Genomic DNA, 56116 nt, shown 5'->3' with positions numbered 1-56116 from the left:
TGACTCCTCAGCGGCAGCGCGACCCCGCGTATCTGAAGGCGGCCTACTTCGACTTCGCCGAGCCGGCGTCGGTGCGTGAGCAACTCCGGCAACAGCAGGCGTACTGGGAGGAGCAGTTGAGCCTGCTGGAAGGCACCCGGGCCGCACTCGTCGACCGCACCCACCCCACTCTGGCGGCCCGCCTGTCCAAGCTGACCGAGCGCGAGGCCGAGCTCGCGGTGCGCTACAAGGTGTACGCCTACGACGGCCTCATCGCCCGCGCCCGCACCGAGCTGGCCTGGATCGCGGACGGCTTCGCGCTCGTCGACGAGTTGGACGACCGCTGAGGCCGCAGGCCCGGGAGCGGGGCACCCGGGCCGAGGGGCGTCCGTCAGGCCACGAGGCGACGGGCGAACTCCAGGGAGTGGGTGAAGAGCCCCTCCACCTGGTCGTCGGGCAGCCCGTGCCAGCCGTGCTCGGCGTGCCGTACCGTCCGCAGCTCCACCGGCGCCCCTGCGCTCTCCAGCGCCGACGCGAGGGACCGGCTGTGTGAGCAGTCCACCATCGTGTCTTCGTCTCCGTGGACCAGAAGGAACGGTGGCGCGTCGGCGTGGACGTGGGTGAGCGGGCTGGCCGCACGGGCACGCTCCGGGACGGCGGCCGGTGCCGCGCCGAGCATCAGCGCCTCGGGGGTGGCGGGGTCCTCGGGAGTGAAGCGGCCCCGTGCGGTGGTGAGGTCGCTCGGCCCGTACCAGATCACGGCCCCGGTCAGTGGTGGTTCGGCGTGGGTCAGGGCGAGGAGCGAGGCGAGATGTCCGCCGGCGGACTCGCCCCACACGATCGTCCTGCCGGTGTCGACGCCGAGTTCGGCGGAGCGCAGGGTGAGCCAGCGCAAGGAGGCGCGCAGATCGTGGAGGGGAGCGGGGAAGGCGGCCTCGCCGCTGAGCCGGTAGTCGGCGCAGGCGACGGCGAAGCCCGCCGCCGCGATGCGTGCGAAGGGCCGGGGAGACCAATGGCGGATGCGCATCCCCATGTCGTCGCGCCGGCCTCGCCGCCAGGCGCCGCCGTGCACGAACAGCACCAGCGGAAGAGGGCCCGTCCGGGGTGCCCCGGGCAGCCAGAGATCGAGCTCCAGGGGACGGCCGCCCTCGACCTCGGCGTAAGGCACGCCGCGCAGCTCGTGCACGCCGGGCTCGCTCGGGGCGGCGGGCGGCAGCGGAGCGTGGTCGGGGTGGGGTGCGGCGATCAGTTCCCGGAGCGAGGGCCCGGTCGCCGTCATCGGGTCCGCCATTGGTGGTCGGGCAGGAAGCGCACGTCGTACTGCTCGGGGACGCTGGCGAACTTGTGGGGGGCCGGTACGACGGGCTGGTGTGGCAGGCCGAGTCGCTCCGCGGGCGCGCCGAGGTTCTCGAAGAACCGCTCGAAGGTGCCCCCCGGGCCGGCGGCGACGCCGACGACCTGGCTGTGGTGGCGCTCCATGCGGTAGGCGTGCCGGCAGTTCTTGGGCACGAAGCCGAAGTCGCCGGGGGTGAGCAGCTTCTCCTGCTGATTGCCCTCGGTGTCCTCGACGAACAGCCGGACGGCCCCCTGGGTGATGTAGAAGACCTCGTGCGTGTCGGTGTGCAGGTGGGCCGGGATGATGTCGCCCTTGGGGCCTTCGACGGTGAAGAAGTTGAAGGTGTTCTCGGTCTGCTCACCGCCGGCGTAGACGGTGATCAGATCGCCGAACAGGTGGGCGCGGTCCCCTTCGCCCTTCTCGATGAAGTACGGCTTGCCGGGCTCCGGGGGGATCCGCGACGCCTGCCGGTAGCGGGTCGCGTACTCGATGGTCATGCCGTCTCCTCGGGTCGACACTGGCGTCAATGTCAGGCACCCTGACATGAGAGTCTGTCGAAATCAAGCGCTCGGCACGAGCCCCGCCCCGTCGTGAGGAACAGATGCAGTCCACCCGCCGCAATCTCCCCCAGCTTCTCGGCGAGGCCCGGCGCTGGTTCGAAGAAGGGCTGGCGACCGCCATGGAAGCCGGCGGAGCCGCACCGGTCTCCGCGACGCAGGCCCAGCTCTTCGCCGTGCTGGACGACCAGGGCACCACGGTGTCCGAGCTGGCCCGGCGCATGGGTGTCACCCGGCAGACCGCGCACCAGGCCGTGCACGGCCTGGTCGCCGCCGGCCTGCTCGAACAGGTCCCGCACCCCGCGTCCGCCCGGCAGCGGTTGATCCGGCGTACCCAGGAAGGAGAACGCGCGCACCGGCAGGCCGGCATCGTCCTCGAACGGCTGGAGGAGCAGCTCGCCGAGCGCATCGGCCATGAGACGGTCGGCGTCCTGCGGGCGGCCTTGGAGACGCCGTGGGGGCCGCCGCCCTCGCCGGACTCACGATGAGACCGCAGCGGCGGTGTCCTCCGCCGGCGGTCATGAAGGCTCTGGGAGAGTTCTGGGCGACGCCTCCGGCTGCCACGGCCCGGGACGGCGGGCCGACACGTGTCGTGGTCAGGCCACGAGTGACAGCTCCTGGCGGAGCACGATCGCGTTGAGCAGGATGGAGAACGGCACCACGTCTGCGACGTCCAGGGCGCCGGCCTGGTTCTTGCCCACGCCGAGGGTCACGTCGATGCAGCAGGCGATCGCGTACAGGTGCTCGCCGGTCTCCGCGTCCTGCACGGCGAAGAACAGGTCCCGGTAGTAACCGGTACGGTCCGCGCCCTCCTCGTAGAACGACAGCCCCGGCGTGCCCTCCTGCGCGGTGAGCCCGGTGAAGGCGCGGATCAGTTCCTGCTCCACGGGCTCCCAGAAGCCGGCCTCGGCCAGCTCCTCAGGCAGGGCCTGCCGCACCGCCTCCTTCACCGACAACACCATGACCATGACGGGGGCGTGCTCCTGGAGCCTCCAGCCGCGCACCATCCGCACGATCTCACTGCCGGGAACGGCGGCGGCCGCCTCCCGGATGTGCCCGAAGTCGAAGTTGACGGTCGCCGGAGCGATTGCGTCCTGGAACAGCCGGTCGAGGGCCCGGGCCTGTTCGAGGTGCTCCGCGCCGACTTCGAAGACGGTTCTGAAACTGGCGGCCATGCTTCCTCCTGCGGTGCGGTTGGTGATGAAGAGTGGCCAGTATGCCGATCATGCCGGTCGCGCAGGACCCCCGTTCCGCCGTGCGGACGGCGCCCGCCGCGCCAACGGGCCCCGGACGTCGGCACCGTCACGGGCGGAGCGCTGAGACACCGATGACGGGGTGGGCCTCACCCGGTGTCACGTATCCGCGGTCGGTCTTCGCCGACGAGTCGGCCGACCGTCTCGGTGACCTGCACGAGCGCTTCCGTACGGCCTTGGGATGACGGTCACGTCAGCCTCGGGTCGCACCCGGTCACGACCTGGGCTCGATGCGGGCAGGACGGCCACGCGGCCAGCATGACCGGGTGACCGAGACACTGCCGGGGCTGCACATGTCCCTCCTGGAAACCGTCGTTGTGGCAGGTGCCGTCGTGCTGGTGGCCGCCCGCCGGCTTCCCGGGCGAATGCGCCGGCCAGGCGCGTCCGGCGCCGGGGCGGTGGTGCTGTTGTCCGGCACGGCACTGGCGTTGGGTTCGCTGCGCTGGCAGATGATTCCCGTCCTGACGGCCGCCGCACTGGTCATGCCGTTCGCCGTCGCGGCCGAACTGCGAGCGCGCAGTGGCCGGCCGCCGCGCAGGGCTCGATGGTGGCCGGCCCTGCCGGCGTCGCTGACCTGCCTGAGCCTGATCGCCGTCGGCCCGGCCGCGGCCTGGGCCTTTCCCACGCCCGCGTTCCCCGCACCGTCCGGTTCCTTCGCCGTGGGCACCACCGTGGTGGAGTGGACCGACGCCGGCCGGCCGGAGAACGCCACACCCGATGCCGACGACCGGCGCACCGTCGTGGTCCAGTTGTGGTACCCGGCGCGCAAGAGCCCGGCGGACGCGCGACGCGCCGTGTACCTCGGCCGCACGGAGGAGGAGGCGGCCATCGTCTCCGATGCCCTCGCCGACTACGCCGGCATACCCCGCTTCCTGCTCGACGGCCTGCCCCGTGCCCGTACCCACGCGGTGGTCGACGCGCCGGTGGCAGACGGAGGCGGACGCTTCCCGGTCGTGCTGTTCTCCCCGGGGCTGGGCGGCGTACGCACCCAGAACACGGCGTGGGCGCAGGAGCTGGCGAGCCACGGCTATGTCGTCGCGGCCCTCGACCACCCCTACGACTCCGCCGCCGTTCTCGCCGACGGCCGGACCATCCGTACGAAGGTCACCGCCACGGGCGACGCCGACCGGGACGAGAAGCTGGCGGCCGGTTGGACAGCGGTCCGGGCCGCCGACCTCAGCTTCGTCCTCACTCGGCTGGACCGCGTCGCGCGAGGCGAGGCCCCGGGGCCCGTGGGCGGACGCATGGACACCGGCCGCGTGGCCGTCACCGGCCACTCCCTCGGGGGAGGCGCCGCGCTGCAAGCGGCTCGCCAGGACCGCCGGTTCGACGCCGTCATCGACCTGGACGGCTTTCCGCACGACCCCGACGCGAAGCCCTTCCCGCAACCGGTCCTGGCGCTCACCCAGGACATCCACCGGGACGTCGACCCCGACTACATCCCCCGCCTCACACATGTGCTCTCCCTGAGCACCGCGACGAGCTACCGGCTCACCGTCCCAGGCGCGGCACACCTGACGTTCACGGACGCGCCGCTCTACATGCCCCCGGTGGAGTCGGTCGTCGGATCACTGGGCCGCACCGATGGACCGCGCATCACCGCCGACGCCTCACTTGCCTTCCTCGGCACCACGCTGCGCGACGGACCGGACGACCTGGCCACGGTTCTGCCCGCTCACGGAGTACTCACCGTCCACTTCCCGCGCGGCAGGACCTGAGGTTCCCGCCGGGGCGAACGGGCGGTGGAACGTGAAGGCGTGCGGCGCGGAGCCGTGGTCGTGGAGGTGTTCCAGCCTGGAGACCCCGTCCTGCCAGGTTGGTACCGCACCGTCACATACCCACCACAGTACGTGACTCGGGTGTCCCGTCCTCTCGAACCAGTCGTAACGCCTGTTCAGTGCCGCACGGTGCAGACCGGTGTGGACGGTGTCGAAGGCGGGGCGCAGGTCGGTCCAGAGCGAGAGGGTCGCGGCCAGGGCGGTGGTGTCCGCCGTGCGGCCCTTGTCGTACCAAGTCGGTACGGTGAACTCGCCCCAGGCACCCCAATCCGCCTCGAAGAGCACGCCCCGGTCACCGTCCGCCGGTTCGGCGCGAGCGAGGTACCCGGGGTGCTGACCGATCTTCCGGTAGACGGCCTCACCGATGTCGTAGAACTCGCGCGTGAGAGGTGAGGGATCGGCGAGGGGCGACTTCAGGACGCCGAATGTGTACAGAGCAAGACGGGGCATGTGTCTCTCCTTGGTCGGAGGTGCCTGGCGTGGACCCGGCTCGGTGGGGCACGAACGAGGGGGAGGACGCGTAGGAACGTGCCCGGCTCGGCCCGTTGCCGGTGGGCAGGCCTGGAGGAACTCCCGTGTGACCGTGGGCGGTCACCGAAGACCAGGTGAAGGTAGCTGCCTCCGCGAGCCCTGTCGAAGTTGCGTTTTCCCTCTCCGGGTGGCCTTTGCGCAGGCCGCCCCCGCATCGCGTCCTGCGGGGCGACGCCACATCGACTGTGATGCGCATCACATAGATCTCACGTCACGGACGGGGGAGCTGCCTGCATCCAGTGGTCATCAGCAAACGGAGAGAGGCGGAACGATGAGCGCACAGCACGAAGCCGGCAGGGCGACCGCACACCGTGCTCTGGTTCTGGGAGCGGGGTACGCGGGCATGTCCGCGGCCATCCAGCTCGCGGCTCGGACCGAGCGGCGCGAGGACGTCCAGGTGACCTTGGTGAACGCCCAGGACCGGTTCACCGAGCGGCTGCGGCTGCACATGACCGCGACCGGACAGCAGCTCGCCGAGCTGAAGATCCCGGAGCTGCTTCAAGGCACGGGTGCGCGGTTCGTGCGCGGCTGGGTGACGGCGGTCGACGCGGACGCGAAAACCGTGCGGGTCGACGACGACCGGGTCCTGCACTACGACACGCTCGTGTACGGACTGGGCAGCGTGGCCGACACGGCGGCGGTACCGGGCGCCGAGGAGCACGCGTACACCCTGGACGGCCCCGCGGACGCCGAGGCGCTGGCCGATCGGCTGGCGCGCCTCGGCAGCGGCACGATCGTGATCGCCGGCACCGGACTGACCGGCGTGGAGGCGGCGGCGGAGATCGCCGAGCGACGCCCGGAGCTGAACGTCGTACTGCTGGGCCGGGCCGAGCCCGGTGCGGCCCTCTCCCCGAAGGCCAAGGCGTACCTGCGGTCGGCCCTCGACCGGCTGGGCGTGGCGGTGCGCGGCGGGGCCGAGGTGGTGAAGGTGCTGCAAGGCGCGGTCGAGCTGGCGAGCGGGGAGAGCGTCGCCGCCGACGCCGTCCTGTGGACGGGGGGCACGAGGGTGTCACCGCTTGCGGCTGCCGCCGGTCTGGCCGTCGACGAGCGCGGCCGGATCGTCACCGACACCGCGCTGCGCTCGGTGTCGCACCCCGATGTGTACGCCGTCGGCGACGCGGCCGCGGTCCGCCAGGGCTACGGCGTCATGCACGGCACCTGCCAGGGAGGGATGCCGACCGGTGTGCACGCGGCGGTGTCGATCGTCCGCACGCTGAAGGGCCGGCAACCCGAGCCGTTCCGCTTCGGCTACTACCACACGCCGGTCAGCCTGGGCCGGCACGACGCGATCGTGCAGTTCACCCGCCCCGACGACAGCCCCCGGAAGATTCACCTGACGGGCCGTAGCGCTGCCTGGTACAAGGAGAAGGTGAGCGCCGCGCCCTGGCCGACCTTCGGCCGTATGAGGAAGATGCCCGCCTCGGGCGCGTTCTGGCCGCGTGGCGGTCACTTCACCCGGATGCGGGGCGCCCGGTGACACATCCCCACCCCGACCCCGGCCAGCAGGTGTTCCACGAGCACCGCAACCTGCTGTTCTCGGTGGCCTACCGTTTTCTCGGCACCGCGGTCGACGCCGAGGACGCCGTCCAGGACGCCTGGATCAAGTGGTCGGCCGCCGACCGCTCGCAGGTGGCCGACCCCAAGGCGTACCTGACGCGGATCGTGTCGAACCTGGCCCTGGCACGGCTGCGCTCCACCCGGCACAAGCGCGAGACCTACGTGGGCCCCTGGCTCCCGGAGCCCATCCTCACCAGTGGCGACACCGCCGACACCGTCATCGACGCCGAGTCGGTGTCGATGGCGATGCTGGTGGTGCTGGAGACGCTGAGCCCGCTCGAGCGCGCGGTGTTCGTGCTGAAGGAGGTCTTCGACTTCAGCCATGCCGAGATCGCCGAGGCGGTGGAGCGTTCCGAGCCCGCGGTCCGGCAGGCGGCACACCGCGCACGCGAGCACGTACGAGCCCGGCGGCCGCGTTTCACCGCGGACCGCTCACGGCAGCGCGAGGTCACCGAACGGTTCTTCGCCGCCGCGACCGGCGGTGACGTCAACGCCCTGATGGAGCTGCTGTCCCCGGACGTCACTCTGTGGACCGACGGCGGCGGCAAGGTACGACAGGCCCTGCGTCCGGTTGCGGGCGCCCAGACGGTGGCTGCCTGGTTCGCGGCCATCGGCACCGTCACCTACCAGGGCATCGAGCCCGCCGACATGCACGCCGAACTCATCGAGATCAACGGCGGCCCGGGCATGGTGTTCCGCGCGCTCAGCGGGCCGGGCCGACCGGGACGCGCGATCGCCACGGTCACCTTCGACTTCGACGCCGATGGCCGTATCACCACCATCCACAACGTCGCCAACCCCGACAAGCTCCGGGCCATCGCCGACGGCACGACTCACGGCGTCGGGCCCCATCGAGCCACGGAAGCGAGATGACCAACAGCCGTCCGTACTGCCGGGACTTCGAGGCCGACGGCGGCGGTCTCGCGATGAGCGAGGCGGTACTCGGCCGACGCGTGCGGGCCGAGTACACCCTCGCCTCCTTCCTCGACGACCGTGTGTGCGGCAACGGTTCGAAGAGGGCGGTCAACGCCCTGCGCGGCCCGTCCTTCGACAGGGCCGTCACGGCCGGGCAGTTGCTGCGCGAGGTCGGCGCGGACCCGCACGGTCAGTTCGGGACGTCGTCCCGAACTGACCGTGCGGCACGCGGAGCCCCGTGCGGCGATCGCTCCGACGCCCTCGAAGGCGAGCAGGCCATGGCGCCGTCGCGACTGGCGGCCGCCCCAGTCGGTGACCTCCCATGGCAGAGTGATCGAGCCGGACTGTCCGTGGTGGGGAGAGACATGAAACGACATTTCAGGTCGGTGCTGGCTGCGGTAGCCGCCACTTGTGTGCTGGCTGGCTGCGGCGGCGGTGGTGACGGCGGAGCGAGCGCAAGCCCGTCGACGACAGGACCGGGACCGGACGGTCTCTCGTCAGGGCCATACCGGCTGGAAATGCCGCAGGCGGTGCTGAACGGCACCTTCACGGAGTCCGATCACTCCGCGCCCGATCAGGGCATCGCGGCGATGCTTTCCGGGCAGATCGAGAACGGCACCTCCGCGTTCGCCGCGTATCAGCCCGCCGACCGGAAGTCGGAGACGTCGGGGCCCGTACTGTCGGTGACGGGTGTGCAGGGAACCGTGCTGAGCCCGGCCACGGCACGTGACGAGTTGCTGAGGATCCTCGATCGCCGCCTCCCGGACAAGCGCACCACTGTGATCGTCGGGCCTCGCACGATCACCCCCGAGGGCTCACCGGACCCCGTCTCCTGCCGGATCGTTCAGTTCGCCGACGAGTACGGCACATCGTGGGCACCGGGTTGTTCGTGGGCGGACGGATCCGCCGTTGTGTACGTGACCCGGACCGTGGAACTCACCGAGGATCCTGCCGAGTTCGACCTCGAGGCCTTCGCGGCCGAGACGGCGATCATCCGTAGTGAGGTCCGCGCACCCGTAGCACCGTAGTACGCAGGACGTCGGGGACCGACTGCCACTTCCCCGCACCGACGGCATCGCGGCCACTCACGAGGCCTGAGGCACGGCAGGGCGGTGCACGGCAGGAAGTACCCACACGCCCGGTACGGCCATCCCGTCGACTTCACCGCGGAGTCCGCCCACATGCCGCAGGCACCCTTGCACTCCTTCCCGCTGTCCTGGGTCTCGTACGGGAGACGGGCGAAGACGACGGCGTACGCGCGGCGGACTCGCGGAGGGCGGTGGCCGGCCTGCGCTGGTGCGCACCGCCCCTCCCGGTGCCGAGGTCGCCCATTGCACCCTCAATGGGCGGCAGGGGGCTCGACGCAGCCGGTTTCCGGATAGTGTCCGCTGACGTCGACCCACACACGCGTCGCGCTCACGGCTCCTGTGACACAGGCGGATTCACCGACGTACATGCCGAAGGAGCTGCCTCCGTCAGCCGGGGTGGTCGCGGACGTCCCCACGGTTCGGACGCTGACGACGACCCGCCGTGGCGCAGCGATGCCCTCCAGGACGGGGCGGACGTGCTCGGGGGCGATCTCGCCTCGCTTCCGCATCGCCTCGAGAGCGGCCTGGACTGCCCCGGCCTTGGCAGCGGCCTCTCCTCGGTCCACTCAAGCGGAACTGATGTGGCGGCCTGATCAGCGAGGTCGTCGCCCAGAACAGCACATGGCCGCCGTCCCCCTCCGGGACGAATTCTCCGTGCCGTGCTCGACCATGAGGCCACTGGCGGTGATCCAGTCGCGGCTGGTGTCGGCATCGGGATGACTCCACCACATGGTGACGCCGCTGCCGAGCCAGCCTCGTCCACGCCGGTCCAATCGTGTCGGCCCGCTGCCCAGGAACCAGACGCGCAGCCCGGCTGCCGCCCGCCAGGCGGGCCGACTCCGCTGTCGCCGCTGCTGCGCCTCCTGTCACGTGAGCATCTGCTGTGCTGTGTCCCGGAGTTGGTCGTCCAAGGGGCGCAGTTCGGTACCCGGGGAGATGAGGCCGTAGGAGGACACCACGCGCCGTTCAGCGGTCGACCAGTGCCGTAGGTGTGGCTGCAGATGAGATGGGAAGGGCGGTCCGATCAACAGGAGCGTCCGAAGGGCGCGTACTCCTACGGGGAGGGGCCCGGCGGGCGCGGTCAGGACCGGAACTGCCTTGGAAGCGTCATCGGTGATACGCCAGTAGGCTTCGGCGGCGCGCATCCGCATCCATTCGTAGCTGTCAGCGAGGTAGCCCTCGATCAGGGGTAGCAGTGGTGCGGCTACCGGGCCCAGGCGGCCTGCCTCCTCCAGACACCACCCGTTGTCACCGAGGCGGCGTTCCAGCAGGCGCAGCGCAGGGTCCGGGTCGGCGCCGAGGCGAGCAGCGGTGACCGCCGCGGCCGTGGCGAGTTCGTCGTCGCTGCGGGCGGTCTTCTCCAGCAGGCCGAGCAGCTCTGTGTCGTGGATGCCCCAGTCGCCGAACCGCCACCCGAGCATCGGGGTGGGGCGGTTGCGCAGCAGGTCCTTGAGGTCGGGCAAGAGGGTGCGGGCGGTATCGGGGGCTGGGGTGGCCAGAAGTTCGCCCGGGCAGGCGGCGGGGTGGCGGAGCGCGAGCCGCTGGTGGTCGAGGCGGTGGGTGCGAGCGGCGAGTGCGGCCAGTGCAGTGGGGTCCGGGTCGGGCACGACAGTGAGAAGACGTTCGTCGCCGAGGCGGCCGAGGGCCAGTTGGGCCTGCTTGGCCGTGGAGGTGCCGGTGAGCGCGTGCGGGAGGAGGTTGTCGCCGAGCGCGGCATCGGGGTGGGTGGCGCCTGGCAGCCAGCTGATGATGGCGTTGAGCAGCCGGGACAGATCCCAGGGCGTCTTCGCGTGCGGCAGGGCGGCGGTGAGCAGGGCGATGGTGTCGTTCTCGCGGTCGCGCCATGTGGTCGACAGCTCCGTGGCGCGGCGCGAGCCGCGGCCTTCGATGTCGCCCTGTGCGATCCAGCTGCGGGCCACCGCCGCGGCGCCGTCCGCGTCCTCGGCCAGCACGTCGGCGACGCGGGGGTCGGTGTCCCCGACCCCGGGGAAGAATTCGAGTGGGTCGACGGCGAACTCGCTGTTGCCTCCGGCGGCGGCCAGTATCTCGACCAGGTCAGCTGGGTAGGGGGCGCGTGCTTGCTCCAACAGCGTCAGAGCGGCGACCGCACGGACGGCGGCGACGGGATCCGTGAGAGCGTCGTGCAGGCGCCGGTGCGCGGACCGCGGATCGGGGTCGAGCCGGGTGAGGACGGTCAGCGCCTCCGCGCGGACGGCGGCGGCCGGGTCCCTCTCGTACGCGGTGGTCAGCTCGCGCACCGCCGCCGGTAGGTCTCCCCGGTCGCGCGGCGGGCGACGCGCACCGCGTGGCGGCGCACTTGCGGGTCGTCGTCGCCGGGCAGATGCAGCAGCCCCGGCACTTCGGCCCCGACCTGCGCGCACCCCTCCTCCTCGTCCCCGGGCTGTGACTCGGGGCCATGACCTCCCGCGCCCGTCAACAGCACGAGCACATGCCCTCGTCCGTGGACGGCGTGCACGGCTGCGTGCGCGAGGAACGGCACGGCCGCCACGGTCGCCGGGTACACCGACCCCTGGTGCAGCACACTGTTGAACAGCTCGCCAAGGACCTGGACGTCTTCGTCGGCGGGCGATGGTCTTGTTCAACTGCTTCTCGTCGGCGGCGTCGCCCAGCTCGTTCACCAGCGTCGTCGCGGGGGTGAAGCGGATCCGGTAGACGTTCAACGCGGCCTCGGTGCCCAGTGCGATGAGCATGCGCGCCTTGCCGGTGCCGGAGTCGCCGATGAGGCACAGCGGCTGTCCCTACTTGGCTGTACGGCGCAGTCGCCTTCAGCCGGGCAGTCTGAACTCGCGCCGGACCTCGGTGAGGATGCGGAGGTATCCGCTGCCGAAGGTGGCCACCGCGTCGGACAGGGCATCGAGGGCGGCCTGCAGCGGGTCGGGCTGGGCGGCGGAGCGCAGTGCGGGGAGTGCCATCGCCTGCTGGAGAACGTTGTTCCGGCTGCCGTCCGTGCTGTCCACCAGGGTGTGGGGGATGTCTGGATCGGCGTAGAAGCGGTCCCAGGCACCGTCGCGGGTGTGGGGGTCGCCGTCCCCATCGAACGGAGCCGGCAGCGGAGCGCCTGCATCCAGCGCGGCGAGCGCGGGTGCGATCCAGCCGACCTTGTCGAGGCCGGCCTCGGCGTACGCGCGGCGGGCGACCCAGCGGGCGAGCGCCCGCTGGGTATCCGGACCAGCATCGTCGATGGCGTGGACGAGAGCGGGATCGAGGGGCCGCAGAGCGTGAACGCCGTTGCGTGCCTGCCGCAGCCGCTCGCTGGGCAACCGACCTCCCCACTCCCGCAGCTCCCGCTCCTCCTGCCGGATGCGGGCCTCCCGCTCCTGGCGCTCCCGCTCACGTCGCGCGGCCTCGGCCCGCTCTTCGAGGGATGGGGGCGGCGGCAGCCTCCTGGCCACCTCGTGCCAGTGCGCAGCTTGGCGTGAGGACTGTTTCAGGATCTCGTCCGGCATGGGAGGGGCGGGCCAGAACTGGAGCAGGTATCGATCGACCGCAATGCCGGTTTCGAGGACCTCCAGCTCCCGCTCTCCCGCCTCGTCCATGCCGCGCCCGCAGTAGCGGACCCGGTAGGAGGGTTCCGGCAGATCGATCCGGCACAGAGGCCCGTTGCCCCAGGGCAGCACGGTCGCCGTGGGCGACATGGGCCGGAACGGAGCCTCCACGGCCTCCTCCCAGGCATCGTCCAGCGGCGGCCGCTGCTCGTGCACCTCGACGGTCAGCCACACCGGGCCGGTGTGCAGGCCGGTGGTCAGGAAAATATGGCCGGGAACTGCGGCGCGGCAAAGACCGTTGCGCTGCCCCGTGCGCGTCTCCTCCACTCCGGCGCAGTCGGTGCGGCTCTCCACGTAGAACTGCGAGTACGCCACCCGCAGCTCACCGTCGTACACCGTCCTCATCGCTCCGCCTCTCAGCTCGGCTCACCGCCCTCGCGGTGCGTTCTGGACGACAGCGGCCCCTCACTGACACACCAGCGCTTCGAGCACCTCCTACCGGTTCGAGCGGCAGCCGTCCAGGGGCATGTCTCACGCTGGCGAGCCGGCCGCGAAGATGCCACCGTGCGCGCCTCGGTCGCCTGCGCTTCCTGTCCGCACCCGGAGCGCAGCCGTCCAGCACGGCGTCCATGAGGGTCCGGGCGCGGTCTTTTTCGCCCATGGCCGAACGCTCCGCCCGGCGCTTGTACGGTGTAGGGGGTGACCCGACGGGGAGGATACCGGCGTGACCGACGACGATGCCCTGGGGCGGCCTCGGCTGAGGCGGGCGCGGCGTTGGCTCGTGGCGTTCGCCGCGGTGGTCGCCGGTATCGGGGCCGTGGCAACCGAAATGCTTGACGCCAGCATGCGCGAGCCGTCCGTGGACCCGGGTCGGGTCGCTGAGCGGATCGAACCGGTGTCCCCGGCACCGTCCTGTCTCCCGCCCAAGGAAGCAACGAGTGACGCCGTCGCGGAAGCACGGCCCGGCGATGGCGAGTTCAAGGCCGAGGCTGTCAGCTCCCTGTGTTCCGTTTCGGAGGGACGATGAGTGACCGTTCAGGGCTGCAGCGAATCGAGCGGGCGTGGGAACTTTTCGCAGCGTGGTTGTGCGAGCATGCGCCGGTGTCGTACGGCCTGCTGCGGCCGGGCGCCGCGGATGCGCAGATCGACGAGGCCGAACAGGCCATCGGGGTCCGGTTCCCGCCGGAGCTGCGGGCTTTGTACCGGGTCCATGACGGGGTGCGCGGCGTCGATCTGGAGGAGTTCGGCGAGCAGCCCCTCACGCCCCGTGGGGACGACGACCCGTGGCACCGGCAGGCGAACGCGGTCGACTTCATGCCCACCGGTCAGGCGTGGCTTCCGCTGAAACACGTGATCGGTGTGCATGGCGGGCCGCTGGAGATCATGGCCGGCAGGCGGGTGCCGTATGTGCCGGTGACGGCGAGTGCCAACGACGCGATGCTGTCCGGCACGTATCTCGATCCGGCAACCGGTGTGCTGGGGACGTGGGCGGACGCGCAGGAGCTGAGCCCGCAGGGGATGGGTCTGGCCGAGTGGCTGGAAGACGCTGTCGCAGCCCTGACCGAAGGGCGTCCTACGCGTGTTCTGGGGCTGCGGCCCCACCTGTCGCCGACGGGTGACGGGCTCGGCTGGTACGAGGAGGACGTCATGCCCGAGGAGGACGGCTGGCAGCCGGTCGTCGGTTGACCGGCCCAGGTGCGGGGCTCCCGGACCGGGTCCGGTCCGGGAGCCCTGTGGTGTTCAGGTGGAGCAGGCGGCTACGGCCGCTGCGCGCACGTGATCACATCGGCTGTCGCGTCGCAGTCCTGGAAGCCTGCGATGTCGACCCAGTAGCTGTCCTTGTCGAGCATCCGGAACGTGGACGCGAAAGTCCCCCAATGGGACATGGACCCGGAGTTGACGTTGCGGGACATCGACGACCGGCCGCACGTCTCGTCCCATGTCGGGGCGGCGAACCGCTCGTCGTCGTACAGCTTGTACGTTCCGGCGGTCGGCTCGGTCTCGTAGGTCTGCACGCACTCGCGCCCTTGCAGCGCGTCTGATACCGGCTTGGGGTTCAGGCCCCCTTCGGCCGTCGGCATGCCCGCTGACTCATACGTCGAGTTGAACGTGTACTCGTCACAGGAACGGATGTCGCCGTTGGAGGAGGAAAGCGCGGGGTGCAGCGCTGTCTTCGGGTGGTAGACCATCCTGTTCGCCGTGGCGCCGCGGCACACCCGGTAGCGGTTGGCGGTCTCGCTGCGCCCGGTCCCGGTGGCGCCGGCCGTGTTGCGGGCCTTGGGCGGCATGTAGTGCAGCGGGGTGACCGGCGTCTGGCCGAAGTACTCCGGTGCCAGCTTGTTCTGGATCAGCCAGGCGTGGGCCGCGGCGGCCGGGTACTTCTTGGAGTTCATCGAGTAGCCGGGGCTGTAGTCCTTGATGACGCAGCCGCCGGTCCCGTACACCTTGTCGCAGCGCGCGGAGATGGCGTCCGGAGAGGTGCCGTGATTGTCCGTCACCACCATTTTCGGAGTGTCCGTACTGAAGATTCCCTGAACGATCTGCGGGATCTCCCGGGACAGGTCCTTGTCCTTGGAGCCGGAGGCGTTGGCCACGCTGCCGTCCCACGTGGTTTCGGCGTTGCCCTGGGCGATGTGGGTGTCCGCACCGGACGTCCATGTGGGGGTGCGGTCCGTCTCCCAGTCGAAGCCCGTGTCGTTGTCCGCGCAGCCGCCGTTGATACACGATGCCAGGATGTTGAACGACAGGGCACCGGGGGACGCCGGCCACTGGTCCGTGATCGAGCTGGGCAGCGGCGTCATCTGGAGCCAATGCTTGATCGTGTTGCCCTTGGGATCGAGCTTGAACTGCCACATCAGCTCGAAGTCCTGGCGATAGTCCTTCGTGCCGTTGTTGCCCTCGACGCCCCAGGAGAACAGCAGGCACGCCTCGCTGCGGCGGATGTAGGACTTCTGGGCGGTGAGGGTCGTGTCGCACCAGGAACTGTCAAGGATGGGGCCGGTGTACCCGGCGGCCGCCATCGGGGTGACCGTCCGAGTGCCGCTCTTCTTGGTAGCGGCCTTCCGCTCGTGGGCCTTCTCTTCCTTGATCGCCTCGGCTGCCCTGGCGGTGCGCTTCTTCAGCGGTGTGACGGTGATGGTGGCGTCGCCGGCCCTGGTCGTCCGCTGCTCGGGGGAGAGCAGGGCGGGCGCGTTCTGCCGGACGGTGCCGGAGCTGGTGACGGTGTTCCAGCCGTTCCAGCCGAACGCCGGATAGGGGTTGTTCCAGTCGGCCGGGTCGGCCGCGGTCGGGTCCGGCTTGTTCAGGGTGATGTCGACCTTGTGGGCTCGGGTCGTCGGCGCGGTGCCCGCGAGGAACCCGTACTGGTTGGTGGTGCCGACGTTGTCGGCGCGGTCGACGGCCCGGGTCTCGACGTGGTGGGCGCCGTCGGTGGTGGGCGTCACCGCGAAGGAGCCGGTCGTGCCGGATGTCGTCGAGGTGGTGTTGACCGTCTGCCATGTGCCGCTGCCGCCCGCGCCCGCGTCGGGGTCGGGATCCTCGCCGTCCACGCGGTACTGGAGCCGGTTGGCGTCGCTGACGGTGGTGGCCGTCCAGGTTCCGGATTGTCCGGCGCCGCCGCCGTAGCTGCCTTCCGGGTACGTGGTGGAGGTCACCGGGGACGGCTCCCCGGGCGCGGTGGTGTCGACGACGAACTGGGCCCACGGCGACCACGAGGTGTTGTAGTGGGTGCCGTCGTAGGCGTTGGTGCGGAACTTGTAGGTGCGGCCGTCCTTGAGCTGGCCAGCCGGTACGACCACGCTGGCAGGGGTTCCCTGGTCGACGAAGTCGGAGACGATCAGGCCCTCACCGAGCGGCGTGGTGATCGGGGTGTTGGTCGCGGCGTCGTAGACCTGAAAGGTGCCGTTGACCTTGTCGCCGTCCGGGTCGGTGAAGGTGTCCCGCAGGGTCGGGGTGGTGGTGTTCACCGCCCACACCCCGGCGTAGGACTTGAACGGCGCTCCGGCCTGCCGGTTGGTGCCGTCCGAAGGCCGGTAGTTGTAGTTCACGGTGAGCTTCGGCTGATTCGCCGTGTTGTTCGCGGAATTCACCCGCTTCCACGCCCGCACGTCATCGGTGGCGGCACGCAGCCCCATGTAGCCGCGGGTGGCTTTCGCTGCGGCCCACGTCTGTACGAGGGTGTCGACGTCCGCGTTGATCCACCCGTCCGGCTGTGTACCGGTGCAGCCCGGGTTGCCACGGGTCTGGGTCGATGAGTGGTACTGCTGGTTCCATGTCGGCTGGGACGTCCACCGGGACGACGTCGACGCGGCGGTGGTGTCCCAGATGGTCCAGCTCTGCGCGCTGCAGTCGGTGTTGCCCGAATGGAAGTTCCACAGCGCCAGGTTCGTGTCGATGATCAACGCGTCCTGGATCGGCGTGGTGTTCCAGTGGATGAAGGAGCGGGCGACGCGGGTGGTGCCGTCCGCGTTGGTGGTGCCGGGATTACCGAAGTCGAGTTCGGTGTCCGTGGACAGGTCGACGGTCTCACCGCGCTGCACGTAGGTGTCGAACGTCGAGGCCAGGGCGGAGGTCGACGGGTCGACCATGACGGGGTACTTCGTCTTCGGATCGGCGAGGAACTTCGCGCTGGGGGTGATCTCCAGGTCGACGCGGCCCGCGCCCTTGTTGACCACCTTCATGCCGACGCGGGCTTTTCGGGTGTGCTCGCCTGATCGCTTGTCGACCGTGGCGTCCCACATGACCGGAGCGGGCATCGTGGCCCGCACCGTGCCGGTCTCGGTATCGCGGAAGGTGACCGAGCCGTCCTTGTTCGCCTTCGCGGTGAGGCCCTTGGCCTTGACCGGCAGCGTGTAGGAGTAGGCGCCGCCACTTGGCCGCTTGCTGATCTCCACGAACTGCTCGAAGCCGGTCCGGGTCGCCTCCACGATGACGTCCGCGCCGGGCACCGCCTCCCGGTAACGGGCGGTGGTGCCGTCCAGCTCCGGCTTGGGCAGGCCGCCCCTCCACTGGAGGGTCACCGACTGGTCGCCCTCGCCGAGTGTGACCAGGTCCCTGGGGGCGGCGTCCTGCGCGGCGCGCAGGGAGCGCGGCGGGGTGCCGCCCTTGCCTGCCAGGCGCAGCCCGTTCGGGTGTTCCTTGGCTTTTAAGCTTCCGTCCGGACCGGTGGTGAGGGTGGCGTCGACCTTGCGCCACTTGCCGCCGCGCCAGACCCGTTCAGGTCCGGAGGTCAGTTCAGTGGTCAAGGTTCCGTCGGGGTTGGCGACGGTGTAGGAGGTGGCGGTCGTCTCGTCGTACGCCACCACCTTCTCCCCTGTGCGCTTCGCTTCAAGGATCGCCCACGCCTTCGAGCCCTTGGCGTGCTTGGCAGCCCATGCCAAGTCGGCCTTGAGGATGTCGGCATCGGAGGGCTGGGCCGGTGCGGCTGTCCGGGCGACTGCGGCTGTCTGACTCACGGCGAGGACGCCGGCCTCGGCGATCAGGAGCAGCGCGGAGGCGGCCGCGAGGTGCCCCCGCCGTCTTCGCCCGGCCGCAGTTGGTCGCGTGGCTGGATGCATGAAGTCCCGTGTCCTTCCTTACGGACTGAGTCGTACAAGTGCGCGAATGCGCGCACCCAGCGTGTGACCTTAGGGGAGGTGATCAAGAGAAGTGAAGGTCGTTTAGAGACGTCGTCTCAGGCAGCAACTGTCCTGACGGGCACGGCCGTTGGGGCGCTGGAGCCTCGACCCGCTAAACGTCAGCTGGATCACGTTCGCTGTCTCGGATGCCGGACCCGCCCGGGACCGGAGTGCGGCGGCTGCGGTCGGGGGCTCGGGAGCGGGCGGTGGCAGGAAGCGGTGCGGGATCGCTGCGCCGTACCGCGCGGATCACGCCAAGTAGGCCTTCGTCCCTTGATCCTCGTCGCGCTCGCCCACGGCCTGGGACCGGGCGCTGGTGAGGCGGTCGACGAGGTGTTGGCGGAACTCCGTCCCGAGGGGCGGGCCGATGCGCTGGGCCGTCGACTGTTCTCCGGGCCGCGGTACTGAGTTTCCTGGAATCCCTGGCGCTAACAGCGGCTAACACAAACGGAGTCGTGTCGATGACCACTTCCACCGCCCTCACTGCCCTGTGCTGTGCGGTGCGTGCCCTCGGTGGCTTCCTTCTGGCTCTGCGAAGACCGGGGAAGGCCCCACCGGCTGGACGAAACCGGAAGCTCGCGCTGGGCGTTTGCTATGCGCTGGTCGCCGTGGCCAGCTTGGCGCTCATCGTCCTCGTGGCCACGGGGTGGCCGGGTTGGCGGCATCGCCTGATTGCCTGATCGAGTGCCTGGATCATTAGCTGGGGCGGCATGGCGGATGCCATGCCGCCCCGATGCTCTGCAGGTCGTCGGCCACCTCCTATTGGCGGTAGCCGAGTCGGGTCGGCCGTTCGGCTCTGCAATGAAGCGGAAGGCCGGCGCGTTGAGCCCCGTCGGTCGTCAGCGTAACCACCTCACCCTGTCCGCACCCTGTCCGCCGGCGGCCGGACCGTTCAGCAGGGTGTGCGGGGGAGCGAGACGGTAGCCCGGAGCAAGTGCGGCTTCTGGATCGGACCGTACGGCTCCAAGTGATATCCAAGTCACTCTCATCGACCGGCATGACGACACGGTGCTGGCGAGCTGGGCCGACGAGTCGTGGCCGAACGCGCAAGATCGACGGCCTCTGCGTGGCCCGTCTCCGCCGTCCGGCGGCTGTGGGACCGACGCGGCGCGGTCGTCCGGGCTGGTGGGCGAGGGTGCTCGGGGCAGGGTCGGGCGAGGTGGTCGCGGGTGGCCTGTTCGGTGGTGTCCGTGGTAGGTCCCAGCGGAGTTCGGTGGCGGCCCATTCGGCCGCGTAGCGGCAGTGGCCGTTGGGTCACTCCGCGAGGGCGTGTGCGAGGAGGGTCTCCGCTGCAGTCCGTGCGTGCCGGCCGTAGTCCGGTTCGCCCAGCACCATGGCCCGGCTGGCCGCCCCGTCCGCGAGGGTGACGAGCTGTTCGGCGAGTGCGGCCGGCTCGCGGCAGCCCAACTCCGTCACCAGCGCGGTGACCAGTCCCGTCATCCGCAGTTTCTGCTCGCGGGCGTAGGAGTGGACGGCGCTGTCCGGGTCGGGGAACTCCGCCGCGGCATCGATGAACGGGCAGCCGCGCACCGGTTCCGCGTCCGGCGCGGGCTGGTCGAACAGCCCGAGGATCCGCTCGCGCGGTGGGATGTCCTCGCGGGTCAGCACACTCTCCAGGGTCGCCCCCGACGAGGCGAGGTCCTCGAGGTGGGCGATCACCAGGTCGTTCTTGGTCCGGAAATGCGCGTAGAGCGTCCGCTTGGACACCGGTGCTGCCTCCGCGACCTGCTCCATGCCGGTCGCGTTGATCCCCTGGACCGCGAACAGCCGGGCGGCGGCGGCCAGGATGCGCTCCCGTCCGCCACGCCCGCGCCCCGGGGAGGCCGTAGTCGTCGCACTCACAGGCCAAGTGTACGCCTGCGTTTACTTCGACGGGCGGCGCCTGCTACGTTTACGCCGTACCTGCAAGGTAAACGGTTCCGTTTACATCGTGTTCTGTCGAGGAGTGTTCCATGAGCCTGCCGGTCCCCACCGAGCTGAGCGGCTGCGCGGAGAAGCTGATACGCGGCCGCCACGCGACCCGCGCGTTCCGTCCGGACGCCGTGCCCGAGGACACGATGCGCGCGATCTTCTCGCTGGCCGGCACCGCGCCGTCCAACTCCAACGCGCAGCCGTGGCGGGTGGAGGTGGTGAGCGGCACCGCGCGTGAGCGCCTGGCGGACGCCTTGCAGGAGGCCCACGCCGCGCACCGCACCTCGGCCGACTTCCCGTATTCCGAGGACATGTACACACAGGCGCACCAGACGCGCCGGGCGGCGTTCGGCGCCCACCTGTACGGAGCACTGGGCATCGGCCCCGACGACCACCAGGCGCGGGCGGCCTACGACGCACAGAGCCTGCGCTTCTACGGCGCGCCGCACGCCGCGTTCCTGTTCGTCACCGGGGACGGCGGGCCCCGGCTGGCCGCGGACGTCGGCGCCTACATGCAGACGCTGCTCCTGGCGATGACCGCGTACGGCGTGGCGAGCTGCCCACAGGGACTGCTGAGCTTCTACGCCGACACGGTCCGCGCCGAACTCGCAGTCACCGGAGGGCGACTGCTCGTGGGCATCTCCTTCGGTTACGCCGACGAGGCCGCGCCGGTGAACCACGTCATGACCGAGCGGGCTGCACTCGAAGAGGTCACGGCCTTCCACGGCCAGTAGCCTGCGCCCCCGGGCGCCCGTTGCACACCTGACGTGCTTCTCCAGGTATCGCACAGCGGAGGCTGTGTCCCCGTTCCGGTCTCTGTCCGCGCTCTTCACTTTGAAGCACTCATATGGCGAGATGAGTGCTGGCATCAGGTCACCGACGCCGGCCACCCCGAGTCGGGGTCGGATTGGGTAGACGCCGACCGCGACCGCTGCAACACCCGCGCGGAGGTCTTGCTCACTGAGGCCTTCGAGGCGCCGGCGGTGTCGGACCGCTTCACACTGTCAGGAGGCCTGTGGTTCTCCTGGTACGACGGGCAGGAGGTGACCAGGACCGACGTCGACCACGTCGTGTGCCGCTGGCCGAGGCCCGGGACAGCGGGGCGAAGCCCAGTGGCTGCCGGACGAGTCCGTGCAGTGCAGGGCTGCAGGCAGCCACCGGACTCGCCGCATCCACGGCCTCCGCCTGCCACTCCGGCAGCCACAAGTCCCCCGACGTCCTGACGGCCATGGGCATCGACCACCACCGGGCACTCGGCGCATTCCGGCTCAGCCTCGGCCGCTTCTCCACCGAGCAGGACATCGACGCCGCCACACGAGAAATCGAGCAAGCCGCCCGACGGTGAGTGAGCCTGCCGCGTCCAGGAGGTCACAGACTCGATCGTATGCGCGATGCAGATGATGCGGTGGATCCCGGTGCCGAGCCGCAGGAAGGGGGGCGAACCGCTCGAGTGCGGCCTCCTCGGTCGGCGCCGTGCAGACGGGCTTGAAGAGGGGCGATCTCGTCCCAGTCCCGTCGGCCATGCGGTCGAGGACCTTGCCGGTGGTGGTGGAGATGGCCTGACGGGAGACCTCGGCGCCATACACCTCGGTCGGCCACGTGGGCCTGCACCTCACCGGTGGTCAGGCTCTTCGCGGCCGGCGAGATGACGCGCCGCTGAGAATTTGTTCGCGGAGAATGTCGGCGTGGCCGCAGTGCTGGGCCAGTTCGCGCAGCGTGTGGAGGTAGACCCAGCGCAGTGGCAGTGGGCCCCGGCGGTTGCCCCGTACGAGGTCGTCCAGCGTCAGCTGTGCCGTGGCCTGTCGGGACGCCGCGCAAGCCTGCTGGTAGGCCTGCTGGACCGAGGCGATGGAGTCGTCGTCGTGGAGGTCGAACGACTCGTCGGGCGTGTCGGGAATGCCGATCTCGGTACGGGACCGGCAGGTTATTGCCTCGTCGAACCAGACCTTCTCGACGAACGTGGCGTGCTTGACCAGGCCGAGCAGCGTGGTCTTGGAGGTGACCAGCGACCGGCGTGCCTGCTCTTCGGTCAGCCCGTTCAGACTGTCGTGCAGCGCGGACCGGTGCTCATCGAGGAAGGCCTCGAACTGGTCGCGGAGTGCCGCGTGGAAGGTGGCGGGTTCCATCGAAGACTGGGGGACCATGACCGCAACGATAGACCGCTGAGTTCGTCTGGGTTCCGGCCTGTGGAAAGCACGACCACGCGCGGGAGGGCAGGCGAACCCATGGGGGCGACCGCCGATGCGCGGGTGATGGTGAAGCTTCGACGAGCGGCAGTGGCCGGCAGGAGCGGGGGCATCGGGTGATCACGCGGTCGGTTCCGCCACAAGGGCGGTGCAGTTCGTGCAGATCGCCCGTCCTGGTCATGCCGCTCGCGTGGGGCGGCAGACCGCTCACGACCACCGCCGCGTGAGCAGGCCTAAGGTGAACGCAGTGTTCGGGCACGGCGCTACCCCCTTGTGACCAGGCCGCCCGGCCCGAACCCCGTCCGGTCACCCCGCTTGGGCCGGAAGTACAGCCGAGAGGAACCGCACCCGTGAGTCAATGGAAGCTGGCAGAGACATTCCGCAGCACGTCGGGCGACGTTCGCTGGGGCAGCCTGGGACAACCCGGCCAGGATCCGGTCGTGCTCCTGCACGGCACACCCTTCTCCTCGTATGTCTGGCGGGCTGTCGCCCGCTCACTCGCCCGCCGTCACCAGGTGTTCGTATGGGACATGCCCGGCTACGGGGCATCGGAGATGTCCGCCGGCCAAAATGTCTCCCTGGCTGCCCAGGGCAGAGTCTTCGCCGAGCTTCTGGCGCACTGGGGCCTGGAGGAACCTCTGGTGGTCGCCCACGATTTCGGCGGTGCCGTCTCCTTGCGGGCGCATCTGCTGCACGGCGCCCGCTATCGCGCGCTCGCTCTGGTCGACCCCGTCGCGCTGGCGCCGTGGGGGTCACCGTTCTTCCGGCTTGTCGGTGAGCACTCCGAGGTCTTCGAGCAGCTGCCGCCCGCACTGCACCACGCCCTGGTGCGCGAGTACGTGGCTTCGGCCAGCAGCCCCGGCCTGCACCCGGCAGTCCTCGACCGGCTCGTCCGGCCCTGGCTCGGCGACCCCGGCCAGGCGGCCTTCTACCGTCAGATCGCCCAGGCCGACCAGATCTACACCGACGAGGTGCAGGACCGGTACGGCGAGATCGGCATCCCGACGCTGGTGTGCTGGGGCCAGGACGACACCTGGATCCCCCTGGCGAAAGGACGGGAGCTCGCCGCCCGCATCCCGGGCGCGCGACTCGAACCGATCGCCGGTGCGGGCCACCTCGTCCAAGAAGACGCGCCCGCCGAGCTCACAGCCGCTCTCCTCGACTTCCTCCAGAACCCGCGCTGACTCCACCCGACAACCCGGCGGAGACTCCCGGTCACAGCACCAGCGGCCGCACGGGCCGGCCGGCACGCCGGCCTGCTGCCACCCACCCAGCGCATCGACCTGGCCGACCAATTGCGCGAGGACCACGTGGCGGCGCAGAAGCCGGCCGACACACGCCAGACGCAGGTGGTGCCGCCGCGGGAAGGAGCGCTGACGGCCGAGCTGTTCCTCGCGGCGAGCAGAGGAGGCCAGGTGCCGGAACGGGGCAGACAGAGCCGTCACACCATCTCGCCGGCGGTGACCCGTATTGCCGGTGTCGCTCACTGCGGTTCCGTCATCTTGCGCTCGTCGTTGCCGGGAGTGAGGGCCGTGTATGTGGCTGTGTGGTTGCGGCTGAGCACCGCATAGGTCAGCGCCACGGCGGTCAGGGCGATCCCGGCCATCCACAGGGGTGCGCGCAGACCGAGTGTGTCGGCGACCACGCCTCCGGTCAGGGCGCCGAGTGGTACGGCGGCCATGGAGAAGGTGCGGTTGGCGCTGTTGACGCGGCCCAGGAGTTCGGTGGGGACGAGACGCTGGCGCAGGGTGACGGACAGGACGTTCCAGACGGCGAAGGCGGCGCCGGTGCCGCCCCAGGCGAGGGCGGCCAGGGCCGGGTGCGGGTAGGCCGCGAGAGCGAGGTCGAACGCGGCGGTGGCGGCGATCGCGGTGATCTGGAGGGCCCGGCGGTCGAAGCGGCGTACGAGGACGGGGGTGGCGAGGGAGCCGGCGACGCCGCCGATCGCGCCGACGGCGAGCATGATGCCGTAGCCGGTCTCCGAGACGCCCATGGGGCCTCGGGCGAGCAGGACCAGGGTGGCTTCCCAGGCCATCGTGAAGAAGGTGAGGGCTGCGCCGGTGAGGACGATGGTGCGGACGAAGTGGGCCTGCCAGAGCCAGCGCATGCCGGCGGCCGCGTCGGAGACGACGGTGCGGACGATGGGTCCGTGTGGTCTGGCGGGTGGTGCCTGGGTGCGGATGCGGGTGAGCAGGAGGACGCCGAGGAGCATCGCGGCGGCGTTCAGGCCGAAGGGCAGGGCCGGTGAGACGGCGAAGAGGAGGCCGCCGAGGGCCGGGCCGGCGAGGTCCTGGCCGACGCGTTCGGCGGTGACCAGGGCGCTGTTGGCCTGCTCCAGCTTCTCGTCGGCGACCACGCGGGGCACGAGGGTCTGGGCGGCGTTGTCGTAGGCGGCCTCGCCGATGCCCAGGAGGAACGCCATGGCGTAGAGCAGGAGCATGGACCGGACGTCGGCCAGCAGGGCGAGGGCCAGTGCGGCCAGGAGCAGGGTGCGGGCGGTGTTCGCCCAGGCCATGAAGGTCTCGGGGCGGCTGCGGTCGACGAGGGAGCCGATCGGCAGGCCGAAGAGGAACCAGGGCAGGAAGATGCAGGCCGTCAGGGCGCTGACCGCGAAGGGGTCGCGGGTGGTGGCCGCGGCGAGCAGGGGCAGCGCGACCACGCGGATGCCGTCGCCGAGGTTGGAGAGGGTGGCGGCGGCGAGGAGGCGTGTGAAGCGGGTGTCGCGGCCGGCGGCGGATGTCACTGGGGCGGCTCCGTGATGCGGGTGCCCGCGGTGAGGGCGGTGGCGAGGCCTCCTCGGGGTGCCGGGGCGGGGGGCGTGGCGTGGCGGTCGATGACGGCGGCTGCCAGTTGGTCGGTGTCGACGGTGCCGAGGAAGGCGCGCAGCGCGGCGAGGCGGTGCTTGGCCTGGGCGGCGACGGTCTCGGGGGTGTCGCCGAACCGCCAGGGGAAGGTCTCGCGCAGGGCGGGGTCCAAGGCGGCGGCCTGGTCGACGAGGTCGTGCAGGACATCGGCCCACATGGGTGGGGTGTCGCCGCTGAAGGTGATGTGGACGGATTCGCTGTCGGTGGTCCACGCGTCGTGGACGACTCCGCGCGGGATGTAGAGGGAGTCGCCGGGGTACAGGTCGAGTTCGCCGATCACCGGGGTGTCGTAGCGCTCTCCGGGTGCCGGCAGCGCGCGCGGCCATTGCACCGGTGGTGCTTGCAGCCGCCAGTGCTTGATGCCGTGGACCTGGCGGACCAGGACCGACATGGGGTCGTAGTGCGGTCCTGCGCCGCGTGAGTTCGCGGGGGTGAGGTAGGCGCCGGCGGAGACGGGAAATCCGAGTTCGGTCGAGAGCCGCCGGCAGAAGTCGGCGACTTCGGGGCAGTAGCGCACCAGGCCGCGCAGGACGACGGTGGCCCCGCGTTCCATTTCACGCAGGACGGCGTGCGGGTCGGCGACGCCGTCGGCCTGGCCCGCGCCGGTTCCGGTGCGGTGGGTGAAGCGGGCGGCGGGGACGTAGCCGCCGTCGCGCAGGAGCCGGAGGTAGGGGATGCGCAGGCCGCGGTTGACGACGAGGTCCTCGGCGAGGGGCAGCCCGAAGACGTCGTCGAAGTCGCCCAGGTGGCGGGAGTGCAGGGGCGTCGTCTCCCAGGCTTCGCGTAGCTCGTCGGTGTCGCCGACGAGGCGTTCCAGCACCATGGCCCATACTCCTGTTCGTGGCGGTGTTTCAGCGGTCCAGCAGCCGCAGGCGGGGTGGATCGGCCAGGCCCAGGTGCGCCGCGAAGGGCACGGCCCGGCTGTCGAGGTCGTCGAGGTCGGTGAAGCCCCGGTCGTAGAGGGCGGGGACGAGCGCGGTGGTGTTCCAGCGGCGCAGGCAGTGCCGGTGCAGGGCCGCCCGCGAGACGCGACGGAGTGGGTAACCCCGGGCCGCCAGCTGGGTGTTGAGCTGCTCGGCCTCGGTGATCAGCTCGCGCAGGCGGGCCGCGCCCGGGGTCACGCGGACCGCGTCGGCCAGGGCGGGGAGCGGGGTCGCGCCGCAGGACCAGCGGTAGCTGCGCACGAGTGCGCGGGCGATCGCGTGCTGGTCGTGGGCGGCGGCCGGCTCCTCGCCGCCGAGCCAGTGTCGGAGTCCGGCGGCGGACAGCAGTCCCCGCTGCCGGGCGCGATCGATGCCGTACCGCTCCAGCCGGTCCAGGTCGTCCTCGTGCTTGCCGGTGAGGAGTTGGAGCACCGTCCGGTGGTGCAGCTCGGGGTAGTCGTCGGCGTAGATCTGCGCGGCCGTGAGGAGGGTGCGGCTGTCTGCATCGGCGGTACGCCGCCAGTTCTCCATGTGCACGGTCGTCGGTACGCGCACGGCGGGAGACGGGACCGGCCACATGGGCTCTCGGGCCAGGCGGGCGAGCAGGGACCGGGCGTCCTGGGTCTTGATGTCCCAGGTCTGTGCAGGGCCTTCGGCGAGATCGCGGATCGCCTCGGCCGTCGTGCGGGACACTCCGTCGACCTGATGCAGGAGGGCGCGCCAGGTGCGAGCGGTGAAGGGCAGTTCTTCTGCGGCTGTCAGCAACCGTGCTTCGTCGTCGGGGCCGATGACCCGGCGACGGACCAGACGGTGCAGCGCGACGCGGACGGAGACCAGGGCGACGGTCAGCGCGCGGGATCCGGCGTCGGGCTCGGTGTGCACGAGCGCCACCTCGTCGTCGCGTTCGATCAGCCCGGTGGCGTACAGGCGGTGGACGATGCCGCTGCCGGTCATGCCGTACGGCCCGAGTTCGGCCGCCCGCAGCGCACCCATACTCGCCGCCCCGTACACGGCGGCGCCGCGGGCGATGACCTCACAGATTTCCTTGTGCCGTACGGACGCGGACTGGAAGAACTGGCCGTCCAGTATGACCACCCGGTCTCCCGCACCGACCGGACTGCCCGTCAGGTCGCCGTGCCGGACGGGCGGATGGACGACCGCGTCCGGCAGCAGGGCGTGGACGGCCTCGGTGTCCAATGAGGGACCGGCGTACACGTGTGTCGTGCCGGCCGCACCGGCCCGGCTCATCGCGGCCCCCGGTTGATCGCGCCGACCCGGCTCATTGCGCATCCCCGTTCGGTCGGGGCCGCCCGGCGCCTGCGCTGACGTCGGTTCGGTCGTCGAAGGCCAGGCCGGGGGCGATCACCTTGACCACGGGGATGCCGGTCGGGCTGGGCAGGACGACGCGGATCGGTTCGGTACCGGTGCGGGTGGCGATGGAGCCGGCGAGGGTGTGGATGTCGGCTTCGAAGTCGCTGTCGTTCGCATCGGCCGGTGGCCCCCACCACGTGGCTGTCCGGGTGCCGAGGTCTTCCTTGGTCCGGGGGCGCTCGCCGACCGCCCGGTAGAGCACCGGCGGGAGGTCGTCGCGGGCTCCGGCGATGGCGGTGAGGCGGCTCTGTGCGGCTTCGGTCAGGGCGCGCAGGAGGGCGATGGCCGGGTCGAGGTGGCAGCCGGCGCCGGTGTAGGTGACGGCGTGGGCCTCGGAGCGGATGCGTGCCTCGAAGCAGGCGGGCTCGCGGTCGGCGACCACGACGTCCACGGACACCTGGGCTGCCGCGTACCGGTCGAGGAGAGACCGGCTGTCCGGGTCGTCGACGGAACCGAGGTCGAGTCGGTACCAGTCGGTGCGGGGCCGGGCGCGCAGGCGGGCGAGCGCGTCGCGTTCGCAGAGCTCGGCGAGCGCGTGGGCGGTCGCCTCGGCGACGGTGTTGCCGGAGGCGAGGCCGTTGCTGGTGGTGCGGAACAATGGCGGTGTCCACTCGGCGCGGTAGGTGTGGTCGAGGCGGACGGCAGGCTCGGGCAGCGGAATCGGGTCACCGCTCAGCAGCCCCTCGCCGTCCAGCCAGGGCAGCGGCAGGTCCGCGTGGAGCAGGGAGCCCTCGGCGAGGTCGAGGTCGGTCAGCTCGTACGACAGGTCGAGTCGTCGCGCGGTTGTGGTGGCCGAGGCGGGCGGGGGGTTCTCGGCGTGCCACAGCTCGATGGCTTCCATCGCGGCGGACACCCGTGCGGCGGCGGGAGTGAGGCCCTTGCCCTGGGAGAGGGACACGGTGCGCGAGGCCGGGCGTACGGCCTGGAAGACGGGGATGCCGATGTCGTCGAGCCCGGTCACGTCGGCGACGCGTGTCACGCCGTACCGTGCGAGCTGCGGGCGGATGCGCTGCCAGGTCTCTTCGGGGGGTACGGCGCGGTGCGTGCCGCGTCGGTATCCCTTCGCCCGGATGTTCAGGGCCCCGTCCGTGAGCGCCACTCGACTCCCCCCGTGGTTCCGGAGCATGAGGGGGTGCGGGACGGCGTCCGCAGGACGGACGACATCGGGCGGGACGGCCGCCCCGCACCCTTGTTCATCTCGGCAGTGCCGATCAGGTGTGGTGGGCCACGCTCACCACGGTCTCCGTCGTTTCGGTCTCCTCGACCTCGAAGACCTCAGACAGTTCCTCGTTCGAGTACTGCATGGTGCACCTCCTTTCCCCTGCGGAGGTCCCCCGTGTGGGGCCCTGCCGTCACTCTGGCCCACACCCCGAACTTCTGCAAGGAATTAGTTACTGCAAGATCTTTGCAACAACGAGCTTGAGTGGCTGGTTCTCCGGGTGGACGCTTGCTGTCGGTCGTAGTAGGGATTGCCGCTCTGGCCACCTGCGGGGTGGGAACAGATACCGGCGGCAGTGCCGGGGAGACTGGCGGCTCCTCCGCCGTACGTCTGGAGCGTTGCGGCGAGCGGATGCGAACTGGAGCAGCCCGCTTCCCGCGTGGTGACGCTCAACCAGCAGGCCACGGAGCTGGTGCCGGCCATGGGGCTGGGCGACCGGCTGATCGGCTCCTCGCTGCCGGAACAACGAGGTGCACCTCCGGTGCTGTCGCAGAAGGCGTACCCGTCGAAGGAGTCCCTTATCGGGCTGGGGCCCGATGTGCTGATCGGTGGTTTCGGGCCGACGGTCAGCGAGGCCAACGACAGGAACTCACCCTGGACTCGCTCACCGGCACCGTCACCGCCCTGGGCCACCTGTTCGGGGAGCCGAAGGCCGCCGAACAGCTCAATGCCCGCCTCGACAAGCAACTCGACGCGGTGAAACGGCAGGTGAAGGGGCTTCAAGCCGGTGGACGTGCTCATCTTCGACTCCGGACAGACCGCCCCCACCGTGGCCGGCGGACAGGGGCTGGCCGACACGCTCGTCACGACGGGCGGCGGACGCAGCGTCCTTTCCGACCTCACGTCCGACTGGGCAGAGACCAGTTGGGACGAAGTGGTCCGCCGCGACCCCGACGTGATCCTCGTGGTCGACTACTTCACCGCCCAGGCCACTGCCGATGCCAAAATCAAGCAACTGCGCTCCGACCCGGTCCTGCGGGACGTGACCGCCGTGAAGGAGAACCGGTTCCTGGTCGCGGGCCTGACGGGCCTGGGCGCCCTGAGCCCCCGCAACCCGGAGGTGGCCCACCAGATCGCCGACGAGCTCCACCCCCAGCCGTGACGCGAACCGAAACGGCCGAGACACCGACGGACCAGAGGGCCGCAGCCGGGCCCGCGGAGAGAATCCTGACGCGCAGCCTGGTGCCGCTGCTGGTGGTGCTCCTGGTTGCCGGCGCGGCCGCGGGCATCGTGCTGGGCTCGTTCCGGGTACCGCCCGACGCGCTGCTGCTCGGGGAGCAGGCCGCCAGCAGCCTGGGGCTGCGCCCGTCCCGGCTGCGTACCGAACTGTTCGTGGTCACCGCGCTGCTGACGGGCGCGCTGGTGGCGGTGAGCGGGCGATCGGCTTCGTCGGGCTGGTGATGGCGCTGTTCACCCGGCCGCTGCTGCGGACATCCGAGAACGCGCGGGTGCTGCCGGTCGCCGCGCTGCTCGGCGCGGTGTTCCTGCTGTGGGCCGACGTCGCCGCCCGCATGGTCATCGCCCCGGCCGAGCTGCCCGTCGGCGTCGTCACCGCGTTGTGCGGCGGCCCGGTCTTCCTGTGGCTGCTGGTCAGGCGTGGCAATGCGGCGACGACGGGATCGGGCGGGGGTGGGGCCCTGTGACCGCAGCCGAGAACGCCCGGGCAGGCTCGGACAGGGTGTACGCGTTTGCGGGTACGGGCGACCATGCCGCTGCCGAGCTGCTGATCGGCGGGCTGAGCGCGCGCCTGTCCGGCGTCCCCGTCCTGCGCGGCGTCGACCTGCGCGTGGACGCGGGGCAAGTGCTGGGCGTCGTCGGCCCGAACGGCGCGGGCAAGAGCACCCTGCTGCGCTGCCTGTACCGGACCCTCGCCCCGGACACCGGCACCGTCCTCGTCGGGGGAGCCGACCTGCTGGGCATCGACGCCGCCGCCTCCGCCCGGTACACCGCCGCCCTCCCGCAGGAGTCCGAGCCGGTCTCGGGTCTGCGCGTACGCCGCGTCGTCCTGCTCGGCCGCATGGCGCGTCTGCGCGCCTGGGAGAGCCCCTCCGCCCACGACCACCGGATCGCCGACGAGGCGTTGCGCCGGGTCGGTGCCTCGGAGTTGGCCGACCGTGACATCGGCACCCTGTCCGGCGGTGAACGCCAACGCGTCCTGCTCGCCGGCGCCCTCACCCGGCAACCCCGGGTCCTGGTACTGGACGGACCCCTCAACCACCTCGACATTCGCCACCAGTTGGAGGCCCTGCGCACCGTACGGGAACTGGGCGTCACCACGGTCCTGGCCGTCCACGACCTGGACCTCGCGCTGCGCTACTGCGACCGGGTCTGTGTCCTGGCGGACGGGGCGGTGGTCGCCGCCGGCGACGAGGACGGTGAGGGCCTGTTCCGTCTCCCGTGACTTGGACGCGCGGCCCGGAGCGGGGGAGTCGCGCAGCGGCCGCCGCCCGCGCGTTCCATGGGCACGAGTGGGCCCTTCTCAAGCCGGCGCCCTGAGGGCTGTCCCGCAACCGGTGTCCGCTGGTGCGGTCCGCCGACGCGGTCGCCCACCGCTGGGCGCCCGGCCTGGAGGCGAGCAACCGTCTACTGGTGGGGGTGGGGGAGGGGGCGCGTTCTTCGAGGTGTTCCACCCCCATTCACTCCCCGTAAGCTTTCGGGCGCGGCCCGAAGAGCACTCGGACCAGTGTCTCCGCTCTCGGCCAGGGCGTCAGCCCGCTCGATTCCCTGAAGCTCCGCCCGCGTGCCTCGTAGGTCTCCTCGAAGGCCCTGACCGCCCGCCGCAGACGCTCCGGCGTGACCTCACCATGACGTATGAGCGGCAGCGTGGCGATCTCGAGCGTGTTCTTGTCCACCGTCAGTCCCGCGCCGGCCGGCAGGCCCGGCGCCTCCTGCGCAGCCCGCGGTCGCCGGCCGGCCTCTTGCGCTGCTGTACCTTTTCGGGACCACGGCGGGGCTCGGGGAGCGCCGGGTCGAGTGGGGGCAAGGTCGCATCGACGGGGTGCGGCCTGCCGGAACCGGAGATCAGCTCGGCGACGAACACGTGAACCGGCACGGACGGTCTGGCGTCCAGCCTCCTGAGCCCTCTGGCCGCTTCGGCGAGTGCTGTGTGAAGGGCCTGCGCGGCTCTCAGCGGTGAGAGTTGTCCGGTTGCCTGACGCCGGTCCACCTCGTCGGTGAGGGCGGCATACGGTGCGTGCCCCACTTCCTGCGGCCCGCGGCTCACCCATTCCGTTTCTGTGACCCATCCGCGCTGGCGGTGATGTGTGTGTGGGGGAGGACGACGGCGAGGCGACCCGGATCGGGATCACGCGCAGGCCGATCCGCTGGGATCAGAGCCAGTGTTCCTGTACGTCGAAGCAGACCAGGGGGGCATCGAGTCTGCGAGGGCTGCCGCCCACGCCCAGAGATTCTCATGCCGCGACTGAGAGGCCGACGAGCGGGCAGGAGCTGCTGGGTGGTGACAGCGCCCGTGTTGGGGGTGGCTGGGCCGCGCGGACTGGGGGCGGCCGGGTCATCGCGGACTGGGAGCGGGCCGGGTCATCCTTGGTGGTCGCCTGGTCCTTCACTGCTTTCGGTGGGCCGCCGGCGAGTTCGCGGGGAGTGCCTCTTCTGCCGAGTCCGCGGTCTGCCTCTCCTGCAGGGGTGAGGGCTCCGGCCTCGTCGGCGAGTCGTTCCGCCGTGACGGTTGACGGTGCGTGTGGCTCGTCCGGGGAGCCTGCGGCTGTGAGAGCGTGCTCCGGATCGAGCGCGTCTCAGACCGCGTGGGGTTGGCTGGGCTGTGGTGCAGGGTCACCTGAATGCGCGTCGGTGGGCGTGAGGGGTGATGCCGGTGGTGCGTTTGAAGCGGTCGCGGAAGGTGGTGGGTGAGGCGAAGCCGACGCGGGTGGCGATGCGTTCGATGGTGTGCTCGGTGGTTTCCAGCAGGTGTTGCGCCTGGCGGATGCGGGCGCGGTGAAGCCATTGCAGGGGGGTGGTGCCGGTGTGGTCGCGGAAGCGGCGGATGAGGGTCCGGGTGCTGGTCCCGGCGTGGGCGGCGATGTCGGTGAGGGTGAGGTCGCGACTGAGGTTGTCGCGCAGCCAGGTGAGCAGGTCCTCGAAGTCCGAGCCCTGCGGTGTCGGGGCGTGGTCGTGGCTGATGAACTGTGCCTGTCCGCCTTCCCGTTCCAGGGGCATCACGGACAGCCGGGCGGCGTCGGCGGCGACCGCTGATCCGTAGTCCCGGCGGATCATGTGCAGGCACAGGTCCAGGCCGGCAGCGGCGCCGGCCGAGGTGAGGAACTGGCCGTTGTCGACGTAGAGGACGTCGGCGTCGACGTCGATGTCCGGATGGGTGGTGGCCAGGAGCGGGGCCGCACGCCAGTGGGTGGTGACCCGCAGGTGGTCGAGAAGCCCGGTGGCGGCCAGGGGGAAGGTCCCCACGCACAGGGAGGCGATCCGTGTTCCCGCTGCGGCGGCGGCCCGCAGCGCGTCGCGCACGGGGCCGGAGAGCGGGGCGGTGGGATCGGCGACGCCCGGCACGATGACTGTATCCGCGTCCTCCAGACCGTCCAGACCCCAGGGGGCGCGCAGGGTGAAGGCACCCGCGTCGGTCTCGTCGTGTTCGGCACACACCCGGACCTGGTAGCCGGGCCGCCCGTCGGGCATGCGGGTCCGGGTGAAGACTTCGATCGGGGTGGACAGGTCGAACGGGATCACCCGGTCCAGCGCGAGAACAGCGACGGTGTGCATGGCGAGAACCTACCCCTTCCCTCTGCCCGGCGGACGAGCACCACTACCCGGACAACCCCATGTCACAGCACCTCCGGCCCGGCAGAAAGACGGGTGGCGTTTTCCCGTCGAAGAGTGTCACTCCTGCCACTGGGAGATCGCGGCGGGACCGGGTTGACTGCGATCCGCCCGGAAAAAGCGACCCGAGGGAAGGTGCCATGCACATCCAGGTTGTCCTGTTCGACGGCTTCGACCCGCTCGACGTCGTCGCCCCCTACGAGGTGCTGGACGCCGGCGGCAGGGCATCCGGCGGCGCGGTGACCGTGGAGCTGGTCTCCGCGGAAGGCCCCCGCGAGGTGACCAGCGGCACCCGAGGGCTGACCCTGCGCGCCTCGGCCGCCCTGGACCCGGAGCGGGCGGACATGGTCCTGGTACCCGGCGCCGCCGGCCGCGTCGGTGAGCCCGGCCGGCTCCCGGAAACCGACGCGGACCCCGGCGAGGGGCCGCAGGACGAGGTCGTCGCCGTGCTGCTGGGGCGCACGCTGACCACCGGGCTGCCCGCCCTGCTGCAGCAGGCGATGAACGACCCGGACGTGACGGTCGCCGCCGTCTGCGGCGGCTCGCTGGTCCTGGCCATGGCCGGCCTGCTGGAGGGGCGTCACGCCACCACCCACCACCTGGGCATGGATCTGCTGGACGCCACCGGTGCCCACGCGGTCCGCGCCCGAGTCGTCGACGACGGCGACCTGATCACCGGCGCCGGCGTCACCTCCGGACTGGACCTGGGCCTGTACCTGCTGGAACGCGAGATCGGCCCTCGTGTCGCGCACGCCGTTGAGGAACTGTTCGCCCACGAGCGGCGCGGCACCGTCTGGCGCGCCCAGGGACCGGCCCCCGCCACCCTCTGACGACACGCCACGCAACGCTCGCGCCCCCCGCCCCCGCACACCCTTCCCCCCCTTCCCTCCCTTCCCGCTCCTCCTGACACCCGGCCGGAAAGAAGATCCGCATGCCCGTTGAAGGCACCTGGCACCTGTCCCTCGCCACCCCCATCGGCACGATGCAAGCCGTGATCGAACTGCACCGGCACAACGGCATCCTGACCGGAACCGCCCACGGAGCCGGCGAAGAGGTCCCACTGGACGACGTCACCCTGGACGGAGACCGGCTCACCTGGAAACAGGCCATCACCAAGCCCCTGCGACTCAACCTGGCCTTCGACGTGACGGTCGACGGCGACACACTCCAGGGCACCTCCAGGGCCGGCCGCCTTCCGGCCTCGAAGGTCACCGGGCAACGCCGGAGGTGACCACGCTCCTCCCATCCGGCTGCGCGCACCCCCCCAGGCGCCGCAGCAGGCCGGCCGCCTGCCGGAGAAGCCGTTCGAGCACCGGACCCGCCGCTTCCCCCTTCCCCCTCCCGGGGCACTCCCAGCCCCGCGGCCCCGTCACCGAGGACGGCCCCACCTGTCTCGTCAGCAGCCCTCACTGAGGCGGTGCGCAAGGTGAAGTGAAGCAAATCCGTCCGGCACAGCGTCCGCCCGTCGAAGCCGGGCAGAGGGACATGGAGCGGGCGGGCCCACCGGGCGGGAACGGCATCCAGCCCGTAGTACGCCCCCGCCAGGCCGCCGGTCACCGCGGCGACGGTGTCCGTGTCACCGCCGAGGTCGATCGCTGCGCGGATCGCATCCTCGAAGCAGCCGGTGGTGGGCACGGCCCAGACGGCGGAGCCCAGGCCAGGCCACACGGCACCGTTGAACTCGGTGGCCTCATCGGGGTGCCGGTCGGGCGCGAGGACGGTGGCGTAGCGGCTGCGGTGGTCGGGGTGGACCTGCTCCAGGGTGCCCTGAAGCGCGCTGAGCGGATCGGTGCCCTGGAGCGCGAGGCGGACGAGCTCATGTCTTCGGTGGGGAGGCCGGGGGTGTGAGAGCTGGGGCCTGGCCGGCACCCTGCTGATCGACGTCGGGGTCGGCCTGTGCGACGACTTCACCGAACTCTCGCACCCCAGCAGCAGCCTGGGCAGAACAGATTCAGGAAGCCTTCCCCCGCACCCCCGTGGTCAAGTCGCTGTGCACCATGGACTCCACCGTGATGACCGCCCCGGACCGTCCGACCGGCCCGAGCACTGTCTTCCTCTCCGGCGATGACGCCGAGGCCGAACGGACCACCCGCCGGCTCCTCACCGACCTCGGCTGGCCCCCTCGTCCAAACTGGACATCGGCGGCACCACCACCGCACGGGGCCAGGAGCACTTCGCCCTTCTCTTCATGCGCATCGCGGGCGGTCTGGGCGACCACCCGTTCAACATCAGCGTGGTCACCCGCCCCACTGCCTAGCGCCGTGACCGGCACGGCGGACCGGGCCGCTCCCGCCGCCCGTGGCCGGTGACGACAGCGGGCGCGGGGACGGGACCGGCGCTCTGCCGGACCACCGCCCCGGCGCTCGCCGCGCCCACGCACGCCAGGGCCGCCCACTGCACCGTTCGCAGATGCTCGTCGAGAACCAGCACCCCCGCGAGGCCAGCACTTGCCGGCTCGAGACTGACCAGCACACCCACCGTCCGGGCCGGCAGGCGCCGCAGGGCCGCCAGCTCCAGCGAGTACGGAAGCACGGCCGAGAGCACCGCCACCACCGCCCCGGTCACCAGCACCCCGGGGGCCAGCAGATGCGTTCCCTGCTCCACCACGCCCAGCGGCACCGTGAGCACCGCTGCCCAGGCCAACGCCAGCGCCAGTGCGCCCCCTCCCGTGCTTCTGCCTCCCGCGCTCTTGCTCAGCAGCAGGTAGGCGGCCATACAGGCCCCCGACGCCAGAGCGAGCAGTACGCCGCCGAGCGGAAAGTGGGCGCCGTGCGGAGCGTAGAAGAGCCACACGCCTCCTCCCGCCAGGACGGCGCATCCCGCGTCGCGAGGACGGCGTGAGGTGAGCAGCGCAAGGGTGATCGGCCCGAGCAACTGCAGAGCGCTGGCCAGTCCCAGAGGCAGCAGAACCAGCGCGGGATAGATCAGGTTCATCCCCGCGATGGCCGTACCGAAGCCGAGGACCAGCCCCGCGTCCGCACGGCTACGCGGCAGCGAGGGCCGGTACAGCACCAGCAGGAGCACCGCGGCCAGCCCGAGACGCAGGGCCACCACTCCCGCCACACCCACCGTGCCGGCGAGCTGTTTGCCGATGGCCTGCCCGAACTGGATGCTCAGCACGCTGCCCAGCATCAGCGCGGGAGCGGGAAGCTTCGTCATGGCTCCAGGCTTGGCGCCGCGAGCGTCCACGTCCAGCAAAGAATTCTGCAGTGAATTGTTTAGGCTGGCCTGCATGATCGACCACCGGCTGCACGTCCTGCGGACTCTCGCCGAGCACGGCACGGTGACCGCGACCGCCACCGCGCTGCACCTGACCCCCTCGGCCGTCTCCCAGCAGTTGCGCCTGCTCGCCCGTGATCTCGGAGTGGAACTGCTGCGACCGGACGGGCGGGGAGTGCGACTGACACCGGCCGCACACATCGTGCTCCGGCACGCCGACACATTGCGGCTCCAGTGGGAGGCGGCCCAGGCGGAACTCGCCCGGCAGAGCGCGGACCTCCGGGGCACACTGCGGCTGTGCGGGGTGTCCTCCGCGCTGGCCACGCTCGCAGCCCCGGCCGCCACCACACTGCGCAAGACCCACCCGCTGGTGGAGCCACTGATCATCGAGGAAGAGAGCACCGAGTGCTACCGGCTGCTCGTCGCCGACCAGGCGGACATCGCCCTGGTCCTGCCCGGCCCGGACGCGCCACCCGTCACCGACGCCCGCTTCGAGCAGACACCGCTGATGACCGACCGCCAGGACCTGCTGGTCGCCGAGAGCCACCGACTCGCCCGGCCCGAGGGAGTCCACCTCCGAGAAGCGGCCGATCAAGCATGGATCGTAAAGCGACCCAACAACGACACCCACCCCCTGGTGACAGCGGCGTGCGCAGCCGCCGGCTTCACCCCTCGTGTCGTGCACCAGGTCAAGGAGTGGTACGCGGTCTCCGCACTCGTCGCCGAAGGGCTCGGCGTCTGCCTCATACCGAGGATCGTGCCGCTGCCCCAGCACCCGGTCATGCGGGTCCCCCTGCTCGGCGACCCGACCCCCGTACGTCAGCTGCTGACCGCCGTACGGCGCGGCAGCGCCGGCCAGCCCCTGGTCGAGGCGGGCCTGAAGGCGCTGCGCGACGCGGCCTCGACGCACACGGCCAGCAGCTGACATCCCGTCACTTGCGGAAGGACGGGCTGGCTGCTCAGCTCCGCTCGGCCCCGCCCTGCTGCACCTGGTCGGTCATGTCGGCGACCTTCCCGGCCGGCGGCGCCTCGACGTCGACCTCCGTGCCGAAGTCGGAGTACTGCATCAGCGTGCTGACCTCGACCTGCTGGGGCGAGGCACTGCCGTCGGGCCGGCCGGAGGCCGGGGCCTGGACCGTCATGTCGACCTGCTGACGGCGGATGCGGCCGTCGTCGTCGAGCCAGATCTGCATGGGCAGAGTCGGGCCGACCTTGTCGCTCAACTGCTTGCCGCCGGGCAGCTTCGCGACGTCGACAGAGACCTTGTAGTGGGTGGTGTCGACCCCGTCGATCTTTTCGGTGCCGACCTCGGAGACGTCCTTGTCCGTGATCGCCTTGGCATAGGCGGCGGCCTGGGCCGGGTCGCCGATCCCCTCCGGGTTCACGCCCTGCCGCTCGGCGACCTTCTCCAGATCGATCTGGATCCAGGGCTTGTCACCGGGGGTCTTCTGGCCGGGGACCTTCTGGTAGAGGACGTTGTCGACCACGCGCTGCTCTATGCTCTTGCCCTCGGCGTCGATGGTCATCGTACTGTCGCCGTCGGCCAGGTCGACGGCGCCCCGGCCCTCGGTCGTGACCGACTCGCCCTTGGCGCCGGCCTGCACCTCGATCGTCATCTTCGCCGTCTCGGCCTCGGCGGTCTTGTCGTAGGCGCTGCGCACGGCGGCCGTACCCTGCTGCCGGGCGCCGTCACCACCGCTCGCGCTCGCCGAGGCGGCGGGCTCGCCGCCTTCCGGCTCGCTCCCGTCACCGCAGCCCGCCAGCACGACGCTCCCCAGGACAACGCTCGTCACCATGGCGCCCGTCTTCGTTGCGCTGCTCCGCATGAACTCCCTCTCCATCGCGATCGCCCGGAGAAACCGGACCGACTACCGTGGGCGACTCTCGCTGCGAGTGCCCGGAACGGCCACGAAAACGCCCTGAGTTGCAGGAGCTTGGCCTGTTTTGTGTGTGTGCCGGGGGAGCGACAGTCACCGGGTGTCGCGGTACCCGTCGGTGCCCCCGGATCGAGAGGCCGTGGAGCGGCCCGGGACGGCGGGCCGACACGCGTCGCGATCAGGCCGCGAGTGACAGCTTCTGGCGCAGCACGATCGCGTTGAGCAGGACCGAGAACGGCACCACGTCTGTGGTCTCCGGTGCTCGAAGTGCGAGGAGCAGGTCGGTGGTGGCGGTGGTCGTGCCGGCCGCCGGGCTCCAGCACAGCAGGCGCCCGGCCCGCTGGGTGGCGAGGGCGAGTCGGTGTGAGGCCGGGGAGTGGTGGCGGTGGTGCTGGAGCAGGGCATGCCTCTGCCCGGTGTGTTCATCGGGGAGCGTCCTTCACAGCGGGGGTGGTTGCCGCGGGCTGGGGGACCACGCGTGCAGGACGGGTCCAGTGTGCGTTCCGTGGGGCCGTGTACGCAGACGCCTTCGTGCTCACCACCGACTCTGAGGCAATTTCTGCATCCAGTGCTTCCCCGTGATGACCGGCGAGAACAACCAGTGAGCATTCTCTGGCAGTCGGTAAGGCGGGTTCGAACCTGGCCGGAACAGAGCGGTCGCTGACCTCGGGCTTTATGAAGAAGCTCCAGGTCAGAGAGTTTCGGCCAAGGTGCCTACCGAGGCCGGTAACAGACCAGCAATTCCGCCCGCTCAGCGCAGCGATGCGACAGGTGAGGTCGGGGTTGGCCGTCCTGCGGGGGATAGGCCGCGGCGGGTCCTCCTGTTCCGCTGATGTGGACTCGGGCTGTCCGCCGAGCGCCGACCGGGCCACGCTGTTTCTGGCGTGGTGAAGAGGGTTGTGCGGACGCAGTCCCGCCCGGACGGCTTCTTCCGGCAGGGGCCTGGCTGCCGCAGCCGGGGGCGTTTCCGGGGTGCTGCGCACCGCCTGACCGTGCGCTGCGCGCGACCTCGGGTTGCTGCGGAGTGCTTGCCGGTGGGGGAAATTGCGGTGCGTGCCGGCACCACGCCAGGCAGACTCGCGGGCATGACTGAGAAGATCACCCGTATCAACCCCGAGCAGCTGCATGAGACGCCCGGCTACCACCACATCACGGTGGTAGCGGCAGGGCGTACGGCCTACCTGGCGGGACAGTGCCCGCTTGATCGAAACGGTGACCTCGTCGGTGCCGGTTCCCTCGAGACGCAGGTCGACCAGGTGGTCGCGAATGCGCTCGCCGCCCTGGCCGCGGCGAGTGCCCAGCCGCAACACGTGGTGCGGTCAGTGATCTATGTGCGGAGCGACGAGAGAGACGTTCTCGGAGCCGCATGGCGTCGGCTCACCGAGTCTGCCCTGGGGCCGGCGTTCACCACCGCCAGTACGCTCTTGGGCGTTGCCCAGCTGGGCTTTTCCGGACAGCTGATCGAGGTGGATCTCACCGTGGCGCTGCCTGACTGACTTCGAACGGCGTATCGAACTCGGTAGTCCAGGTGGGCGTTCGCCGGACGCTGGGGTGACCTTCGTCTGATCATGTGCTCCGACCAAGGTGCACGTGACCACGACGAAAGCCGTGAGGGTGAGCCTGCTGCCGGATGCTTGCTATAACCGATCGTTTCAGAATGCCGTCCTGCGGAGGCGCTGGTGGCCCATGGAGCAATCCCTTCAACCGCGGGCTCAGGGGGATGACGCCGTATGGAACGGGTTGGGGACGCACGGGGGCTCGTGCTTGGTTTCGTCGACGCTCTGAGGGCGAGTGACGAGGCCATGAGGGAGGCCATGAGGGCGGCGATGCCCTCGCTGAGCGAATCGCGGATGTCCTCGGCCTGGTCCATTCGTGCCGGATCAGCCGGAGCGGGCAGGTCGGCGCCCACTCCTACAAGGTCCACGGGGCAGGGTGCCGCTTCGTCAGCGACAACGGTACCGAGGTCGATGTCCACTTCGCAGGCGACGCAGGCATATGAGGCCGCAGGCCAGTTCGAGCAGGCCGTGGTGGAGATCGGCGCGTCGCTCGTGGCGGGTGCGGAACTGTTTGAACTGGTGCAGCCAGGCGAAGGCGCGCTCGACGACCCAGCGCGCCTCGCCCAGTCCGGAACCGTGGGCGACGCCGAATCGGGCGATCATCGCCTTGATGCCGCGCTTCCACACTAAAGGTTGTCCCGTAACTCTGAGCTGGGTCTAGGCTGAGCCAGCCATCTGGGTACCGATCTTGTGGAGGCTGAGACAGCGCCCATGGATATATCCCTGCGCGAGCTTGACGACAGCGACCTGCCGATCTTCTGGCAGCAGTTGACGGATCCCCAGTTGCAGCAGATGGCAGCTGTGACCAGGAAGTATCACTACGATCGTGGCCACTTCGACCGGCACTGGGCGAAGGTTCGCTCGGACTCGTCCGTGATCTTGCGGACGGTTCTTGCTGACGGCGTTGTAGCAGGGCACGCCGCTGTTTTCGGACCGCCGCAGGAGCGTGAGGTCACGTATGTCATTGGGCGAGCTCATTGGGGACAGGGCATTGCCACCGCGGCCCTTGCCGAGCTGATTGAGCTGGAGCCCGTCCGGCCGCTCCATGCCGACGCCGCCGCTGACAATGCCGGCTCCATCCGTGTGCTGCAAAAGTGCGGCTTCACCGTCACGGGGAAGAGCCGGTGCTTCGCCCGGGCTCGTGACGAGGAGATCGACCTGGTGCACTTGACGCTGAGATGAGCACGGCGCCGCCGCCAAGACCGCTCAACCGGCCAATGCGAGGTTGTGCAGGCGGGCGATGCCGAGCATGGCCTGGTGAACGCCGTTGTCCTTGACCCGGCAGTCCCGCAGGATCTTCCAGTTCTTCAGCCGGGAGAGAACATGTTCCCACCCGGGCCCGGGCTCGGCAATGGACGGTGTTCTCCGCCTCCTGCTGCTGACTGAGACGCCTCTGGCCTCGCCGTTTGCGGTGTGGGACGAGGAGCCCGGTTCCCTGGTAGCCGCCGTCGGCGATGGTCGGGGCGCCACGGCGGACCCTGCCGACACCGGACTCCGTGAATGCCCGGCAGTCGTGGTGGCTGCCGGGCAGCGGAAGGCCGATCGCCACGACCAGGCGGCTGTTGGCGTCGATGACGACCTGCAGGTTCGTCGAGTACCGGTAGTTCTTGCTGGACGCGGCGACGTTGCGGTGGCGCGTGGGCACCAAGGTGCCGTCGACGATGTAGACGGTGTCCTTGCGCGGCCGACGGGCCGGCGAGATGGCCAGCAGGGGCATGAGGTGATCGAGGATGCGATCAGCCGCAGACTTCGAGACTCCGAACAGCGGCGCCACCTGCCGCAGCGTGAGGTTTGTCCGCCAGTACGCGGCCACCAGCAACACCCGGTCGGCCAGTGGCAGCCGCCAGGGCCGGCCCCGCTGAACATCACCACCACGACGCCGCACCAGAGCCACCAGCCTGGCGAACTGCACCTCGGCCGGCCCGGAGAACGGCTCGATCCACTTCGGATCACCCGCTGAGATCCCCCCACCCATGCCCAGCCAACGCACCAATTACCCCACCGGTTACGGGACGACCTTTAGGCGGCGGTACCTGTCGAAGTCGTAGCCCCGGTCGGCGTACAGGCGCCGGGGCTTGCGGCGGGGACGTCCCCGCAGACCCTGGAGCAGTCGTCCAGGTCCAGCAGACCGGCGCGGCGCAGCCCGGTCAGCAGGGCAGCGTGCAGGCGCGGCCACACACCGGCCTCGGTCCAGTCCCGCAGCCGGCGCCAGGCCGTCACCCCCGAGCAGCCCACCGTCTCGGCGGGAACATCACGCCACGCGACACCCGCCCGTTGCACGTACATGACGCCGGCGAGGGCCACTCGGTCAGGAACACGCTGCCGCCCGGGATAGCGGCGGCGCCTCTCGGGAGCGGGCGGCAAAGGCGGGGCCTCCCGCTCCCACAGCTCGTCAGGGACAAGAACAGCACGCACCCCAGACACCCTGCCGACCAAGATCATCGAGCACAAGGCCCGCAGCTCGACTCAGTCTGAAACGATCAGTTACAGGTATGGACACATACTCGCCGGCAACCCCAGCTGATGGGCCCCAATTTTCTCCTGCTCCCTGTCGTCAGTGCCGCCAGCTGCGCTCGGGCAGCGCGAGCCAGATGTCGGGCGGCCCGGTGACCGCGCGGATGTCGGGTGGGCGCACACCCGCGTAGGCGCAGCAGAAGGCGATGGCGTTCCCTCGTGTGAGGTAGCCGACGAGGATCTCGCGGGACGTGGCGTCGGGGCGAGGATCACCGCCAGGGTGCAGGTCCGAGCCCTCGGCGGAACCGTCGCGGAAGATCCGGCCCTGATCACCGCTCTTCGGGTTGGCGTACAGGCCATGGGCGACGGTTCCCGATGACAGCACCGCCAGCACACCGGGCATCTGAGGGGTGTAGCCCCAGGGCTGGGTCAGGATGCAGCCGCCCGGTACGTCGGTGGCGCCGATGATCTCCCCATGAGCCCCCTCCTGGCCGCGCAAGGGGGGCTCGTGGGAAGGGTCCGCCCCTGTGACGGCGAACGGCGTGGCATCCAGCCGGCGCACTGCCTCCGTGGCACTGATGCCCGCGACACACGCCAGGCCGAGCCCCTCGAAGCAGTGACCGGCGAAGATCTCGGCGAGCCGGGGAGCTTCGGCGGCCAGAGCGCGCTCGTCGTCCGTCAATCCGCCCTCGCCTGCCGGAAGCGGGAACAGGTCCGGCTCTGGCCCCGCCAGGCTCAGCCGCCCAGGCGACCAGCCCGCCATCATCGGCCGCCACGGGTCCGCACCGGCGGCGAGCAGGGTCCGCGCGTTGTCCGAGCGGCCGTGATAGACAGCGGACCACAACGCGCTGCGTCCCCGCTCCTCGGAGTCGACGTCGGCCACACGTCGGGCCAATTCCGCGACCACCTCCGGGGAGCCCTCCTCAGCCGCGACATGCAGCGGCCGACGGTCGCCCCAGACGGTGCCGTCGACCTCGGCGCCGGCGTCCAGGAGGGCCCTGATCCTGGGGAGATTCGTCCAGTCGCCGTGCACGATTCCCGACCATCCGGGCGCGTCCAGGCCCATGGGGCTCCTCCGTACAGCAGTACCCGGGGGTCCGGGGCGGGCGCGCCCGCCCCGGACCGGGGATCACGACGCTATGTCGACGTAGAACGCATCGCCGTCGAGAATGCGGTCGGCACCGTACCAGGCGCCGAGACGTGAACCGGCCTCCTGATTGTCAGCTGAGCTGAGGGCTCGGGCGGAGAAACGGCCGTACGGCTCGTTCGCCTGGTACTGGTCGCGTGCGGATCCTTCATAGGTGGTCGCGAACGGGTATTCATCACAATCCTGCCCATTGTCCGAATAGTTCGGCCACTGGGCCCGGCAGACCCTGATCGCCGCGGCACGGTTCTGATCGCGCCGTGTGCCGTTGTGGAACAGGCGGTGCAGTGGATCGGCCGCCGAGCCACCCGGAATGGTCTTGGTGTAGTTGACCTGCGGGTACGTCCGTGTATCCGCGTGGTTCTGGGCGTCGTAGATGTGCTGGGCGGTCTCGTCGACGTCCGGGTCGCTCAGACTGTAGCGCAGGTACGGGTCGACGCGGTCGAAGATCGAGCCGGTGCTGTTGGGGAGGTACCAGGCGGAGTCGAAACGGGCGCTGGTCTCCGGGCCGTCGGAGGTATAGGTCCGTCCGGCGGCCCTGAAGTCGTACTTGAACTGGAACGTCCCGTGCTTGACCTGCTCGCCGAGGGCGGGGGAGGCCGGTTGCGCGGGGGAGGTGAAGTACAGCACACCGTCCTCATACCGGCGCCACTGCTGAACGTTCTGGGTGACCCGGTCGAAGGGGGGCTGCGAGAAGCAGGCGTCTGCGGAGGGGGAACCGGCACACTCGGCCCGGACGGTCAGCATCGCCCCGCTGCTCGTGCCGGTCGCAACGATCTCGTCCACGTAGACGTGCCAGTCGATCTCCCGCAGGCCCTGGTAGCCGGTGCCGATGTGGGTCACGCGGGCGGAGAAGGATCCGATCTGGCGACAGAAGATCCATGTGCAGCGATACTGAGCAGCCGCGATGACGCCTATCTGGCAGTAGGCGAAGTGGTTCTTGATCCAGCCCTGTGGTCGGCCGGACAGGTCACTGCGTTCCCGGCACTCCTGGACGGTGATGTCGTCGTAGAGCGCCTCGAAGTCCCCGGTCGGCTCAGCGAACTTCTCGCTCGGCACGACGTACCGTGCGCCTTCCTCACGGGCTATTGCGCGTGCCTCGTCCGCCGTTGTGACCGTGGCCTGGGTGTCCGGCCCAGACGTCGGAAGCTTCTCCCGCGGTATCCGCTTTTCCTCGTCGACGTTCCCAGCGACCAGTTCGGGCGCCGGTTTGCCGTCGGCCGTCAGATGGTCCGGCCCGGTCAGGAAACGCACGACCCCCACGGTCTCCTCAGCGGGGTCCGCTTCGGCCGCCACCGCGGAGCCAGGCAGCAGAGCGCCAACGAGCAGAGCCGATGAGACCATCAACAGGCCAGTGCGTAAGTGTCTTAAGGAACCCGTCACCGTTCCCCCCATTTCACGGGGAGACGGCGCCGGCGGATCCGGCCTCGACGAGCATGCGTGTGCTGACGTCCCCCGAACACGCCGCCTCAGACCCTAGGAACATGGATGAGTACATGTCAATAACTTGGATGTGCTGGCCCCATCAATGGCGTGCACCGGAAAAGCGGTCGTGCAGGCTGGACACAGGGCCAGTCGCGTTGAGAAGTACCTCGCCCATCTTGATCGGCTTTCCGGAGGAAGGGAGCCCCGTTTCTTCCCTGTCGAGTCGACCAAGCAGGGGCTGCGGGGCGTGACGGAGATCGTGTACGGCAACCTGCCGGACGGGCTTCTCACGGCGTTCACCTACGGCTTGTCGCTGGCAGAACATCCCGATCGGCAGCACGGCTCGCCGGAACTCTGCCGCAGTGTGAACTCGACCAACGTGATCTGGGCCCACGCGGTGGGCTTCCTCGCCGAGCAACTCCGCGGAACCTGCCCATTCAGTTACGGCAGCAGGATCGACTTCGGTGAGCGCATCGTGCCCGAGTCAGAGATGACGGCATTCTGTGTGTTCGCGCCGCTGGTCCTCGACAGAGACGACTGCCCGGGCATCGACGTCGGCATTGGGGGACGCGAGGGCCACGACGTGATCAACATCCAAGGGATGTACCCCATCCACGAGGTCGAGCGGCAGTTCATCAACGAGCACGGGCTTGAAGCCTTCTGGAAGAGCGACTGGGAGCCCACCGACGTGCTCCGGCGCCCCGCGATCTGATCTGGGTAGGGCAGCGGCCTCAGTCTGGACGACCCATTGGTGGACAGCATCAGGCGAGCTGGATTCGCTTGCGTAGGAGCGGAAGTCAGCTCGGCCGAACATCTGGCGCTTGAGCATTGTGATCCGGTTGACATGCCCTTCGACCGCGCCCGAGCTCCAGGGCAGAGTGAGTCCGGCGGTGACGGCGTCGAGATCGCGGTCGATGCCAGCGGCGAGGGTGTGGAGGCTGGGCAGGTCGTTGTGCCGGACGGCGTCGAGCCACGCTGGCAGGTGCTCACCTTGGCGCTGGGTGAGCATGACCGCGAAGGAGCGGACATGCCGAGTGAGGGCGTCGAGCTCGGGACAGTTCGTGCGGACAGTCTTGAGCTGGAGCTGTTCGGTCCCGGTGAGGGGCTCCGGGCGGCTCAGGATCCGCCAGCTTGGACAGACTCCAGGTGGAGAACGGCAGGTCGTGATCGTTGGGTTTGGACGGCGATCTTCTTGATCTCGCGGCCCTCGGGCAGGGTGAACGTCTTCGGCCGACCGCCCTTGTATTTCGGGTAGAGCGAGTCGAAGCCGTCAGCGTTGAACTTGTGGATCGCATCGCGAATCCGGTCGGCGCTGGTGAAGGTCACCCCGGCGATCTTCGCCACCGGCATGCCCTGCGCGGACAGCAGTGCCATCTGGGCCCGCCGCCAGGTCACCACCGATCCAGTGCTCCTGCGGATGATCCGCAGTGACCGCTGGCCCTCGGCATCGTCGATCTCCCGGACCTGCACGCGTATCGCCATCAGCACAGAGTGGCCGCCCCCTGCCACCTGGTACAGCACCCGGACGGCGCGTCACATCACAACCGGCCGAACGTTCGCTGTTACGACACGCGGCCGCGCTGTCGGAACCGCGCACCACGCCGCCGCGTCTTTCACGGGCATGGGCGAGAGAACCGCGGAACGGGCCACGGGTATGACCCCGAAGACTGAGGGCGGCGCCGGATGCCTACTCGCCGGCCTCGGTGCGACAGCCGCGCCGCTTGTCTGGGCACCGCGCGCCGCGGTCAGTATCGACGGAGGATTCGAGGGCCATGCCCGCGATCTGAGCGTACTCTTCGTCGATCTGCCGCTCATCGTGCTCGGCGGCGCACTGGTTCCGCTCTTCGCCTGGGCGTTGGCCACCAGATGGGTGCACCGCCCCTGGGTCGCGGCACTCGTAGCCTTGGCCACGCTCGCGCTCGCGGTGTGGGGGCTCACCGAGTGGTGGACCCCCCGCCGGCAGCCGGACCCCGGTTACGGACCTGGGATCTGACCACGGCCTCCGTACATCGCAGCGCGACCAGCAGCCCCAGGATCACAACATCCCCCGCGCCGTCGACTGAAGGGCGAATGTTGCCTGATACGGGACTAGTGAGCCTGATTCACTTACTTACTTACTTACTGACTTCGTCGACTGCCCTGTCTGAGATTTGTGGGCTCGTCGGCAGGGCCGCCGTGCATATGGCCGGACGAGGGTATCTGTCCTTACAGGCGCCTGGTCCGGAAGCCCCGTCACGGTCTTGTCCCCCCCCCCCCGCCCGACCGGCGCGTCTCGCCCTCGGAACGGCAACGCCACAGGGACGGACACGGCCGGCATGAGTTCGGGAGTCACTACGGCCTTTCCGTCCATCGTCATGCCCCCTCGGCGGTGAGCCGGCCGACGGCCCGGATGACCTGGCGCCGGGTGGCCAGGCGTCGGGCGAGGAAGGCCATCACCCGGTTCATGCGGCCTGCTATGACGCTGGGCGGCGGGTTCCTGCGGTCCAGGGCGGCCAGCGCGGTGCGGACGACGTCGACGGGCGAGGCGAGCCTGGTCCCTCCGGCGGCCTGTGGGGTGCCCACGACGTCGAAGAACTCGGTCCGGGTCGCGCCGGGGGACAGGGCCAGCACCCGCAGACCGGAGCCGCGTGACTCTTCCCACAGAGCCTCGGTGAGGCTGAGCACGAACGCCTTGGTCGCCCCGTAGAGCGCCATGCGCGGGTTGGGCTGGTAGGCGGCCATGCTCGCCACGTTGACCAGTACCCCGCGGCCCGCGGTACGCAGTTGGCCGATGAAGGCACGGCTGATGTCGGCGACCGCGGTCACGTCGACCGCGATCTCCCGGCGCAGCCGGTCCGGGTCCGCCCGGTGGAAGGGGCCGAAGGTGGCGAACCCGGCGTTGTTGATCAGGCTCGTGACGTGCACGCCGAGCTCGGCCACCTGCGCGGCCAGCTCCTGCCCGGGGTGTTCCGTGGCCAGGTCCATCTCCACCACGTGCACCTGGATCCGATGCTGTTCGCGCAGTTCGGTGGCCAGCTTCTCCAGGCGGTCCCTGCGGCGGGCGACCAGCACCAGGCCGGAGCCGCGAGCGGCGAGCTGGCGGGCGAACTCGGCGCCGAGGCCCGCGCTGGCCCCGGTGATGAGGGTGGTGTGTCCGTGGTAGTCGACGGCTGGCATGGTCGTCCTTCTTTCAGTCGCTGCCTTCCTGGCAGTTAATGCCAAGTAGGCGGTCGCTGTCCAGAGGGGTACCCTGATGCCCATGACGACCTTGTGGGAGCGTTCGCGGCAGGTTGCCGTCCAGGCGATCCTGGACACGGCGGTACGCCTGTTCGCCGAGCAGGGCTACGAGCAGACGACGATCGCGCAGATCGCGCGCGAAGCGGGGATCTCGCAGCGCTCCCTCTTCCGCTACTTCGGAACCAAGGAGGACCTGGTCTGCGGCGACCAGGAGGCGCTGGGCGAGCTGCTGAAACGGACCGTCGAGCAGCAACCGGCCGAGATGTCCGCCTGGGATGCCCTGCGCGCCGGATTCGAGGTCATTCTGACCGCCAACCACCCCCCCGAGCGTGCGCTGGAACTGTCCCGCCTCATCTTCGACACCCCCTCGCTGCACTCCCGCTACATCGAGAAGCGACTGCGCTGGCAGGCCGAACTCGTCCCCGTCATCCGGGCGCGGCTGGGCAACGGCCCCGGCCGCCCGGCTCCCGACACGCAGGCCAAAGCGATCGTCGCGACGGTCTTCGCCTGCATCGACACGGCAACCGAACTCTGGGCCGGACATGACGGACGGATCGACCTGGCAGACCTCTACGACCAGTGCCTCGCAGCGGTGCGGGACCATGGCTGAGGCACGTGTCCCCGGCACACCTTCGGGCAGAACCCGACGTCATCACGCGCGGTCGACCGCAGCGGTCTGGTTGAACCTAGGCCTTGTCTGGAACGCACACATCATGGCGACCGGCAACGTAGGTGCCGGGACGGATTCAGGGATCCTTCGACCAGCCGGTGCGGGCCCCTTCGAGTGACCTGCGAGTCATCAGTGCGATGAAGTGCCCAAGTGCTCAGGTCGGATGAGGCTACTCACAGGTCACATCTCCCGGCGGCGAGTGCCGTGATTGCGTGATTGCGCACTCGGCGGCGTGCCGTGCCGCGAGCGCCGACGGGAAGGGCCCACAGCCGTGGGAGGCGGGGGCGGGTGGCCCGCTCGCGATCGGCCACTGCCAGGCGGTGTGAGTGGCAGAGGGCGAGGTGTCATGCCGGACGGGCTCTGCGGCCGAGGCCGCGCTCCCCGTCCGCTGGGCCAGAACGCCGTATGCCACCCCGCCGACCACTGCCGTGGCAAACCCCCGTGGGTGTCGTCGACCGTCCAGTCCAGCGGTGTCGGAGTCGACTGCGACACCTCCAGAAGGGCATCCGCGAGGTCGGCCAGACTCCGGTACAACGCGGCACGTACCGCATCGGCGAGCTGCCGGCCCCACTGGCACGGGGACCGTTCGGTGACCTCCTCCGCGAGGATGTGCGCGGCGAGTTCGTCCAGAAGGTCTCCGTTGACCGGGCGTCCCTCCGCCAGCGTCGCGGCAGCGCCCCGCATGAGATCGCCTCGGGTCACGGCGGCGCCGCGAGCCAGCTCCCACAGTTCGGCCGGCCCCAGGTCGTCGACCGTGCGCCGGACACAGAGGGCGGCCGCATCCGCCTGGGCCGGGACTTCGGCGTTCAAGAGGCCCGCACACACGTCCATGGCCGCGCTCACATCGCCTGGCTGCAGGACGGGGCCCTTGCGGATGCCTTGGGACAGCGGGGTTGGCAGGCAGGGGGCGTTCTCGGTGGTGATGACAGTTCTGGTCATGGTCTTCCTCGAAGGGAGTGCGTACGGACGCGTGAGAGGGTCAGTTCCAGGCCTGTCGTTCCTGGCCGCGAGGGTCGTCGACCTGGGTCCACTCGGCGTCGATGCGCATGGTGGCCCGGCGCTCGATGTCGTACGGGTCCCAGCCGGGGTTGCCGGTCCCGGCGAACCGAACCCAGGTCTGATGCATGCGGGCGGCGAGATCCGCGGGGGGCTTGTCGGGGCCGAGCAGGGCGGCCGGGCCCTGTAGCTGGGGGAGGTGCGCGAGATCGAAGACGAAAGGCAGCTCCATGGCATGGGTGGCGCCGAGCTGTCCGTCAAGGGCGTGGGAGCGCCAGGCGAACTCGTAGGCGTGCGTGGCGGACTCGGGGTGGGCGGCATGTGCGCCGGCCAGTGCCCAGCTGCCCGCGCCGAACAGCGCGTCGCCCATGATGGCGGAGCGCAGCTCGCCGAAGGACGCCTCGGGGCGGGCCTTGCGGTACGTCTCGATGAGCTGCCCCGCCCTCGGGTGCGAGCGTGCCGCCGTGTCGTCGACGTCCGCGGCGGTCGAGACGGCGTACTTGTCCACGGGGACCAGGTAGAGGTTCCCCTCCTCGGCGTTGGTCCCGATGAGCAGGTCGACATCGGCGCTCAGGCCGGCGGCGACGGATTCGGCGGGCTGCGTGTCGAGGACCAGACTGAAGGGGCTGAGTCCGATCAGCGGATCGTGGTGCGTGTCGGTTTGCAGGTCGATGCCCGCGAGCCGGGAGGCGGCCTCGACCAGGCGGTCGTCGGAGATGTCCGCGAAGGCGTCGACATGGGGCTCGATGCCCAGGGCCTCGGCCGCTGCCCGGGTGACGCGGGCGGCCTGTTCGGTGGTGAACGCCCCCAGGCCGCTGCCGCTTTGGACGATCGCCCGGCGGAAGAGGCCCGTGGCCTCCAGGGTGGCCAGGACGCCGCCGACGATGGTGGCCCCGGCCGACTGGCCGAAGAGGGTGACGTTGTGCGGGTCACCGCCGAAGGCGGCGATGTTCTCCCGCACCCAGCGCAGCGCGGCGACGACGTCGAGCAAGCCGCGGTTGGCGGTCGCACCGGGGATGTCGAGGAACCCGGCGACGCCGAGCCGGTAGTTGAGGGTGACGAGGACGACGCCGTCGCGGGCGAAGGCGGAGCCGTCGTACAGCGCGGACCGCGTCGATCCGGCGACGAATCCACCGCCGTGGACGAACACCATGACGGGCAGGCCGCCGCCGGCGGCGGGCGTGAAGACGTTGACGGTGAGGTAGTCCTCCCCGCGGCTCCAACCGGTGCCGAAGTAAGGGGACATGTCCACGCTGCCGAGCTTGCGCTCGGACTGGGGCGCGTTGGGCCCCGGCACGGTGGCATCCCGTATGCCGTCCCACGGCTCGTGCGGCTGGGGCGGCGCGAACCGGCTGGCGCCGCGGGGAGGGGAGGCGTACGGGATGTTCAGGAAGACGGCGGTGCCGTCCTCGCGCAGGCCGCGGACGGCTCCCTGCGCCGTGGTCACGACGGGCTGGGGGTGATGATTCACGATCAGGCCTTTCTGCGGGCCTCAGCCCTGCTCGGTGTACGGGGTGAAGGGAGCCCAGCCCTTGATGGCGAACCTGCTGCCGTCACGCACGACTTCGGCGGCGCCGTGGCCGCCAAGGTGCGCGGGGATCACGAGTGCGTTGTTGTCGGCCGCCCAGCCCAGCACCTTGCGGCGGGTGGCGCGGGCGCCCGCGGGGTCCTCGCAGAAGCAGCTGTTGGCGTCCGGCTCGAGGATCTGCACGGGGTTGTGCAGCATGTCGCCGACGAACACCGCGCGGTCCGTCCCGGAGGTGAGGGTCAGTACGGAGGAGCCGGGGGTGTGTCCGGGAGCCGTGTCCAGGCGCAGGCCGGCGTCGATCTGGTGGCTGTCTTCCCACAGCAGCGTCTGGCCGGCCTGGTGCACCGGGGCCACGCTGTCCTCGAAGACGTTCTGGTTGCCGCGGCCGAGCAGCGGCTTGTGGCCGTTCTCGGGATTCCAGAAGTCGAAGTCGTCCTTCGGCATCAGATAGGTGGCGTTGGGGAAGGTGGGCACCCACTGCCGGCCGTTCAGGTAGGTGTTCCAGCCGACGTGATCGATGTGGAGATGCGTGTTGACCACGATGTCCACGTCCTCGGGCTCGACGCCGGCCCGGGCGAGATTGGCCAGGAAACCTGTTTCGAGGCGGTTCCAGACCGGCGCGTACGGGCGGTCCTTGTGGTTTCCCACGCCGGTGTCGACGAGGATGGTCTTGCCCTCGCTGCGCAGCAGCCAGGTCTGGATCGCGGAATTGACGATATTGGTGTCAGAATCCAGGAAATGCGGGGTCAGCCATGAATCGCTGTCGTCCCACACTTCCTTCGAGCTTTCCGGGAAGAAGGTGTCGGGCGTCATTTCGACGGAGCCGAAGTATTCCCATATCCGGGTGATGGTGACGCTGCCCAACTTGATTTGTTCCATGAGGCGTCCTTGGGAATTCGGGGGCTTTCCTGGAACCGTACGAGCAGACTCGGGCACGGGGTATCCGTAACGTGACTGCACCTGTGCCCACAGCCCGGGCACGGGGCGCGGCCGCTTGTAGCCTGGATGGAGCAAGGCAAGGCGGCTCCCGTTCGAAGAGCCACAGTTCCTGGAGACTCCGTGGACGAGCACGCAGGCGACCGCGGTGCGGTCATGGGACCAGAGCCGGATCCGAGTGAGCCGTTCGTCGGCCGGGACGCGGAGCTGGCACGCCTGTTTCATGCGGTGGACTCGCCGTCGGCAAACCCGGTGGTGATGCTGGTCGGTGACATGGGCACGGGGAAGAGCGCGCTGCTGGACCGTGCGGTGCGTCGCGCTGAAGCCGGCGGTGCTCGCGTACTGCGGGCCGAGGGCAGCGAGTCGGAGGCGAGCCTGGCGTTCTCCGCCCTGCATCAGTTGCTGCGGCCGGTGCCGGCCGCGGTGGACGCGCTGCCGGAGAGGCAGCGCGCTGCGATACAGGACGCCTTCGGTGTGGCGCCGTCCACGCCCGGGCATTCGCGCGCACCCGATCTCATGCTGCTCGGGGTCGCCGTCCTGAATCTGCTGTCAGCCCTGGGCGGCCGGCGTCCCACGCTCGTGGTGCTGGACGATGCGCAATGGTTCGACCGTGCTTCCCTGGACGCACTGTCCTTCGTCGCCCGAAGGCTGAAAGGGGAACCGGTCACGATGCTGATCGCGGTCCGTGGCGGCGATCACCTCCCGGGATTCGACCGTCACGCGCCGACACTCACCCTGGGGCCGCTCGACAGCGCTGCGGCCAATCGGCTCCTCGACCTGCAGCCGAAGAGCCCCGCTGGCCGCACCAGGACGCACATCCTCGACCAGGCCGGCGGCAACCCGCTGGCACTGGTGGAACTGACGAGGGCAGCCACCGCACACGACGCCGCCACGGGGATGCCGTCGGCAGGTCCACTCCCGCTCACCGATCACTTGGAGCAAGTCTTCGCCGCCCGTCTGAACGGTCTCCCCGCCGCCACGACGCGGGCCCTGCTGCTCCTGGCCGCCATGGACAGCGTCGACACCGCGATCGCCGTCTCGGCCGGGCTTCCGGACGCCGAGGACGAGACCTGGCTGCCCGCCGAGCAGGCCGTCCTGGTCAGGCGGACCGGCCGAGACGTCCGCTTCCGCCACCCGCTGGTCCGCTCCGCCGTGTATCACGCCGCCTCCCTGGGTGCCCGGCGCGAGGCTCACCACGCGCTTGCCGAGATGCTGCGAAACGAACCGGACCGGCGTGCCTGGCATCTGGCCGCTGCCTGCCCGGGCCCGGACGCGGCCGTGTCGGCGGAGCTGGAGCGGACCGCCGCCCGGGCCCGTCGGCGCGGCGGCCATGCGGCGGCGGCCAAGGCCCTGCAGCGTGCCGCGGAACTCGCACCGCGGCGTGAGGACAGCGCCCGGCTTCTGGTCGAAGCCGCTTCAGCGGCCGTGTTCACCGGTGACCTCGCCTGGGTCGAGGAACTGGCCGCTACCGCACGCACACGCACGGATGACGCGTCGCTGCTGGCCTCCGCCGCGGTGCAGGCCGGGCGACTGGCGACCCTGACCGTGCGCCACACCACGGTTTTCTCCCGGCTGACCGACACCGCCGAGGAGTTGGCGGCCTCCCAGCCCGCCGCAGCGCTGGACCTCCTGGCCGGCGCCGCCGTGGTCCGCTTCTACTCCGGAGAGGACACCCAGCGCCACCGCATCCAGAACATCCTGGAGCGCCTCCCCGAGGACGCCGCACCCGCAGGCTTGCGCACCTGGGTGAGGGCCGTGTCGGACCCCTTCCACGGCCGGGCCCATCTTGTCTCGCTGCTTCCGCAGTTGGCCGCCGAGGCGGAAGCCAGGCCGGAGCAGCTCACCACCGTCGGGATCATGGCATGGCTCCTGGACGAGACCCCGCGGGCCGTCCGCGCCTTCGACGAGGCCTTCGACCGCTGGGAGCTGCGGGGACCGCTGCCGGAGGGGCTGGGCGGCGCGGTCGCGTGGGCCTATGTGGAACGAGGAAGGTGGGACCAGGCCCGTGAGGCCTGCGCCCGCACCACCGCGGTCGGCAGGGTGACCGGCCTCGACCACGCCGTGGCCTGCGCGGCCACGGTGGATGCCACCGTGCTGGCCTACCAGGGGCACGCCTCATCGGCCCGTGCCCGGGCCGATGAGGCGCTCGCCCTGACCGATCCGCTGGAAAGCCGCTCGGTCTGCGTCTATGCCCGTCGTGCGCTCGGCGCCGCGGCAGCCGCGGAAGGCGCGTACGAGACAGCCTACGACCAACTCCGCATGGTCTTCACGGCAGACGGCGCCCCCGTGCATTACCACGCCTCCTACCCGGCCCTCGCGGATCTGGCCGCCGCCGCTGTGCGCAGTGGTCGGCGCGAGGAGGCCACAGCGATCGTCGAGCGTTCCGCACGCGCGCTCGCGGACGACGCCTCACCACGCCTGCGCGCGTTGATCAGCCGGGCCCGAGGCCTGCTGGCGGACCCCGAGGACGCCGAGCCGCACTTCCAGGCGGCCCTGGCCGACCCGGCCCTTGAGCACTGGCCCTTCGAACGTGCCCAGGCCCTGCTGGACTTCGCCCAGTGGCTGCGACGGCGTCGGCGCATCGCAGAGGCGCGTGGGCCGCTCACCGAGGCCCTGGAGATCTTCCGGCGCCTGGGCGCGCATCCTTGGATCGAGCGGGCCCGGGCCGAATCGTGGGCCGCCGGCCTCGGCGTCACGGACACGGCCCCCGACGCGCTCGCCGAACTCTCCCCGCAACAGCAGCAGATCATCCATCTCGCCGCCCGAGGGCTGACCAACCGCGAGATCGGCGAGATGCTCTTCCTCTCCCCGCGCACGGTCAGCTCACACCTCTACCGCAGCTTCCCCAAGCTGGGCATCACCGCCCGCACCCAGCTGCGCGACATCATCGAGGGCACCCTCGCGACGGGCGTCCGCCAGGAATAAGGGCACGCCTGGCAGCGGAAGCAGTCACCTTACGCATACCGACCTGCGCTTCACCCTGGCCAACCTGGTGCGGGCCGCCGAAGCCATGTCCCGGCTCGCCCAGCTCGGCTGGAAGCCTTTGGAGGGCTACCCCGGGCAGATCAGCCCTGGAAGCTGGAATGCCGCCTGTGCGGCTGGCAGGGCCTCCGGTTCTGGAGCCATCTCCGGGGCCGCAACGGCGACGGCAAGCCCCGCCCCATCACCCGGCACCCCGGCGGCATCCCGGTGAAGGACCACCACCTGGCCCTCATCAACCTCGCCGCAGAGCGCAGGTGCGAATGCGAATGCCAGCACCCCACCACCGTGGAACAGGCTGGTTTTTGGTTTTTGGTTTTAAGTGGTTGGTGTTTTGTTTTCAGTGTCGGGTTGTGCCTGGTGGTGGCCGGTGGGTTGGGTGTTTGCTGAAGGCAGGGCACCGATGTGGGGCTGAAGGGTGTTTCTGGAGTGTGGGTGGTCCTGGTGCCGGGTCTGTAGCGGTTGAGGGCTTCGGGATGTGTCTGTATCGCGTGGACGTCAGTTCCTGGAGTGATGTCGTGCGGTGTGTTGGCTTGTGTGTCTCGCGGCGGGGCCAGTCTGGGTCTGACGTGTATGGCGTGTCAGAGGGGTGGGTTGGTGGACGTGGAGGAGGGTCCCGGCTCCTGTGATGCGGTAGTTCCGGCTGGGGTGGGCCGTGGGGGGGGGGGGGGGGGGGGGGGGGGGGGGGGGTCGGTGTTTTCCCCGGGGTGACGGGGGGGGGTTTCTTCGGGACAAGGTCCGT

Annotated in this window: 47 protein-coding genes and 8 pseudogenes (1 of these 55 cut by a window edge); 26 read left to right on the top strand and 29 right to left on the bottom strand. The window is 70.3% G+C overall.

The features are described 5' to 3' along the window. Positions 1-326 carry the 3' portion of a PadR family transcriptional regulator gene (locus ACZ45Q_RS32835; RefSeq protein ID WP_468268405.1) on the top strand. It extends 259 nt beyond the left edge of the window, so the window shows 326 of its 585 coding nt (coding positions 260-585); its start codon lies beyond the left edge, outside the window; the stop codon is at positions 324-326. A gap of 44 nt (positions 327-370) precedes the next feature. Here the strand turns inward: ACZ45Q_RS32835 and ACZ45Q_RS32830 are convergent, their stop codons facing one another. Both ACZ45Q_RS32830 and ACZ45Q_RS32825 read right to left on the bottom strand, forming a co-directional pair. Then, positions 371-1258 carry an alpha/beta hydrolase fold domain-containing protein gene (locus tag ACZ45Q_RS32830; RefSeq protein ID WP_468268402.1) on the bottom strand — a complete coding sequence of 296 codons (888 nt, stop codon included), beginning with the start codon at positions 1256-1258 and terminating at the stop codon, positions 371-373. Then, positions 1255-1812 (bottom strand): quercetin 2,3-dioxygenase, encoded by a 558-nt coding sequence (locus tag ACZ45Q_RS32825; RefSeq protein WP_468268399.1) that lies wholly within the window; start codon positions 1810-1812, stop codon positions 1255-1257. Before ACZ45Q_RS32825 ends, ACZ45Q_RS32830 begins: the two co-directional genes overlap by 4 nt. A gap of 104 nt (positions 1813-1916) precedes the next feature. Here ACZ45Q_RS32825 and ACZ45Q_RS32820 point away from each other — a divergent pair, with 104 nt between their 5' ends. Further along, positions 1917-2360: a MarR family winged helix-turn-helix transcriptional regulator gene (locus tag ACZ45Q_RS32820; RefSeq protein ID WP_468268396.1), complete on the top strand. Its 444-nt coding sequence runs from the start codon at positions 1917-1919 to the stop codon at positions 2358-2360. 108 nt (positions 2361-2468) lie between these two features. Here the strand turns inward: ACZ45Q_RS32820 and ACZ45Q_RS32815 are convergent, their stop codons facing one another. Then, a complete protein-coding gene (locus ACZ45Q_RS32815; protein WP_468268393.1) occupies positions 2469-3047 on the bottom strand; it encodes a Type-2Aa cytolytic delta-endotoxin in 579 nt (192 codons plus the stop codon). A gap of 308 nt (positions 3048-3355) precedes the next feature. On the opposite strand from ACZ45Q_RS32815, the gene ACZ45Q_RS32810 reads away from it, so the two are divergent. Further along, positions 3356-4843, top strand: a complete 1488-nt coding sequence (locus ACZ45Q_RS32810; protein ID WP_468268390.1) for an alpha/beta hydrolase family protein — start codon at positions 3356-3358, stop codon at positions 4841-4843. Here the strand turns inward: ACZ45Q_RS32810 and ACZ45Q_RS32805 are convergent. Next, positions 4736-5353: a DUF3291 domain-containing protein gene (locus ACZ45Q_RS32805; RefSeq protein WP_468268387.1), complete on the bottom strand. Its 618-nt coding sequence runs from the start codon at positions 5351-5353 to the stop codon at positions 4736-4738. The two genes, ACZ45Q_RS32810 and ACZ45Q_RS32805, sit on opposite strands and share 108 nt — an antisense overlap. Before the next feature lie 352 nt (positions 5354-5705). Here ACZ45Q_RS32805 and ACZ45Q_RS32800 point away from each other — a divergent pair, with 352 nt between their 5' ends. From ACZ45Q_RS32800 to ACZ45Q_RS32790, 3 genes are read left to right on the top strand one after another with little or no spacing between them, the layout of a single operon-like run. Continuing rightward, a complete protein-coding gene (locus ACZ45Q_RS32800) occupies positions 5706-6911 on the top strand; it encodes an NAD(P)/FAD-dependent oxidoreductase (protein ID WP_468268384.1) in 1206 nt (401 codons plus the stop codon). Next, complete coding sequence (locus tag ACZ45Q_RS32795; RefSeq protein ID WP_468268381.1) at positions 6908-7864, top strand: RNA polymerase sigma-70 factor; 957 nt, start codon at positions 6908-6910, stop codon at positions 7862-7864. Before ACZ45Q_RS32800 ends, ACZ45Q_RS32795 begins: the two co-directional genes overlap by 4 nt. After that, the gene (locus ACZ45Q_RS32790) at positions 7861-8934 is read left to right on the top strand and encodes a hypothetical protein (RefSeq protein ID WP_468268378.1); all 1074 of its coding nucleotides are present in this window, start codon (positions 7861-7863) and stop codon (positions 8932-8934) included. Before ACZ45Q_RS32795 ends, ACZ45Q_RS32790 begins: the two co-directional genes overlap by 4 nt. Positions 8935-9860: 926 nt before the next feature. Here ACZ45Q_RS32790 and ACZ45Q_RS32785 read toward each other — a convergent pair. The 4 genes and pseudogenes from ACZ45Q_RS32785 to ACZ45Q_RS32770 all read right to left on the bottom strand — a co-directional run bounded on the left by ACZ45Q_RS32785 (position 9861) and on the right by ACZ45Q_RS32770 (position 12905). Then, positions 9861-11252, bottom strand: coding sequence for a hypothetical protein (locus ACZ45Q_RS32785; protein ID WP_468268375.1), 1392 nt, complete (start codon positions 11250-11252; stop codon positions 9861-9863). Continuing rightward, positions 11240-11518, bottom strand: coding sequence for a hypothetical protein (locus ACZ45Q_RS32780; RefSeq protein WP_468268372.1), 279 nt, complete (start codon positions 11516-11518; stop codon positions 11240-11242). The genes ACZ45Q_RS32785 and ACZ45Q_RS32780 overlap by 13 nt, the downstream gene beginning before the upstream one ends. 49 nt (positions 11519-11567) lie before the next feature. Continuing rightward, a pseudogene (locus ACZ45Q_RS32775) lies at positions 11568-11753 on the bottom strand (ATP-binding protein); the annotation flags it as partial. A 27-nt stretch (positions 11754-11780) separates the two neighbouring features. Then, positions 11781-12905 (bottom strand): hypothetical protein, encoded by a 1125-nt coding sequence (locus tag ACZ45Q_RS32770; protein WP_468268369.1) that lies wholly within the window; start codon positions 12903-12905, stop codon positions 11781-11783. Between the two features lie 319 nt (positions 12906-13224). Between ACZ45Q_RS32770 and ACZ45Q_RS32765 the strand changes: the two genes are divergently transcribed. Then, a complete protein-coding gene (locus ACZ45Q_RS32765) occupies positions 13225-13527 on the top strand; it encodes a hypothetical protein (protein ID WP_468268366.1) in 303 nt (100 codons plus the stop codon). Continuing rightward, positions 13524-14186, top strand: coding sequence for an SMI1/KNR4 family protein (locus tag ACZ45Q_RS32760; RefSeq protein ID WP_468268363.1), 663 nt, complete (start codon positions 13524-13526; stop codon positions 14184-14186). Before ACZ45Q_RS32765 ends, ACZ45Q_RS32760 begins: the two co-directional genes overlap by 4 nt. A gap of 71 nt (positions 14187-14257) precedes the next feature. On the opposite strand, the gene ACZ45Q_RS32755 is transcribed toward ACZ45Q_RS32760, so the two are convergent. Further along, complete coding sequence (locus tag ACZ45Q_RS32755; protein WP_468268360.1) at positions 14258-18055, bottom strand: DNRLRE domain-containing protein; 3798 nt, start codon at positions 18053-18055, stop codon at positions 14258-14260. A 1314-nt stretch (positions 18056-19369) separates the two neighbouring features. Next, positions 19370-19957, bottom strand: a complete 588-nt coding sequence (locus ACZ45Q_RS32750; protein ID WP_468268357.1) for a TetR/AcrR family transcriptional regulator — start codon at positions 19955-19957, stop codon at positions 19370-19372. Positions 19958-20067: 110 nt separating this feature from the next. Here ACZ45Q_RS32750 and ACZ45Q_RS32745 point away from each other — a divergent pair, with 110 nt between their 5' ends. Further along, complete coding sequence (locus ACZ45Q_RS32745) at positions 20068-20760, top strand: nitroreductase (protein WP_468268354.1); 693 nt, start codon at positions 20068-20070, stop codon at positions 20758-20760. Positions 20761-21648: 888 nt separating this feature from the next. Here ACZ45Q_RS32745 and ACZ45Q_RS32740 read toward each other — a convergent pair. After that, complete coding sequence (locus tag ACZ45Q_RS32740) at positions 21649-22170, bottom strand: DinB family protein (RefSeq protein WP_468268351.1); 522 nt, start codon at positions 22168-22170, stop codon at positions 21649-21651. Between the two features lie 392 nt (positions 22171-22562). Between ACZ45Q_RS32740 and ACZ45Q_RS32735 the strand changes: the two genes are divergently transcribed. Then, positions 22563-23396 (top strand): alpha/beta fold hydrolase, encoded by an 834-nt coding sequence (locus ACZ45Q_RS32735; protein WP_468268348.1) that lies wholly within the window; start codon positions 22563-22565, stop codon positions 23394-23396. Positions 23397-23695: 299 nt separating this feature from the next. Here the strand turns inward: ACZ45Q_RS32735 and ACZ45Q_RS32730 are convergent, their stop codons facing one another. From ACZ45Q_RS32730 to ACZ45Q_RS32715, 4 genes are read right to left on the bottom strand one after another with little or no spacing between them, the layout of a single operon-like run. Then, the gene (locus ACZ45Q_RS32730; protein ID WP_468268345.1) at positions 23696-24955 is read right to left on the bottom strand and encodes an MFS transporter; all 1260 of its coding nucleotides are present in this window, start codon (positions 24953-24955) and stop codon (positions 23696-23698) included. Beyond that, positions 24952-25899 (bottom strand): JmjC domain-containing protein, encoded by a 948-nt coding sequence (locus ACZ45Q_RS32725; protein ID WP_468268342.1) that lies wholly within the window; start codon positions 25897-25899, stop codon positions 24952-24954. The genes ACZ45Q_RS32730 and ACZ45Q_RS32725 overlap by 4 nt, the downstream gene beginning before the upstream one ends. A gap of 28 nt (positions 25900-25927) precedes the next feature. Further along, on the bottom strand, positions 25928-27247 hold the full coding sequence (locus ACZ45Q_RS32720; RefSeq protein WP_468268339.1) for a TfuA-like protein: 1320 nt from the start codon (positions 27245-27247) through the stop codon (positions 25928-25930). 31 nt (positions 27248-27278) lie between these two features. Next, positions 27279-28469, bottom strand: a complete 1191-nt coding sequence (locus ACZ45Q_RS32715) for a YcaO-like family protein (protein ID WP_468268336.1) — start codon at positions 28467-28469, stop codon at positions 27279-27281. A 499-nt stretch (positions 28470-28968) separates the two neighbouring features. Between ACZ45Q_RS32715 and ACZ45Q_RS32710 the strand changes: the two genes are divergently transcribed. From ACZ45Q_RS32710 to ACZ45Q_RS32690, 5 genes are read left to right on the top strand one after another with little or no spacing between them, the layout of a single operon-like run. Then, positions 28969-29289, top strand: a complete 321-nt coding sequence (locus ACZ45Q_RS32710; RefSeq protein WP_468268333.1) for a hypothetical protein — start codon at positions 28969-28971, stop codon at positions 29287-29289. 27 nt (positions 29290-29316) lie between these two features. Then, on the top strand, positions 29317-29691 hold the full coding sequence (locus tag ACZ45Q_RS32705) for an ABC transporter substrate-binding protein (RefSeq protein WP_468268330.1): 375 nt from the start codon (positions 29317-29319) through the stop codon (positions 29689-29691). After that, entirely contained in the window at positions 29688-29990 is a 303-nt protein-coding gene (locus tag ACZ45Q_RS32700) for an iron chelate uptake ABC transporter family permease subunit (protein WP_468268327.1), read from the top strand. Before ACZ45Q_RS32705 ends, ACZ45Q_RS32700 begins: the two co-directional genes overlap by 4 nt. Beyond that, entirely contained in the window at positions 29990-30232 is a 243-nt protein-coding gene (locus tag ACZ45Q_RS32695) for an iron chelate uptake ABC transporter family permease subunit (RefSeq protein ID WP_468268324.1), read from the top strand. Before ACZ45Q_RS32700 ends, ACZ45Q_RS32695 begins: the two co-directional genes overlap by 1 nt. Positions 30233-30267: 35 nt before the next feature. After that, entirely contained in the window at positions 30268-30990 is a 723-nt protein-coding gene (locus ACZ45Q_RS32690; protein ID WP_468268321.1) for an ABC transporter ATP-binding protein, read from the top strand. 1388 nt (positions 30991-32378) lie between these two features. On the opposite strand, the gene ACZ45Q_RS32685 is transcribed toward ACZ45Q_RS32690, so the two are convergent. Continuing rightward, positions 32379-33317 (bottom strand): GlxA family transcriptional regulator, encoded by a 939-nt coding sequence (locus ACZ45Q_RS32685; protein WP_468268318.1) that lies wholly within the window; start codon positions 33315-33317, stop codon positions 32379-32381. 197 nt (positions 33318-33514) lie between these two features. Between ACZ45Q_RS32685 and ACZ45Q_RS32680 the strand changes: the two genes are divergently transcribed. Continuing rightward, positions 33515-34204: a DJ-1/PfpI family protein gene (locus ACZ45Q_RS32680; RefSeq protein WP_468268316.1), complete on the top strand. Its 690-nt coding sequence runs from the start codon at positions 33515-33517 to the stop codon at positions 34202-34204. Positions 34205-34305: 101 nt separating this feature from the next. Next, entirely contained in the window at positions 34306-34605 is a 300-nt protein-coding gene (locus tag ACZ45Q_RS32675; RefSeq protein WP_468268313.1) for a hypothetical protein, read from the top strand. A gap of 182 nt (positions 34606-34787) precedes the next feature. Here the strand turns inward: ACZ45Q_RS32675 and ACZ45Q_RS32670 are convergent. Continuing rightward, a pseudogene (locus tag ACZ45Q_RS32670) lies at positions 34788-35195 on the bottom strand (ADP-ribosylglycohydrolase family protein); the annotation flags it as partial. A 37-nt stretch (positions 35196-35232) separates the two neighbouring features. Between ACZ45Q_RS32670 and ACZ45Q_RS32665 the strand changes: the two are divergent. Then, positions 35233-35631, top strand: a pseudogene (locus tag ACZ45Q_RS32665) (NADPH-dependent F420 reductase); the annotation flags it as partial. On the opposite strand, the gene ACZ45Q_RS32660 reads toward ACZ45Q_RS32665, so the two are convergent. Further along, positions 35628-36533, bottom strand: coding sequence for an EamA family transporter (locus tag ACZ45Q_RS32660; protein WP_468268310.1), 906 nt, complete (start codon positions 36531-36533; stop codon positions 35628-35630). The pseudogene ACZ45Q_RS32665 and the gene ACZ45Q_RS32660 overlap by 4 nt on opposite strands. A gap of 73 nt (positions 36534-36606) precedes the next feature. Between ACZ45Q_RS32660 and ACZ45Q_RS32655 the strand changes: the two genes are divergently transcribed. Continuing rightward, a complete protein-coding gene (locus ACZ45Q_RS32655; protein ID WP_468268307.1) occupies positions 36607-37518 on the top strand; it encodes a LysR family transcriptional regulator in 912 nt (303 codons plus the stop codon). A gap of 34 nt (positions 37519-37552) precedes the next feature. On the opposite strand, the gene ACZ45Q_RS32650 is transcribed toward ACZ45Q_RS32655, so the two are convergent. After that, on the bottom strand, positions 37553-38419 hold the full coding sequence (locus ACZ45Q_RS32650) for an SCO4651 family lipoprotein (protein ID WP_468268304.1): 867 nt from the start codon (positions 38417-38419) through the stop codon (positions 37553-37555). Between the two features lie 1136 nt (positions 38420-39555). Here ACZ45Q_RS32650 and ACZ45Q_RS32645 point away from each other — a divergent pair. Then, a complete protein-coding gene (locus ACZ45Q_RS32645) occupies positions 39556-39966 on the top strand; it encodes a RidA family protein (RefSeq protein ID WP_468268301.1) in 411 nt (136 codons plus the stop codon). 347 nt (positions 39967-40313) lie between these two features. After that, complete coding sequence (locus ACZ45Q_RS32640) at positions 40314-40469, top strand: DUF6896 domain-containing protein (protein WP_468268436.1); 156 nt, start codon at positions 40314-40316, stop codon at positions 40467-40469. Here the strand turns inward: ACZ45Q_RS32640 and ACZ45Q_RS32635 are convergent. Continuing rightward, a pseudogene (locus ACZ45Q_RS32635) lies at positions 40414-40644 on the bottom strand (transposase); the annotation flags it as partial. The gene ACZ45Q_RS32640 and the pseudogene ACZ45Q_RS32635 sit on opposite strands and share 56 nt — an antisense overlap. A gap of 93 nt (positions 40645-40737) precedes the next feature. Here ACZ45Q_RS32635 and ACZ45Q_RS32630 point away from each other — a divergent pair. Continuing rightward, entirely contained in the window at positions 40738-41208 is a 471-nt protein-coding gene (locus tag ACZ45Q_RS32630; RefSeq protein WP_468268298.1) for a GNAT family N-acetyltransferase, read from the top strand. Positions 41209-41232: 24 nt separating this feature from the next. On the opposite strand, the pseudogene ACZ45Q_RS32625 reads toward ACZ45Q_RS32630, so the two are convergent. From ACZ45Q_RS32625 to ACZ45Q_RS32610, 4 genes and pseudogenes are all read right to left on the bottom strand, one after another. Next, positions 41233-42001, bottom strand: a pseudogene (locus tag ACZ45Q_RS32625) (transposase). A 48-nt stretch (positions 42002-42049) separates the two neighbouring features. After that, positions 42050-42468: pseudogene (locus ACZ45Q_RS32620) on the bottom strand (transposase); the annotation flags it as partial. Positions 42469-42580: 112 nt separating this feature from the next. After that, entirely contained in the window at positions 42581-43546 is a 966-nt protein-coding gene (locus tag ACZ45Q_RS32615) for an ankyrin repeat domain-containing protein (protein ID WP_468268295.1), read from the bottom strand. A gap of 63 nt (positions 43547-43609) precedes the next feature. Continuing rightward, positions 43610-44878, bottom strand: coding sequence for a NucA/NucB deoxyribonuclease domain-containing protein (locus ACZ45Q_RS32610; protein WP_468268292.1), 1269 nt, complete (start codon positions 44876-44878; stop codon positions 43610-43612). A gap of 418 nt (positions 44879-45296) precedes the next feature. Here ACZ45Q_RS32610 and ACZ45Q_RS32605 point away from each other — a divergent pair, with 418 nt between their 5' ends. After that, entirely contained in the window at positions 45297-45761 is a 465-nt protein-coding gene (locus tag ACZ45Q_RS32605) for a suppressor of fused domain protein (RefSeq protein WP_468268289.1), read from the top strand. Positions 45762-45842: 81 nt separating this feature from the next. Here ACZ45Q_RS32605 and ACZ45Q_RS32600 read toward each other — a convergent pair. Continuing rightward, a pseudogene (locus tag ACZ45Q_RS32600) lies at positions 45843-46169 on the bottom strand (transposase); the annotation flags it as partial. Between the two features lies 1 nt (position 46170). Next, positions 46171-46531: pseudogene (locus ACZ45Q_RS32595) on the bottom strand (helix-turn-helix domain-containing protein); the annotation flags it as partial. Between the two features lie 172 nt (positions 46532-46703). Between ACZ45Q_RS32595 and ACZ45Q_RS32590 the strand changes: the two are divergent. Beyond that, positions 46704-47042 (top strand): hypothetical protein, encoded by a 339-nt coding sequence (locus ACZ45Q_RS32590; RefSeq protein ID WP_468268286.1) that lies wholly within the window; start codon positions 46704-46706, stop codon positions 47040-47042. 359 nt (positions 47043-47401) lie between these two features. On the opposite strand, the gene ACZ45Q_RS32585 is transcribed toward ACZ45Q_RS32590, so the two are convergent. Then, complete coding sequence (locus tag ACZ45Q_RS32585) at positions 47402-48205, bottom strand: SDR family NAD(P)-dependent oxidoreductase (protein WP_468268283.1); 804 nt, start codon at positions 48203-48205, stop codon at positions 47402-47404. An 82-nt stretch (positions 48206-48287) separates the two neighbouring features. Here ACZ45Q_RS32585 and ACZ45Q_RS32580 point away from each other — a divergent pair, with 82 nt between their 5' ends. Continuing rightward, entirely contained in the window at positions 48288-48875 is a 588-nt protein-coding gene (locus ACZ45Q_RS32580; RefSeq protein ID WP_468268280.1) for a TetR/AcrR family transcriptional regulator, read from the top strand. Positions 48876-49914: 1039 nt separating this feature from the next. Here the strand turns inward: ACZ45Q_RS32580 and ACZ45Q_RS32575 are convergent. Continuing rightward, positions 49915-51402: a carboxylesterase/lipase family protein gene (locus tag ACZ45Q_RS32575; RefSeq protein ID WP_468268277.1), complete on the bottom strand. Its 1488-nt coding sequence runs from the start codon at positions 51400-51402 to the stop codon at positions 49915-49917. Between the two features lie 21 nt (positions 51403-51423). Then, positions 51424-52338 (bottom strand): MBL fold metallo-hydrolase, encoded by a 915-nt coding sequence (locus ACZ45Q_RS32570; RefSeq protein WP_468268274.1) that lies wholly within the window; start codon positions 52336-52338, stop codon positions 51424-51426. 180 nt (positions 52339-52518) lie between these two features. On the opposite strand from ACZ45Q_RS32570, the gene ACZ45Q_RS32565 reads away from it, so the two are divergent. Continuing rightward, positions 52519-55320, top strand: a complete 2802-nt coding sequence (locus ACZ45Q_RS32565; protein ID WP_468268271.1) for a helix-turn-helix transcriptional regulator — start codon at positions 52519-52521, stop codon at positions 55318-55320. Positions 55321-56116 lie beyond the last annotated feature (796 nt).

This window comes from Streptomyces sp. NPDC031049, from assembly GCF_055571015.1.
Note: the sequence above shows the minus strand (reverse complement) of the source record. Positions and strands in the feature narration are given on the sequence as shown.

Coding starts and splice junctions, on each gene's coding strand:
- ACZ45Q_RS32695 (WP_468268324.1), top strand. CDS start 29,990: ATGGCGCTGTTCACCCGGCCGCTGCTGCGGACATCCGAGAACGCGCGG.
- ACZ45Q_RS32720 (WP_468268339.1), bottom strand. CDS start 27,247: ATGAGCCGGGCCGGTGCGGCCGGCACGACACACGTGTACGCCGGTCCC.
- ACZ45Q_RS32770 (WP_468268369.1), bottom strand. CDS start 12,905: ATGAGGACGGTGTACGACGGTGAGCTGCGGGTGGCGTACTCGCAGTTC.
- ACZ45Q_RS32755 (WP_468268360.1), bottom strand. CDS start 18,055: ATGCATCCAGCCACGCGACCAACTGCGGCCGGGCGAAGACGGCGGGGG.
- ACZ45Q_RS32815 (WP_468268393.1), bottom strand. CDS start 3,047: ATGGCCGCCAGTTTCAGAACCGTCTTCGAAGTCGGCGCGGAGCACCTC.
- ACZ45Q_RS32570 (WP_468268274.1), bottom strand. CDS start 52,338: ATGGAACAAATCAAGTTGGGCAGCGTCACCATCACCCGGATATGGGAA.
- ACZ45Q_RS32830 (WP_468268402.1), bottom strand. CDS start 1,258: ATGACGGCGACCGGGCCCTCGCTCCGGGAACTGATCGCCGCACCCCAC.
- ACZ45Q_RS32660 (WP_468268310.1), bottom strand. CDS start 36,533: ATGACGAAGCTTCCCGCTCCCGCGCTGATGCTGGGCAGCGTGCTGAGC.
- ACZ45Q_RS32810 (WP_468268390.1), top strand. CDS start 3,356: ATGCGGGCAGGACGGCCACGCGGCCAGCATGACCGGGTGACCGAGACA.
- ACZ45Q_RS32675 (WP_468268313.1), top strand. CDS start 34,306: ATGCCCGTTGAAGGCACCTGGCACCTGTCCCTCGCCACCCCCATCGGC.
- ACZ45Q_RS32580 (WP_468268280.1), top strand. CDS start 48,288: ATGACGACCTTGTGGGAGCGTTCGCGGCAGGTTGCCGTCCAGGCGATC.
- ACZ45Q_RS32655 (WP_468268307.1), top strand. CDS start 36,607: ATGATCGACCACCGGCTGCACGTCCTGCGGACTCTCGCCGAGCACGGC.
- ACZ45Q_RS32790 (WP_468268378.1), top strand. CDS start 7,861: ATGACCAACAGCCGTCCGTACTGCCGGGACTTCGAGGCCGACGGCGGC.
- ACZ45Q_RS32725 (WP_468268342.1), bottom strand. CDS start 25,899: ATGGTGCTGGAACGCCTCGTCGGCGACACCGACGAGCTACGCGAAGCC.
- ACZ45Q_RS32685 (WP_468268318.1), bottom strand. CDS start 33,317: ATGCACACCGTCGCTGTTCTCGCGCTGGACCGGGTGATCCCGTTCGAC.
- ACZ45Q_RS32585 (WP_468268283.1), bottom strand. CDS start 48,205: ATGCCAGCCGTCGACTACCACGGACACACCACCCTCATCACCGGGGCC.
- ACZ45Q_RS32740 (WP_468268351.1), bottom strand. CDS start 22,170: ATGGTCCCCCAGTCTTCGATGGAACCCGCCACCTTCCACGCGGCACTC.
- ACZ45Q_RS32745 (WP_468268354.1), top strand. CDS start 20,068: ATGAGCCTGCCGGTCCCCACCGAGCTGAGCGGCTGCGCGGAGAAGCTG.
- ACZ45Q_RS32645 (WP_468268301.1), top strand. CDS start 39,556: ATGACTGAGAAGATCACCCGTATCAACCCCGAGCAGCTGCATGAGACG.
- ACZ45Q_RS32590 (WP_468268286.1), top strand. CDS start 46,704: ATGACCCCGAAGACTGAGGGCGGCGCCGGATGCCTACTCGCCGGCCTC.
- ACZ45Q_RS32820 (WP_468268396.1), top strand. CDS start 1,917: ATGCAGTCCACCCGCCGCAATCTCCCCCAGCTTCTCGGCGAGGCCCGG.
- ACZ45Q_RS32630 (WP_468268298.1), top strand. CDS start 40,738: ATGGATATATCCCTGCGCGAGCTTGACGACAGCGACCTGCCGATCTTC.
- ACZ45Q_RS32760 (WP_468268363.1), top strand. CDS start 13,524: ATGAGTGACCGTTCAGGGCTGCAGCGAATCGAGCGGGCGTGGGAACTT.
- ACZ45Q_RS32825 (WP_468268399.1), bottom strand. CDS start 1,812: ATGACCATCGAGTACGCGACCCGCTACCGGCAGGCGTCGCGGATCCCC.
- ACZ45Q_RS32615 (WP_468268295.1), bottom strand. CDS start 43,546: ATGGGCCTGGACGCGCCCGGATGGTCGGGAATCGTGCACGGCGACTGG.
- ACZ45Q_RS32680 (WP_468268316.1), top strand. CDS start 33,515: ATGCACATCCAGGTTGTCCTGTTCGACGGCTTCGACCCGCTCGACGTC.
- ACZ45Q_RS32805 (WP_468268387.1), bottom strand. CDS start 5,353: ATGCCCCGTCTTGCTCTGTACACATTCGGCGTCCTGAAGTCGCCCCTC.
- ACZ45Q_RS32800 (WP_468268384.1), top strand. CDS start 5,706: ATGAGCGCACAGCACGAAGCCGGCAGGGCGACCGCACACCGTGCTCTG.
- ACZ45Q_RS32650 (WP_468268304.1), bottom strand. CDS start 38,419: ATGCGGAGCAGCGCAACGAAGACGGGCGCCATGGTGACGAGCGTTGTC.